At 43.8% G+C, this 57671-nt stretch carries 54 protein-coding genes and 1 riboswitch (2 of these 55 cut by a window edge); of the genes, 43 read left to right on the top strand and 11 right to left on the bottom strand.

The window, feature by feature from the left end; translation table 11 throughout:
* Window positions 1–259, top strand: the 3' end of a protein-coding gene (tgt, locus tag AC3WJJ_RS08210; protein WP_422660188.1) for a tRNA guanosine(34) transglycosylase Tgt. The gene continues 881 nt to the left of window position 1, outside the view; 259 of the gene's 1140 nt are visible here — the last part of the coding sequence; the start codon falls outside the window, past its left edge; it ends in the stop codon at window positions 257–259.
* Between the two features lie 42 nt (window positions 260–301).
* A complete protein-coding gene (gene yajC / locus AC3WJJ_RS08205) occupies window positions 302–595 on the top strand; it encodes a preprotein translocase subunit YajC (protein ID WP_492539507.1) in 294 nt (97 codons plus the stop codon).
* Between the two features lie 218 nt (window positions 596–813).
* On the opposite strand, the gene AC3WJJ_RS08200 is transcribed toward yajC, so the two are convergent.
* A complete protein-coding gene (locus tag AC3WJJ_RS08200) occupies window positions 814–1632 on the bottom strand; it encodes a phosphatase PAP2 family protein (RefSeq protein WP_492539506.1) in 819 nt (272 codons plus the stop codon).
* 92 nt (window positions 1633–1724) lie between these two features.
* A complete protein-coding gene (locus tag AC3WJJ_RS08195; protein WP_492539504.1) occupies window positions 1725–2114 on the bottom strand; it encodes a TIGR04086 family membrane protein in 390 nt (129 codons plus the stop codon).
* A gap of 204 nt (window positions 2115–2318) precedes the next feature.
* On the opposite strand from AC3WJJ_RS08195, the gene AC3WJJ_RS08190 reads away from it, so the two are divergent.
* On the top strand, window positions 2319–3056 hold the full coding sequence (locus AC3WJJ_RS08190; RefSeq protein WP_492539642.1) for a YetF domain-containing protein: 738 nt from the start codon (window positions 2319–2321) through the stop codon (window positions 3054–3056).
* A 15-nt stretch (window positions 3057–3071) separates the two neighbouring features.
* Here the strand turns inward: AC3WJJ_RS08190 and spoVB are convergent, their stop codons facing one another.
* Window positions 3072–4667: a stage V sporulation protein B gene (spoVB, locus tag AC3WJJ_RS08185; RefSeq protein ID WP_492539502.1), complete on the bottom strand. Its 1596-nt coding sequence runs from the start codon at window positions 4665–4667 to the stop codon at window positions 3072–3074.
* Between the two features lie 190 nt (window positions 4668–4857).
* On the opposite strand from spoVB, the gene AC3WJJ_RS08180 reads away from it, so the two are divergent.
* The 6 genes from AC3WJJ_RS08180 to AC3WJJ_RS08155 all read left to right on the top strand — a co-directional run bounded on the left by AC3WJJ_RS08180 (window position 4858) and on the right by AC3WJJ_RS08155 (window position 11494).
* A complete protein-coding gene (locus tag AC3WJJ_RS08180; protein WP_492539500.1) occupies window positions 4858–5115 on the top strand; it encodes a post-transcriptional regulator in 258 nt (85 codons plus the stop codon).
* A gap of 133 nt (window positions 5116–5248) precedes the next feature.
* Window positions 5249–6499, top strand: a complete 1251-nt coding sequence (secD, locus tag AC3WJJ_RS08175; RefSeq protein WP_492539498.1) for a protein translocase subunit SecD — start codon at window positions 5249–5251, stop codon at window positions 6497–6499.
* Window positions 6489–7397: a protein translocase subunit SecF gene (gene secF, locus AC3WJJ_RS08170; protein WP_492539496.1), complete on the top strand. Its 909-nt coding sequence runs from the start codon at window positions 6489–6491 to the stop codon at window positions 7395–7397. Before secD ends, secF begins: the two co-directional genes overlap by 11 nt.
* A 125-nt stretch (window positions 7398–7522) precedes the next feature.
* A complete protein-coding gene (locus tag AC3WJJ_RS08165) occupies window positions 7523–8488 on the top strand; it encodes a cation diffusion facilitator family transporter (protein ID WP_492539494.1) in 966 nt (321 codons plus the stop codon).
* Between the two features lie 55 nt (window positions 8489–8543).
* The gene (gene recJ / locus AC3WJJ_RS08160) at window positions 8544–10946 is read left to right on the top strand and encodes a single-stranded-DNA-specific exonuclease RecJ (protein WP_492539492.1); all 2403 of its coding nucleotides are present in this window, start codon (window positions 8544–8546) and stop codon (window positions 10944–10946) included.
* Window positions 10947–10978: 32 nt separating this feature from the next.
* A complete protein-coding gene (locus AC3WJJ_RS08155) occupies window positions 10979–11494 on the top strand; it encodes an adenine phosphoribosyltransferase (RefSeq protein WP_422660198.1) in 516 nt (171 codons plus the stop codon).
* Window positions 11495–11581: 87 nt separating this feature from the next.
* Here AC3WJJ_RS08155 and uraA read toward each other — a convergent pair whose 3' ends face one another.
* Window positions 11582–12898, bottom strand: coding sequence for a uracil permease (gene uraA, locus AC3WJJ_RS08150; protein ID WP_492539490.1), 1317 nt, complete (start codon window positions 12896–12898; stop codon window positions 11582–11584).
* Between the two features lie 329 nt (window positions 12899–13227).
* On the opposite strand from uraA, the gene AC3WJJ_RS08145 reads away from it, so the two are divergent.
* The 9 genes from AC3WJJ_RS08145 (at window position 13228) to AC3WJJ_RS08105 (ending at window position 24492) form a co-directional block, all read left to right on the top strand.
* Entirely contained in the window at window positions 13228–15402 is a 2175-nt protein-coding gene (locus AC3WJJ_RS08145; protein WP_492539488.1) for a RelA/SpoT family protein, read from the top strand.
* Between the two features lie 109 nt (window positions 15403–15511).
* Entirely contained in the window at window positions 15512–15958 is a 447-nt protein-coding gene (gene dtd / locus AC3WJJ_RS08140; protein WP_492539485.1) for a D-aminoacyl-tRNA deacylase, read from the top strand.
* Window positions 15959–16057: 99 nt separating this feature from the next.
* Window positions 16058–16222 (top strand): hypothetical protein, encoded by a 165-nt coding sequence (locus AC3WJJ_RS08135; RefSeq protein WP_492539484.1) that lies wholly within the window; start codon window positions 16058–16060, stop codon window positions 16220–16222.
* A gap of 155 nt (window positions 16223–16377) precedes the next feature.
* On the top strand, window positions 16378–16884 hold the full coding sequence (locus AC3WJJ_RS08130) for a type 1 glutamine amidotransferase domain-containing protein (protein ID WP_492539482.1): 507 nt from the start codon (window positions 16378–16380) through the stop codon (window positions 16882–16884).
* A 78-nt stretch (window positions 16885–16962) separates the two neighbouring features.
* On the top strand, window positions 16963–17400 hold the full coding sequence (locus tag AC3WJJ_RS08125) for a hypothetical protein (RefSeq protein ID WP_492539480.1): 438 nt from the start codon (window positions 16963–16965) through the stop codon (window positions 17398–17400).
* Between the two features lie 731 nt (window positions 17401–18131).
* Complete coding sequence (hisS, locus tag AC3WJJ_RS08120; protein ID WP_492539640.1) at window positions 18132–19376, top strand: histidine--tRNA ligase; 1245 nt, start codon at window positions 18132–18134, stop codon at window positions 19374–19376.
* 45 nt (window positions 19377–19421) lie between these two features.
* Window positions 19422–21203: an aspartate--tRNA ligase gene (aspS, locus tag AC3WJJ_RS08115; protein WP_422660205.1), complete on the top strand. Its 1782-nt coding sequence runs from the start codon at window positions 19422–19424 to the stop codon at window positions 21201–21203.
* A gap of 69 nt (window positions 21204–21272) precedes the next feature.
* Window positions 21273–22028 carry a tRNA threonylcarbamoyladenosine dehydratase gene (locus AC3WJJ_RS08110; protein WP_422660206.1) on the top strand — a complete coding sequence of 252 codons (756 nt, stop codon included), beginning with the start codon at window positions 21273–21275 and terminating at the stop codon, window positions 22026–22028.
* 283 nt (window positions 22029–22311) lie between these two features.
* Window positions 22312–24492 (top strand): HelD family protein, encoded by a 2181-nt coding sequence (locus AC3WJJ_RS08105; RefSeq protein ID WP_492539477.1) that lies wholly within the window; start codon window positions 22312–22314, stop codon window positions 24490–24492.
* 72 nt (window positions 24493–24564) lie between these two features.
* On the opposite strand, the gene AC3WJJ_RS08100 is transcribed toward AC3WJJ_RS08105, so the two are convergent.
* Window positions 24565–24708 (bottom strand): hypothetical protein, encoded by a 144-nt coding sequence (locus AC3WJJ_RS08100; protein ID WP_492539475.1) that lies wholly within the window; start codon window positions 24706–24708, stop codon window positions 24565–24567.
* A 219-nt stretch (window positions 24709–24927) separates the two neighbouring features.
* Between AC3WJJ_RS08100 and AC3WJJ_RS08095 the strand changes: the two genes are divergently transcribed.
* The 6 genes from AC3WJJ_RS08095 to nrdG all read left to right on the top strand — a co-directional run bounded on the left by AC3WJJ_RS08095 (window position 24928) and on the right by nrdG (window position 30733).
* The gene (locus AC3WJJ_RS08095) at window positions 24928–26235 is read left to right on the top strand and encodes a replication-associated recombination protein A (RefSeq protein ID WP_492539473.1); all 1308 of its coding nucleotides are present in this window, start codon (window positions 24928–24930) and stop codon (window positions 26233–26235) included.
* A 37-nt stretch (window positions 26236–26272) separates the two neighbouring features.
* Window positions 26273–26674, top strand: coding sequence for a fluoride efflux transporter CrcB (crcB, locus tag AC3WJJ_RS08090; protein WP_492539471.1), 402 nt, complete (start codon window positions 26273–26275; stop codon window positions 26672–26674).
* Window positions 26671–27024, top strand: coding sequence for a fluoride efflux transporter CrcB (crcB, locus tag AC3WJJ_RS08085; protein WP_492539469.1), 354 nt, complete (start codon window positions 26671–26673; stop codon window positions 27022–27024). The genes crcB (AC3WJJ_RS08090) and crcB (AC3WJJ_RS08085) overlap by 4 nt, the downstream gene beginning before the upstream one ends.
* A 51-nt stretch (window positions 27025–27075) precedes the next feature.
* Complete coding sequence (locus AC3WJJ_RS08080) at window positions 27076–27621, top strand: PCYCGC motif-containing (lipo)protein (RefSeq protein WP_492539467.1); 546 nt, start codon at window positions 27076–27078, stop codon at window positions 27619–27621.
* A gap of 59 nt (window positions 27622–27680) precedes the next feature.
* A riboswitch (cobalamin riboswitch) is annotated at window positions 27681–27854 on the top strand.
* A 159-nt stretch (window positions 27855–28013) separates the two neighbouring features.
* Window positions 28014–30236: an anaerobic ribonucleoside triphosphate reductase gene (locus AC3WJJ_RS08075; RefSeq protein ID WP_492539465.1), complete on the top strand. Its 2223-nt coding sequence runs from the start codon at window positions 28014–28016 to the stop codon at window positions 30234–30236.
* A complete protein-coding gene (nrdG, locus tag AC3WJJ_RS08070; RefSeq protein WP_492539463.1) occupies window positions 30233–30733 on the top strand; it encodes an anaerobic ribonucleoside-triphosphate reductase activating protein in 501 nt (166 codons plus the stop codon). The genes AC3WJJ_RS08075 and nrdG overlap by 4 nt, the downstream gene beginning before the upstream one ends.
* A gap of 93 nt (window positions 30734–30826) precedes the next feature.
* On the opposite strand, the gene mnmA is transcribed toward nrdG, so the two are convergent.
* Complete coding sequence (gene mnmA, locus AC3WJJ_RS08065; RefSeq protein ID WP_492539461.1) at window positions 30827–31936, bottom strand: tRNA 2-thiouridine(34) synthase MnmA; 1110 nt, start codon at window positions 31934–31936, stop codon at window positions 30827–30829.
* A 292-nt stretch (window positions 31937–32228) separates the two neighbouring features.
* On the opposite strand from mnmA, the gene cymR reads away from it, so the two are divergent.
* From cymR to AC3WJJ_RS07990, 15 genes are all read left to right on the top strand, one after another.
* The gene (cymR, locus tag AC3WJJ_RS08060; protein WP_492539459.1) at window positions 32229–32648 is read left to right on the top strand and encodes a cysteine metabolism transcriptional regulator CymR; all 420 of its coding nucleotides are present in this window, start codon (window positions 32229–32231) and stop codon (window positions 32646–32648) included.
* 10 nt (window positions 32649–32658) lie between these two features.
* Window positions 32659–33804, top strand: a complete 1146-nt coding sequence (locus AC3WJJ_RS08055) for a cysteine desulfurase family protein (RefSeq protein ID WP_492539457.1) — start codon at window positions 32659–32661, stop codon at window positions 33802–33804.
* Window positions 33805–33951: 147 nt separating this feature from the next.
* A complete protein-coding gene (locus AC3WJJ_RS08050) occupies window positions 33952–34470 on the top strand; it encodes a PRC-barrel domain-containing protein (protein WP_492539455.1) in 519 nt (172 codons plus the stop codon).
* 14 nt (window positions 34471–34484) lie between these two features.
* The gene (locus AC3WJJ_RS08045) at window positions 34485–34694 is read left to right on the top strand and encodes a YrzR-like zinc ribbon domain (RefSeq protein WP_422660218.1); all 210 of its coding nucleotides are present in this window, start codon (window positions 34485–34487) and stop codon (window positions 34692–34694) included.
* A 191-nt stretch (window positions 34695–34885) separates the two neighbouring features.
* Entirely contained in the window at window positions 34886–35944 is a 1059-nt protein-coding gene (locus AC3WJJ_RS08040; RefSeq protein ID WP_422661399.1) for an AI-2E family transporter, read from the top strand.
* A 401-nt stretch (window positions 35945–36345) separates the two neighbouring features.
* The gene (alaS, locus tag AC3WJJ_RS08035) at window positions 36346–38973 is read left to right on the top strand and encodes an alanine--tRNA ligase (protein ID WP_422660219.1); all 2628 of its coding nucleotides are present in this window, start codon (window positions 36346–36348) and stop codon (window positions 38971–38973) included.
* 147 nt (window positions 38974–39120) lie between these two features.
* Window positions 39121–39381 carry an IreB family regulatory phosphoprotein gene (locus AC3WJJ_RS08030; protein WP_422660220.1) on the top strand — a complete coding sequence of 87 codons (261 nt, stop codon included), beginning with the start codon at window positions 39121–39123 and terminating at the stop codon, window positions 39379–39381.
* Between the two features lie 10 nt (window positions 39382–39391).
* On the top strand, window positions 39392–39802 hold the full coding sequence (gene ruvX / locus AC3WJJ_RS08025) for a Holliday junction resolvase RuvX (RefSeq protein ID WP_422660221.1): 411 nt from the start codon (window positions 39392–39394) through the stop codon (window positions 39800–39802).
* 18 nt (window positions 39803–39820) lie between these two features.
* Window positions 39821–40129 (top strand): DUF1292 domain-containing protein, encoded by a 309-nt coding sequence (locus tag AC3WJJ_RS08020; RefSeq protein ID WP_422660222.1) that lies wholly within the window; start codon window positions 39821–39823, stop codon window positions 40127–40129.
* On the top strand, window positions 40122–40433 hold the full coding sequence (locus AC3WJJ_RS08015) for a DUF1292 domain-containing protein (protein WP_422660223.1): 312 nt from the start codon (window positions 40122–40124) through the stop codon (window positions 40431–40433). Before AC3WJJ_RS08020 ends, AC3WJJ_RS08015 begins: the two co-directional genes overlap by 8 nt.
* An 84-nt stretch (window positions 40434–40517) precedes the next feature.
* Window positions 40518–41555, top strand: a complete 1038-nt coding sequence (mltG, locus tag AC3WJJ_RS08010; RefSeq protein ID WP_492539451.1) for an endolytic transglycosylase MltG — start codon at window positions 40518–40520, stop codon at window positions 41553–41555.
* 18 nt (window positions 41556–41573) lie between these two features.
* A complete protein-coding gene (locus tag AC3WJJ_RS08005) occupies window positions 41574–42506 on the top strand; it encodes a peptidase U32 family protein (RefSeq protein ID WP_492539449.1) in 933 nt (310 codons plus the stop codon).
* 65 nt (window positions 42507–42571) lie between these two features.
* Window positions 42572–43906 (top strand): peptidase U32 family protein, encoded by a 1335-nt coding sequence (locus tag AC3WJJ_RS08000; RefSeq protein ID WP_492539447.1) that lies wholly within the window; start codon window positions 42572–42574, stop codon window positions 43904–43906.
* Between the two features lie 222 nt (window positions 43907–44128).
* Window positions 44129–46303 carry a methyl-accepting chemotaxis protein gene (locus AC3WJJ_RS07995; protein WP_422660227.1) on the top strand — a complete coding sequence of 725 codons (2175 nt, stop codon included), beginning with the start codon at window positions 44129–44131 and terminating at the stop codon, window positions 46301–46303.
* Window positions 46304–46430: 127 nt separating this feature from the next.
* Window positions 46431–48227: a peptidoglycan D,D-transpeptidase FtsI family protein gene (locus tag AC3WJJ_RS07990; RefSeq protein ID WP_492539444.1), complete on the top strand. Its 1797-nt coding sequence runs from the start codon at window positions 46431–46433 to the stop codon at window positions 48225–48227.
* Here AC3WJJ_RS07990 and AC3WJJ_RS07985 read toward each other — a convergent pair.
* Window positions 48182–49345, bottom strand: coding sequence for an AI-2E family transporter (locus tag AC3WJJ_RS07985; RefSeq protein ID WP_492539442.1), 1164 nt, complete (start codon window positions 49343–49345; stop codon window positions 48182–48184). The genes AC3WJJ_RS07990 and AC3WJJ_RS07985 overlap by 46 nt on opposite strands.
* A 140-nt stretch (window positions 49346–49485) precedes the next feature.
* Between AC3WJJ_RS07985 and AC3WJJ_RS07980 the strand changes: the two genes are divergently transcribed.
* Entirely contained in the window at window positions 49486–50874 is a 1389-nt protein-coding gene (locus AC3WJJ_RS07980) for a polysaccharide deacetylase family protein (protein WP_492539440.1), read from the top strand.
* A gap of 74 nt (window positions 50875–50948) precedes the next feature.
* Here the strand turns inward: AC3WJJ_RS07980 and ilvD are convergent, their stop codons facing one another.
* The 3 genes from ilvD to AC3WJJ_RS07965 form a co-directional block, all read right to left on the bottom strand.
* On the bottom strand, window positions 50949–52634 hold the full coding sequence (gene ilvD / locus AC3WJJ_RS07975; protein WP_492539438.1) for a dihydroxy-acid dehydratase: 1686 nt from the start codon (window positions 52632–52634) through the stop codon (window positions 50949–50951).
* Between the two features lie 232 nt (window positions 52635–52866).
* Window positions 52867–53115 carry a KGG domain-containing protein gene (locus tag AC3WJJ_RS07970; protein WP_492539436.1) on the bottom strand — a complete coding sequence of 83 codons (249 nt, stop codon included), beginning with the start codon at window positions 53113–53115 and terminating at the stop codon, window positions 52867–52869.
* 108 nt (window positions 53116–53223) lie between these two features.
* Window positions 53224–54264, bottom strand: a complete 1041-nt coding sequence (locus AC3WJJ_RS07965; RefSeq protein WP_492539434.1) for an acyltransferase family protein — start codon at window positions 54262–54264, stop codon at window positions 53224–53226.
* A 291-nt stretch (window positions 54265–54555) separates the two neighbouring features.
* Between AC3WJJ_RS07965 and AC3WJJ_RS07960 the strand changes: the two genes are divergently transcribed.
* From AC3WJJ_RS07960 to mgrA, 3 genes are all read left to right on the top strand, one after another.
* Entirely contained in the window at window positions 54556–55323 is a 768-nt protein-coding gene (locus AC3WJJ_RS07960) for an HAD family hydrolase (RefSeq protein ID WP_492539432.1), read from the top strand.
* Window positions 55324–55360: 37 nt separating this feature from the next.
* Entirely contained in the window at window positions 55361–56119 is a 759-nt protein-coding gene (locus AC3WJJ_RS07955) for an NAD-dependent protein deacylase (protein ID WP_492539430.1), read from the top strand.
* A gap of 126 nt (window positions 56120–56245) precedes the next feature.
* Window positions 56246–57250 (top strand): L-glyceraldehyde 3-phosphate reductase, encoded by a 1005-nt coding sequence (gene mgrA / locus AC3WJJ_RS07950; protein ID WP_492539428.1) that lies wholly within the window; start codon window positions 56246–56248, stop codon window positions 57248–57250.
* 88 nt (window positions 57251–57338) lie between these two features.
* Here mgrA and AC3WJJ_RS07945 read toward each other — a convergent pair whose 3' ends face one another.
* A protein-coding gene (locus AC3WJJ_RS07945; protein WP_492539426.1) for an AraC family transcriptional regulator crosses the window boundary here: on the bottom strand, window positions 57339–57671 show its final stretch. The gene runs 522 nt beyond the window's last position; only the last 333 of its 855 coding nucleotides appear in the window; its start codon lies off the right edge, out of view; its stop codon occupies window positions 57339–57341.

The raw sequence follows: 57671 nt of genomic DNA, 5'->3' as shown, positions 1-57671 counted from the left end.
TCAGTACGCCAGGGATTTTGGACCGCTGGATCCAGAGTGTGATTGCTACACTTGCCGTCACTACTCACGCGCTTACTTGCGTCATCTGATTAAGAGTGATGAAACGTTTGGTCTACGACTTACAACGAATCATAACTTGCATTTCCTTCTTAATCTCATGCGCAACGTGCGGAAGAGCATCATGGAAGATCGTCTGCTTGATTTCCGCGATGAGTTTTTTGAAAAATATGGCCTGCATGATAATGAAAAGGGTTTTTAATTGTAAAACCATCATGGGAAGTCCATGAAGGGGGGGAAAGATATGTTTGAAATTGCAGCAGCACAAACAGGCAGTGGTGGGATTTTAGGATTGATTCTACCCTTCGTATTGATGTTTGTCATCTTCTACTTTCTGCTTATCCGTCCACAGCAGAAGAAGCAGAAGACTCGTAATGCTATGCTTAGCGCTTTGAAAAAAGGTGATAAGGTAGTAACGATTGGCGGTCTTCACGGCACAATTGTAGAGATCACTGATGACGTGGTTGTATTGAAAGTGAATGATGTCACGAAACTGACATTCGATCGCAGTTCAATTAGCCATAGCACCACGAATTAAGGTGTCTAAATAACTCTTGCTGGTATGAGAGTTGTAGTAGAGAGTAATGAAAAAGGAGCTATCCTGCAAGTAGATTTTTTACTTGGGGACAGCTCTTTTTTATATAGTAAGGTGTTTTTTGTGTTGATGTATATTGATGTATATATAGGTGTGAGCGTATGGCAAAAAGAAAGGGGCATCCCATAAGATCTTAGATCTTGTGAGATGCCCTACTTGTCTTAATTAGTAAGCTTATTGTAAAGTGATGTGGTTCTTGCCTTTTGATGGGTGAGTCTTCCTAGATAAATGCCTAGCGTTGAGGCAAATATGCCAAGAAGGGAACCTGCAATCATATCAGACAACCAGTGAATGCCAAGGTAAAAGATGCTGAAAACAATTAGAGCAGCACTTACACCTGTAATGATTGCCCAACGTTTATTGCCGGATCGAAATGCAAGAATGGCCATCGTAACGGACAAGGAGGTATGAAGGCTCGGGAAACAGTTATTGAGTCCGGATAGAGGGCGATACACACTTTCAAAGTCAGGAAAAACCTCAAGCATATAGAAAGTTACTCCTGCTGGCTGATAGGACCATGCTTCATTTACTGGGAATAGTAAGAAGAAAGGAATAGCCATGGCGTAGTTGATAAGAATTGCATAACAAGTGGCATACACATGTGCTTTGTTATGCTGAATTAAATATACGCCTATTGATCCGATTATCAAAGCCTGAAACACGAGTAAGTAGAAATAAGCGAGAATCGGAGTAATCCAAGGGCTGTAGAACAGCTCCTGCAGATGTTTTACAAAAGAGCCTTCCCACCCGAATATCATGGGTGTGAAATCCTTATGATAATTAAAGTACTCTTGCTCAAATTGCAATTCGTACTTGTTAAGCATAAGAATGCCCGCCATCGCAGCAAATAGAATGAAGAAGCGCGGTGTGGTGACAAGCTCTTTGACAAGGGCGAATAGTGCCTTGAATGGGTTATGGAGTGTACCAACCCACAAGAGTACGATCACATTAAGTGTCGTAAATAGGGCAATGGTATTCATGGATTGATATAACAATGAAACAAAGGCCTCCTCTTCCTAATCATAAACAATGTTATCAGTGTAACACAGTTTAAGTGAAGAGAATTAACAATTTATTTACGTAAATTCACACCAAAAATTCCACCGATTGATCCAGCAACTAAAACGGCAGCAATTAGAGTAAGATCACTAAATGATAATGAGCTGTCTAAAGCAAGAAAACCGATGAGGATGAGCATGATGCCATATAAAAGACCTGTCATACACCCATAATACCATCCTTTGTTACCTGCCCGCTTACCGCTTACAATACCTCCAAATGCTGCAGAAACTCCATGCACAAGGAATGTGTACATCGATAAATCATCCTCGGATAGACTGCTTGCCCACAGAAGCAAAGACAGTCCGAGAGCTCCGAGAAACATCCACATAAAGGCATACAATAAACCTGAGAGAATAGGACTTGTGATTTTTAAGGAGAAAGCGCGCCTGATCTGTTCCAATATATCAAACCCCCTTTATTAAACTACAATTAATAACCATTGTATGGCCAAGCCCCCAAAATGATTACCATTAATTAATTATGAACTACCGAATGGAAAGACGAGTCAGGGGTCAGAATACCAGTACCTTGAATATGTCCAATCCACTAGGAGGGAAATTAATTGACGACGCATATAACACTCCTTATTCTCCGGACAATTTTAATGTACGGGATTACCTTTATAACTTTACGGATTATGGGGAAGAGAGAGATCGGAAAACTATCTATTTTTGACTTGGTGATCTCCATTATGATTGCAGAAATAGCTGTTTTTGTTCTCGAAGATACAAGTAAGCCTCTGCATGATGGGCTGATTCCGATAGCCGTGCTTGTTACGATTCAGGTAGGTCTTGCTTACTGGGGGTTGAAGAACCGCAAAGTGCGTCTACTCGCCGACGGCAGGCCCAGTATTCTCATCTCTAAGGGTAAGTTACATCGTAAAGAAATGAGTAAGCTGCGATATAACCTAGATGATCTGATGCAGCAGCTTAGGGGGAAAGATATTGCAAGCTTGGCAGATGTTGAATTTGCGATTCTTGAAACATCAGGTCAACTGACAGTCATTCCTAAAGATGCTTCAGATGCTACTAGTGATGAAAACCTTTCAAACAGTAGTTCACCTCCTTCGAAACAGTCATCAGACAAACGCTCGAATAATAAATCAGGACAGGACAGCAATCGGATTGAGATTCCGTACAGCAAAATTACCTATGAGGGTCTGCCAATTCCTTTAATTTTGGATGGAAAGGTGCAGGATGAGAACCTGGAGCTTATCAATAAAACAAGATTTTGGTTGAAAAATGAAATTCAAAGTAAAGGTGCAAAAGATTTTAAAGAAGTATTCTTATGCTCCATAGATCATAAGGGAAGGTTGTATGTTGATCGCAACGACTCCTTGTAAGGGGCGTTTACTTTCTTAACGATTAAACCATTTCCCGACTATAGGTACCCTTACCAAGTCCCGAAGAGTAACAAGCTTTGCCATAAATACAACAACGACATATATAATCACGCCCACACCAGCTGCTGATAGAAACTGAAGCCAAGGGATTGTGATGAACGGAAAATGTTGATATCCAAATAACACCCCTGCACCCATAATCATCATGACTGCTGCAGTCTTGATAAAGTCCATCATTTTGAAACGGAATCCGATTAATCGGGAGATACTGTATCCGTGAAGAAGCGTTACTGCAATGCTATTTACAATGATTGCAATGACCGCACCTTTAATACCGAAAGCAGGATTCGAGGATAAATATAAGATAAGGCTCATTTTTATTAAGGCACCGATTAATGTATTAATGAGGGCTCTTCCAGGCCGATCTAATGCTTGGAGTGCAGCTTGTAACGGTGCCTGTACATAAAGAAATAATGCAAAGGGAGCCATGATCTTAAGCATGCTGCCAATTTCGGTATTGTTATAAAGGAGAAGACATAGTGGTTCCGCTAAGATGTACATGATAACGGCAAAAGGTGCTCCAGTTACAAAAGCAAGACGTAGTGCTTGATTCATACGTTTATGGATCATAACGATATCTTTTCTGGCAGCGGCTTCGGAGAGGGATGGGACTAACGCTACAGCCAATGACATTGTAATCGCTCCTGGAAGGAGTAGTAGCGGGATAACCATGCCTTGAAGGGCTCCATATTGTGCTGTTGCAACCGAAGTAGCAATCCCGGCGATAGCCAGGCTTCGGGCTGTAATTATAGATTCCATTAAGTATGAAATCGAGCCGACCATTTTGCCTCCTGTAACAGGAACGGCAATACCCATCAGGCGCTTAAGAATACTTCTATGCATTGAAGGATTTGTTTCTTCGGGCCTAATCGTCAGCTGTTGGTTACTTGTGTCAGGTGTTTTCATTGTGCCTTTGCTTCGTTCGTTCCGTGAATACTGCCAGAGCAACACAAACATTCCGATTAATTCTCCTACTGCGGTTCCAAGCATCGCTCCAGCCGCTCCGTATGCAAGGCCCTTGGGCATCAGAAGATGTGCAAACCAGAGCATACACACAATGCGAACGATCGTTTCTATGATCGATGATGCTGCAGAAGGGACCATATTCTGTTTACCTTGAAAATAACCACGATAAACAGCAGACACAGCTATGATTATCATCATGGGTGTCATACTGACAAAGGTCTGATAGACCCTCTGATCGGGCAGAATTACGCTGGTAACCCATGGAGCAAGAAGGAGGCTTAGAAGCATAAATATACTGCCGAGGGTTACCGTTAGGGTTAGACTGGTGCGTAATATGCGTTTGGCATAATCGCTATTGCCGGCACCTTCTGCTTCTGCAACCATTTTGGCAATGGCTAGAGGGATGCCCCCTGTAATGATGGTGACAAGAACGATAAAGAATGGATAGCCAAGCTGATAAATACCGACACCCTCCGGCCCAATAATCCGTGGTAACGAAATCCGTGGTATGAATCCGAGTAACCGGTTGATGATACCGGCGGCTAATAGAATAATGGTCCCTTTAATAAATGACTGCTTGTTCAATACTCATCCCACTCCCTGGTCAAAAGAATCCGTAACATGTGCAGGTTGATTGTTGTCCTACTTTATGGATATGCCCTACATGTCCCATATGATGCTTTACTTTTTTCTAAGGCCATGGTACGAAAAGAAGGGAATGGTGCGTTTGTAGTCGAATGTATGCTTTTAAGGTAACAGGAGGAGGAGAGCGAACATGGAATTGGAATCGATGAGTGATGAAGATTTGATCGTCACGATTGAGATGATCTGCTCCAGTAAAGCTGAAGAATTTCGTATGGTTGGTTACGAATATGTGACAAGTGATGATGTATGGAAATGCGTAAGCAGTAAGTATGAGAAGCAGGGAATCCCTTCTCTTCATCAGTTAGTGAATGACGTATTATCGTTGAAAGCTACCAGTTTGATGAATTATATGACAATATCGGCATATAAGGGGTCTCCTTTCGATTGACGAAGGTTGATCCCTTTTCTTTAGGGAAATTGAGTTATTTTGATCAGATCGACAATTAATGATAAATTGACTGGATTTTGAGGCATGGCTATAATAGGAATATTGAGAAATAGAAGGGGGAACTAGGGACGGCATGAAGAGAATCATCAGTTTCATCGTTACCGTACTCGTGGTCACCGGAATCATGGTTGTGACGAGCCCGGGATTAGTAAAAGACGTTCGTTTAGGTTTGGATCTTAAGGGCGGCTTTGAAATCCTTTATGAGGCCGAACCATTGGTAGAAGGCCAGCAGGTGACAAAAGAAGCCTTGCAGGAGACCGCAAAAAGTTTACAAAAACGTGCAGACGCAATGGGAACGACCGAACCGGAGGTAACACCGGAGGGGACGAACCGTATTCGTCTGAAGGTCGCCGGTGTAACCGACGAGGCTGAGGTCCGCAAGACGATGAAAGAACCAGCGAACCTTACGTTCCGAAGCAATGACGGCTGTAAAGAGGGAGAAGAGTTTTGTAAGATTGAACTTCGGGGAGACGATTTCGTAGAGAATGGAGCCTCTGTTGCTTATGATAGCTTGAATCAGCCAGTGATTGATATCAAAGTAAGAGATAAAGCTCGTTTCGCTGAAATTACAGAGCGTCTTCTTGGACAAGAACTTGCGATCTTTATGGATGACGAACTATTATCTGCTCCGACGGTACGAGCTGTTCTGACGGATGGTAGCGCGCAAATTACTGGTAATTATTCGATTGACGAAGCGAAGCAAATTCGTGATACGATTAATCTAGGGGCACTACCGCTGAAGCTGACAGAGAAATACTCTCAAAGCGTAGGCGCAACCTTAGGGATGGCATCTTTGACTAAGACGCTCGAAGCAGGCTTAATCGCTTCTGTAGCTATTCTAATCTTTATGATCGGTATGTATCGTATTCCTGGCTTGCTTGCGAGCTTCGCACTTATCGTGCATACATGGTTGCTTATATTGATTTTTGTATTGGCCGATTTCACATTGACATTGCCAGGTATTGCGGCATTCATCTTGGGGATCGGGATGGCGGTTGACGCCAACATTATTACTTATGAACGTATCAGGGAAGAGATGCGAAGTGGAAAGAGTATTGCGTCTTCCGTTAAAGCGGGTGGTAAAAACTCATTCCGTACAATCATGGATTCTAACGTAACAACGATTATCGTTGCTGCTGTTATGTTTGCGTTCGGTACAGGTGCTGTTAAAGGATTTGCACTTGTTCTTATCTTGGAGATTATCGTGAGTATTGCCACGAACGTGTACTTCTCCCGTTTCTTGCTCAATTTGCTTGTTAAGATGGGTTGGGCTAGCAAACCGAAGCATTTCGGGGTAAAGGAGAGTGACATTCGTGCGCTTTAAAAACTTTGATTATGTAGGTGCCAGCCGGTACTTTTATACGTTCTCGATTATTCTGACCATCGTCGGCGCAATATGTCTTGCTGCTCTCGGATTGAACTACGGTGTTGATTTCCGTTCAGGTTCCAACGTGGATATTACAACATCGAAGCAACTTACAGTAGAACAGCTTGAGCCGATTCTGAAGGAAGCTGGTATTGCAGAAGAGGCTAGTATTACACCGGGTAATGATCGAGTGAATATTCGTTTTAGCCAGGTGCTAACGGAGCCTCAAGATCAAGCTTTAAAAGCAGGCATTCAGAAATTGGACAAGGACGCTTCCTTTGAAGTGAATACGGTCGATCCTGAAATGGCTAAAGAGCTTGGACAAAATGCGATTTATGCGGTATTGCTGTCATGTGTCGGAATTATTATTTATGTCAGCATTCGATTCGAGTGGCGTTTTGCGATAGCGGCTATTATCGCACTATTGCATGATGCATTTGTGGTCATTAGTATTTTCTCCATCTTCCGTTTGGAAGTGAACTTGACGTTTATTATCGCTATTTTGACGATTATCGGTTATTCCATTAACGATACCATCGTTATCTTTGACCGTATCCGTGAAAATCTGCGGTTTGCAAAAATCAAAAAGTATTCTGATCTAGTGGAACTAGTTAATAAGAGTTTGTCTCAAACCATTGCTCGTTCATTGTATACCGCATTATCGGTATTCATTGCAGCATTCTTTATGTTAATCATGGGTGGAGAATCAATACGAATGTTCTCACTAGCAATCGTAATTGGTTTGCTGTTCGGGGCTTACTCTTCAATCTTTATTGCCAGCCCACTGTGGCTATTGCTGAAAGGTAAAAATGTTGCAAAGCCTAAAGCACCGAAGCCGTCTAAAGCAGACATTTAGAATGAGCGTAAGGTTAGTTTTTTAATAACTACACTACTATTCATGTAGAAAGCCGCGTCGTAGGCGACGCGGCTTTCTAAGTTACCGGCGTATGTGTTATAGAGCATAGCTGAGGGGGGCCACATGTGAATAACGAACGATTGTCTCATACGGATACAGCCGTTTGGTCTGGTATCATAAGCGATTCTACTGTGGCTGTGGGCAAAGGAGTAGTTGGGTATTTTTTCGGAAGTATGGCTCTTATGAGCGATGCGCTACATTCCGCCTCGAATGCAGCTACATTGCTTGCAGACCGTCTTCCCTGGTTAGGGAGACCGAAGTTATCTGATCGTAAGCAAAAACTATCTGAAGAACATGCTGCGCCTTTTATGTCTATCTTATTTGCTGTAATTATATTGGTGTGCGGACTACAAATCGCTGTCTCAGCTGTAAAGCATCTCTCAACAAGAACACCAGAAGCTCCTGGTTTGGAGGCAATTATAGCTGTACTGATTTCACTAGGTGTGAACGAAATTGTCTTCCAATATCAATATCGTGAGTCTAAGAAGAAAAGTGATCAACGCTTAAAGGCACACTCTGAAAATCACCGTTTCGGACTGTACTCTTCATTGACTGTTCTGAGCGGTCTCTTCCTATCCAGAGTTGGTTCATATTATGAGATCCACACTCTGTTATATATGGATTCGATTGCAGCTCTCATAGTATCCTTGCTAGTGCTCCGAAAAGGTTATATTTTAGTCACAAGTTCCATAAACAATACATTCACTGAGAAGCCTCTTCATGAGCATCATGCTGATTACATGGATACCATTCAGAGAGTCCATGGTGTAATTACTGTTGAGGATATAAAGGTGCAAGAGTATGGCCAAATACGTCAGGGTCAGGTGAATATTGACGTGAAGGTCAGCGTTAATCCACGTATTACCGTATGGGAAGCCCATGAAATTGCGGATCGAATCCGAAAGTTGCTACTACACCGGTTTGTACACGTAATCAATGCAAATGTAAGTGTAGTTCCATACGAACCGGGCTATCCATATAAATCAAATTATGATTTGGTGGATAACGATCTTCCAACACTACCACAGTGATTTTTCATGAAGATCAGTAAGAACAGTATTGCAGTGTAAAGAAAGGTGAAATTTCGTGCTATATTCCAAGTATGAATGGCAAATGCTATCTCCAGATGCTGAGGTGTCCGGCAAGCTTGCAAGTGAGCTTTCGGTATCTCCTCTCATAGCATCATTAATGGCTGCTAGAGGAATTACTTCATCACAGGATGGAGAAGTGTTCTTGAATGGAGCGTTTGAACTGACGCATGATCCATTTTTGATGCTCGGTATGAACGAAGCGGTCCCTCGGATTCGGAAGGCATTAGAGGAGCATGAGCATATTCTAATATATGGCGATTATGATGCTGATGGTGTATCCAGTACATCACTGATGATCAACCTGATGCGCTACCTAGGTGCCTCTTATGATATATATATTCCTCATCGCTCCAATGAAGGCTACGGACTTCACAACCATGCGTTAGATTGGGCTCACCAACAAGGTGTTAGCCTTGTCATTACTGTAGATACCGGAATTAGTGCAGTAGAACAGATAGCGTACGCCAATGAGTTAGGGATGGATGTTATTGTAACGGATCATCATGAGCCTCCAGAACAGCTTCCTGACGCATATGCACTTATTAATCCGAAAATACCTGCTTGCCCATATCCTTTCAAGGGATTGGCAGGTGTAGGTGTAGCCTATAAGTTAGCACAGGCGCTTGTGGGGAATCCTCCGCTAGAGTGGCTTGAGATTGTAGCTATTGGGACGATTGCGGATCTAATGCCTCTGACTGGCGAGAATCGTGTTCTGGTGAAGAATGGTCTGCACTCCATGAGACGGACTAAGAATGCCGGAATAAGAGCTCTCTTAGAGGTTGGTGGAGTGAATGTAGAACAGGTTACAGCTCTCAACGTAGCGTTCGCTATGGCTCCACGAATTAATGCTAGCGGGCGTCTCGATCATGCAGGCAGAGCAGTGACACTTCTGACGACAGAAGTTCAAGATGAAGCAGAACGATTGGCTTGGGAACTTGATGCTCTGAACAAGAATCGACAGCAGGTCGTAGAGCAAATCGTTCAAGAATCGATGAACATGATTCAAAGTCGATGGGGGTATGACAGGCTTCCATCAGTCATTGTACTGGCTGGAGAGGGCTGGAATGTTGGTGTCGTCGGAATTGTAGCTTCCAAAATATTAGAGAGATTTTATAGACCAGTGGTTATACTCGGGATTAACGCCGAAACTGGAGAGTGTAAAGGATCTGCTCGCTCTATTCCTGGTTTCGATATTTATGAAGCGCTGCATTCTTGTAAGGATCTTATGCACCATTTTGGAGGTCACCCTGCAGCGGCAGGAATGAGTCTTCATATTAGTCAATTGGAACAATTCGAGAATAGTTTATGTTCATTTGCGGATGGCGTGTTGAACGAAGAACATTTTATACCGGTGTACCAAGCAGACCTGGAATGCTGTATTGCGGACGTTCCACTGCCAGTCATTGATGAATTAGAGGTGCTCGGACCTTTTGGCATGTCCAATCCGATTCCAAAGGTAGTCTTTCGTGGTCTGGAAGTGAAAGATGTTCGTAAAATGGGCAAAGAGAATAAACATCTAAAGCTACGCTTTCAACAGAGTGGACATCAACTGGAGGCTGTTGCCTTTGGTTTAGGTCATCTTGCCGATGTCCTACCTGAGGGAACGAAGGTGGATGTGCTTGGTGAATTATCGGTAAATGAATGGAATGGAAATCGAAAACCACAGCTTATGATACAAGACATGAGTGTGCCCTATCAGCAGGTTTTCGATTTCCGTGGCTCGAAAGATCCGATTCAAGAGTTAAAGCGCCTTAGAGAAGTGCTGGAGCCTCATATTCATTGCTCCGCTGTTCACTCAGCAGTTGTATTCGCACAAAATTCAAAAGATGCTATAAAAAGTCATTTGAATGATTTGTCCCTTTGGGTATATGATAGGAATGCTGGCATTTTGCCGATGAATTCAGTCGCAGAAGAGGGCGGCAGTGAGTCCATTTCAGTGTTGTTTGTGCTGGACGTACCGGAGAGCGCAGGACAGCTTGATACATTACTGTCAACGTTTCACTCCGTGCCAAATATATTTCTACTGCATCCGCTCCGTAATAAGCAGAACTCTCTGCAAATACCGACACGGGATCAGTTTAAAAAGCTCTATATTATGCTTGCCGGTTTAGGTTCAAAGCCAGTGTCCGAATCTGAAGTTATTGCGCAGATGAATAGACAATCTTCACTTTCACATCGAATGTTAATAAAAGTACTCGATGTATTCGAGGAATTGGTATTTATTGAGCGCTCTAATGGAATGATTACTTTTATAACGAAACCGGACAAAAAACCGTTGGATGCTTCCTGTCATTTCAGGGAGTTGAATGAGTTAGCAGAAATGGAGCAGCATTTGCTGCACGCAAACACCGCGCAACTAACCCATTGGATGATAACCCGATCAAAAGGTGCATCGTAATCGTCAGTCACCTGACCTAGGAGGAGATTTTATTGGATTTTAAAGATTATATTCGTGTGATCCCGGACTTTCCACAACCAGGGATTAGCTTCAAAGACATCACAACATTGCTTAAGAATGGTGAAGAGTATCGGAATGCAATTAATGAATTAAAAAAGATGGTTGAACATCTTAAAATCGATGTTATCGCTGGACCTGAGGCACGTGGTTTTGTCGTAGGAGCTCCGTTAGCTTACGCATTAGGCGTTGGCTTCACACCAATTCGTAAGAGCGGTAAGCTGCCTTATGAAACGATTGAAGTTGGTTATGATCTAGAGTACGGTAAAGACAAACTGGCAATGCATATCGACGCGATTGAAAAAGGTCAAAATGTTCTGATCGCAGATGATCTGCTCGCAACAGGTGGAACCATCGCTACTTCTGTTGATCTCGTACGACAATTAGGAGGAAATGTTGTTGGAGCGGCGTTTATGATTGAGCTGAATGAGCTTAATGGTCGTGAAAAATTAGAGGGAATTGATGTATTTACATTGATGCATTACGAGTAAGCAGCGTCATATATTATCGGATTTTCCCGGGAAATAATAACGAAAAGGCCCTGCACCTATGATTTAGGTGCGGGGCCTTTCCTGTTATTAGTCTGTAATTTTATCAACCGTAGGTTCTTCTGTCTTTTCATTAGAGAGACCTAAGATTTCGAAAAGTCTGAACAGTATAGCTAGGACCATACCAACGATCGTAGCCAGTGCCATTCCTTTCAGTTCAACATCACCAATCTTGAGTGTAATTCCGCTGACTCCGACAACCAAGACAAGCGAAGCTAAAAGCATATTGCTTGCTTTCGAGAAGTCCACACGTTGTTCAACAAAAATGCGAAGACCAGAAGCTGCAATTACACCGAACAGAAGCAGTGAAACCCCACCCATAACAGGATCGGGGATGTTAGCAATGACAGCAGAGAACGTGCCTGAGAAGGACAGTAGGATGGCGATTACAGCTGCTCCGCCAATGACGCGTACAGAATATACCTTCGTCAGTGCCATAACGCCGATATTTTCACCATAGGTTGTGTTGGGTGTTGAGCCTACAAAGCCAGACAGGATTGTTGAAATTCCGTTACCAAGGAGTGAGCGATGAAGGCCAGGGTCTTTCGACAGATCTTTACCCACGATGTTACTTGTTACGAGCAGATGACCGATATGCTCCACAATGACGACTAGTGCAACGGGAATAATAGTGAAGATAGCTGCCCAATCAAACACAGGTGTTGTTATATGAGGTGCGGATAGAAAACTTGCTTCTTTAATGTTATCAACATTTACTACACCAAGTACGAAGGATAAAGTATAACCAGTAACGATACCGATCAGAATATGAATGATTTTAGGAAACCCACGGAACAAGATAGAACCCAAAACGGTTACCCCAAGTGTTATCATCGATATCGAAATTGTAGTTGGATCAATGGACCAGTTAGCGGCTTCAGTGGGATCACTTGGAGGAATGAAGCCCGCCATCTTGGCTGCGACCGGTACAATCTCCAGACCGATCATTGCAATAACTGCCCCCATGACAGCCGGAGGAAATGCAAAATCAATCCAACGGGTACCTGCATATTTAATGATTAGGGCAACGATACAGAAGATGATTCCTGTTACGATAAAGGCTCCCAGTGCTTTCCCGTAGTTCTCACCTGGATTCTTATTAATTACGATAAGTACAGGCGAGATAAAAGCGAAGCTTGACCCAAGATAGGCTGGGATTTTCCCTTTACAGAGCAAAATATAAAGCAGTGTACCGATTCCGTTCATGAGCAGGATCATGCCAGGATCGACTCCAAATAAATTCGGCACGAGGACAGTGCTTCCGAACATGGCGAACAAATGCTGTAAGCTTAGCAAGAATCCGGGTCCAAATGGAAGCTTTTCATTTACTTGAATTTCGCGTTGCAAAACAATTCACTCCTCTAGGACTTTTATACATAGCTACCGTTCTTTTACGATCTTTAATAGATTAAATACAATTGATTGATTTTTCAACAACATTTTTTATGGGGATTCGGCAAAAAATACAGGCTTGTAAGAACTTGGAGAGTCTTGAACGGGAAATAAGGGTGGAATTATCGTTAAAGCTTGATGTTAAGCGTATTTACCAGGTCTACAGTGTTGACGTGAACGGTAGTAAGCGTCATAATAATAGGAAAACATTCGATGAGGGAACCTGCACGTTTTGACAAAGGGCGGGTTCTATTTTATATAGAAAGGGAAGAGAAGGACTAAGAATGGGCATAGAGCGATTACTCGAGAAGGCTAGCGCCTATATTAAAGAACCCGATCTTCTCCGTATTCAGGAAGCTTATGAATTTGCGGAGCAAGCCCACCATGGGCAGGTGCGGAAATCGGGAGAACCTTATATTCTTCATCCGCTCGCGGTAGCCGACATCGTTGTCAATATGCAGATGGACGCGCTGTCTATTATTGCTGCGCTATTGCATGATGTCGTTGAGGATACAACGGTTTCTCTTGAGCAAATCCGCGAGAAGTTCGGCGATACTTGCGCTATGTTGGTGGATGGATTAACCAAGCTGGAACGTATTAAGTTTGGTTCTAAGGAAGAACAACAGAACGAGAATTACCGCAAAATGTTCATCGCGATGGCTCGGGATATCCGCGTGATCGTTATAAAGCTGGCAGACCGTCTTCATAATATGCGTACGCTTAAGTACCAGTCTGAGGAAAGCCAGCGTCGTATTTCACATGAAACTCTGGAGATCTTCTGCCCTATTGCTCACCGTCTCGGTATTTCAGCAATTAAATGGGAGATGGAGGATATTGCGCTCAGGTATTTGAATCCTCAGCAATATTATCGTATTGCTAACCTGATGCATAAGAAACGTGCAGAGCGCGAGCAATTCATTGATAACGTTATCGAACGTATTCAAGAGAAGCTAGACGAAATGGGTATTCAAGCTGAATTGTCTGGTAGACCGAAGCATATTTATAGTGTATTTAACAAAATGTCCGTCAAAAACAAACAATTCAATGAGATCTATGACCTACTAGCGATTCGAATTATTGTAGATAATATCAAGGATTGTTACGCGACATTAGGTATCATTCACACCTTGTGGAAGCCTATGCCGGGAAGGTTTAAAGATTATATTGCGATGCCGAAAGCGAATATGTATCAGTCGCTTCATACAACGGTAGTTGGTCCGAACGGTGAGCCTACCGAGGTTCAAATTCGAACTGTTGATATGCATCGTACAGCGGAATTCGGTATTGCCGCTCACTGGGCATATAAAGAAGGCTCTGGAGCAGGAGACTTTGATAATAAAATGACCTTCTTCCGTGAAATTCTTGAGCTTCAACATGAAGCGAAGGATGCATCGGAATTTGTAGAATCACTCAAAATGGACTTTTTCTCGGATCTGGTGTTTGTGTTCACACCAAAAGGTGAGGTTATTGAGCTACCGGCTGGATCGGTTCCGCTTGATTTTGCTTACCGTATTCATACCGAGGTTGGTAATCGGACAATAGGGGCTAAGGTGAACGGACGGATCGTTCCGCTAGATCACCAGCTCAAAACAGGGGATATCATTGAAATTTTGACTTCTAAGCATTCCTATGGGCCGAGCCAAGACTGGTTGAAAATTGCACAATCGTCACATGCGAGAAGCAAGATCAAACAGTGGTTCAAAAAAGAAAAGCGGGAAGAGAACGTTGAAAAGGGCCGAGATATGCTCGAGCGTGAATTGAAGCGACTTGGCCTGGAACCATCGGACTGGATGAGTGACGATAAGTTGATTGAGGCTGCCAAGAAATTTGCCTTTAATGATATTGAGGATATGCTCTCCGCCATTGGATTCGCAGGAATTACGGCAGCTCAGATCTGTACCAAATTGACTGAGAAGCTTCGTAAGGAGCAGGAAGAAGCGAACCTGCTTGAGTTGACATCCGAGATGAAAGAGATCAAGGCTCCTCCAGAGAAACGGAGCCGTCCTACGAATGGCGTCTGCGTCAAGGGCATAGACAATTTACTTGTCCGTTTTGCAAGATGTTGTAACCCGGTTCCGGGAGATGACATTGTAGGTTATGTCACAAGGGGACGCGGCGTTTCGGTGCACCGTTCTGATTGCGCCAACTTACCTGCTACGGGTGATGGTGAAGAAGCAGCACGCGTTATCGAGGTTGATTGGGAATCTTCCGTCGAAGCGAACTATAGTGTGGACATCGAAGTGACTGGTCATGACCGTAATGGACTTCTGAACGAAGTGCTTCAAGCTGTATCTGAGAGCAAAACGAACATTTCAGCGGTTACAGGCAGATCGGATAAGAATAAGATGGCCATGATTCATATGACCATACTCATTCGCAATACAGATCATCTGCAATCGGTTGTAGAGCGGATTAAACGTGTAAAGGATGTTTACACCGTTCACCGAATTATGCAGTGATAGATGTACGGGCTAGGCGGCTCATTCGCTGTGCAATGATTACTAAGCGGTCTGGCTTCCTTATAAAGGAGGTTGGCCCGCTATTTTTATGATAAGGGGTCTGATTTCTATGAAGGTCGTCATTCAAAGATGTAAGAATGCACAAGTGACAGTTAACGAAGAGGTTGTAGGAACCATTGGGGAAGGGCTTATGGTCTTGGTAGGTGTAACCCATGAAGATGAGGAGAAAGACGCGAAATATTTAGCGGATAAAGTCGCGGGATTGCGGATTTTTGAAGATGATGAGGAAAAAATGAACTTTAGTGTGCTAGATGTGGGTGGAGCAATTCTATCCGTATCCCAGTTCACATTATATGGTGATTGTCGTAAGGGGAAACGTCCTAACTTTATGTCGGCAGCTAGACCAGAGCAAGCTGAGAAGCTGTATGAATGTTTTAATAGCGAGCTGGCTAGCAAAGGTTTGCAAGTGGAGACAGGAGTATTCGGGGCGATGATGGATGTTTCTTTAACCAATTCTGGCCCTGTGACAATCATTATCGATAGTCGTAATCCGTAGGGGATATAGATTAATGTTCGCATAGGTTAATGATAACTGGACATGCTGTGAAACAGAGGTGAATGTTTGAATCACAGTGTAAAGGAGATTTATTAACTTATGAGACAATCCCCTAAATCGGCTCTGCATCGTGCTGTATCTATTCTTGAATCGAGTGGGGTTAGAGAAACAGAGGGTCTGAACCGATCTGTAATTGTACCCGTTGATCCGTTATGGAAAACGGAAGTCAGAGCAAGTGATCGGATTCTTCTGCCGAGAAGGTAGAACTGGGTTTTATTTTTTTATTAGTGCTGCCTATACGGCAGCTTTTTTTATTGCTATTAGGTTGAATCAGATTTATTTATATGAATTTCTGTTATAAAAAAATCACAACAGGGTAATAAGATGGCAAGGACGATAGCGAAAGGAGACTTAACATCATGAGTAGAGTAGCTTTTTTACTAGCTGATCAATTTGAAGATTCCGAAATGCAGGTTCCTTATGAAGAAGTGAAGAAAGCCGGACATCAGGCAGATATCATCGGACTGAAACAAGGCCAAGAGGTAAAAGGTAAACAAGGTAAAGTAACTTACACAACGGATAAAGCCATTGCTGATGTAAGTATTCAAGATTATGATGCGGTGGTCATTCCAGGTGGATCCTCTCCGGAGAATTTACGACTGGATTCCCATATTTTGAAGTTTGTACGTGAGGCTGATAAGGCAAGCAAGCCGATTGCTTCGATCTGTCACGGTCCGCAAATTTTGGCGAGTGCCGATCTGTTGAAGGGGCGCACGATTACATCATATCCACCACTTCAAGATGATATGGTCAATGCGGGCGCAACATTTAAAGATGAGGAAGTCATCGTTGACCGTAACTTTATCACTTCACGTACACCGAAGGATGAGCCTGCGTTCGTACGTGAATTGCTGAAAGTACTGTGACGAATCACTGACCAGGCTTGTTCTTGTTCATGCAATACCCGATTTTCAACATGGTTTTGAAAAAAAGGAGGAATGGACATGTCTAAACAAATTCAAGCATACTTTAGGACAGAAAGTGAAGCGGAAGGAGCTAGAACAACGCTTCAGACGTATAATATCGATCAATTGGAAGTTGGACAACTTCAAGATGCAATTGGCAGGTCTGCGAATATTATTGTGCCGCTTGTACCCTGGAACGTTTCAGGAGTAGGTGGTACGGCTCCTGGCTCGGGTCCAGTGGGTGGTGCACCTGTATCTCCAGGCGCCATTGTCGGGACAAATGTGCTACCGGGTACAGAGCGCTCTGAGGATCTTCCTGCTCCAGAGCACGATGATTGGGTGGATAATGCAGAATTAACGGATTCGGATTATGACGATCTGAAGTATGTTTTGTCAGCTAAAGTAAATGATGCTGATTATGACGAAGTGGTTCAGGTGCTTCGGAAAAATCAGGCGTTTATTGAGCGATTTGAATAATTGCTTATAACATAGACACTTAAAAGCCTCTGGTTGACTCTATTTAGGGTCTTGCCAGGGGCTTTTGCTTTCGTTATAGATACCGCTTTCAGACTTGTAATACAACTGTAATATTAGTATCATGTTCTCTTAATATTGGCTGTTTATAATAACAGCATGACCCCCTTTTTTATATAATGTTTTGGACCTACAACATCGGTTTGTAGGTCTTTCTTTTTTTTATAGAAAGAAATTGTTGAAGTTTCTTGACTTTAGTACGGCGGTTCATTACAATCTAAAAATATAATGTTTTGGGTAAAATATAAATATCGATACTGATTTGATGACGGGACTAAGTACTCCATCCCCACAAGATCCAGAGAGGAACCCCTTTGGCTGTAAGGATTCCCTTGATGAGTGGACGAATGACCTCCCCGAGAACAGACGGCGAAACATACCCGTATTACGGGTAGATAAATGTAGTAGCCGATTCTGCGCTTACCGAGCGTTATCCGGTTTGAAGCGGCCTAATCCTTAGAATTTATGATCATTGTTGATCAAATATGGATGAATCCGGAATGTGGGTGGCACCACGGGAGATTTCTGTTGATAACAATCTCTCGTCCCTGTTGTTGTTGAATGTACAACACAGGGACGAGAGATTTTTTAGTATTTCTAGATAGAAATATATAAGTCAGTTTTTAGTTGAAGCTCATTGGTAGGAATAATGGAGGGAAGAACGAATGGCGAATATCAAGTTTGAGAAACCGACAGGCACACAGGATTTTTTGCCGGGTACAGTCGAGAAGTGGCAGTTTGTTGAAGAAAAGGCACGTGATTTATGTCGTCGCTACAACTACCGTGAAATCCGCACACCGATGTTCGAGCAGACTTCATTGTTTGAGCGCGGTGTGGGTGAAACGACGGATATCGTTGAAAAGGAAATGTACACCTTTACGGACAAGGGCGACCGCAGCATGACGCTACGCCCTGAAGGAACAGCAGGAGTCGTTCGCGCCTATGTTCAAAATAAACTGTATGGTGAGCCTGATGTTACCAAGCTGTATTACATCGCTCCGATGTTCCGATACGAGCGCCCGCAGGCAGGTCGATATCGTCAATTTCACCAGTTTGGGGTGGAAGTGTTCGGAGCTGCTGATCCAGCAATTGATGCGGAAGTAATCGCACTTGGATATTCCTTTACGAAAGAACTGGGTCTTCAGGGCGTAAAGGTAGAAATCAATTCGGTGGGTACTCCTGAAGTAAGAGCAGCTTACCGAGACCGACTCTTATCTTTCCTGACACCGATGAGAGAGAATCTGTGCTCAGATTGTCAGTCCCGTATGGAGCGTAATCCACTTCGAGTACTGGATTGCAAGAAGGATCAGGACAAGTTCGATGGAGCACCATCGATTCTCGATAGTCTGGATGAAGAGTGCAGCACTCATTTTGAAAAGGTGAAGGGATACCTTGACGCCATGGGAGTGGACTATGAAATCAACCCGCGTCTTGTTCGTGGACTTGACTATTACACCCACACCGCTTTTGAATTTAAAGCTCAAGGGATTGGAGCGATTGACACCGTAGGTGGTGGCGGCCGCTTTAACGGCTTGGTTGGACAATTCGGTGGACCAGATCAACCGGGCATTGGTTTTGGTATTGGACTCGAGCGGATCATGTTGATTCTGGAACACCAGAATATTGAGCTGAACGCTATCAAACCACTCGATGTGTATCTTGTGGCTCTCGGTGAAGCCGCGGAAGAAGAAGTCACGAAGCTGACGTACAGCTTACGTAATGCTGGTCTCTCAGCAGAGCGTGACTATCTCGGACGTAAGATGAAAGCCCAGATGAAATCTGCTGACCGTCTTCAAGCTCGTTATACAGCAATTCTTGGCGATGATGAGCTTGCTCGTGGAGAAATTGCGCTAAAATCGATGGAAACTGGAGAGCAGCGCACGGTTAAGTTGGAAGAATTGCATAAGGAAATTGGTTAGCCTGCCGTATCGGCTTAATTATAAATAAAGGGGTATGATGGAATCATGAAAAGGACGCATCATTGCGGTCAATTAACGACCGCCAACATTGGAGAAACCGTAACGTTAAACGGCTGGGTACAGACTCGTCGTGACTTGGGAGGCGTACTCTTCATCGATCTTCGTGACCGTAGTGGAATTATGCAAGTCGTATTCAACCCGGATTTTTCTGGCGACGCATTGAATACAGCTGATAAAGTACGTACGGAGTATGTAATTGCTGTATCTGGTAAAGTGGTCAAGCGTGCGGCTGAAACGGTAAACCCTAACCTTCCTACAGGCGAAATTGAAGTTCAAGTGACTGAAATCGAAGTATTGAATGCGGCTAAAACACCTCCATTCTTCATTGAAGATGGGGTAGAAGTGGACGAGCAGCTTCGTTTGAAGTACCGTTACCTCGACTTGCGCCGTCCAGAAATGCAGAAGACACTAATGCTTCGTTCTAAAGCATCTAAAGTGTTCCGTGACTTCCTTGATGGAGAAGGTTTTGTGGATGTTGAAACACCAATTCTGACGAAGAGCTCTCCAGAAGGTGCGCGTGATTATCTGGTACCAAGCCGGGTTCATGCAGGTGAATTCTTCGCACTGCCACAATCCCCACAGCTGTATAAACAGCTATTGATGGTAAGCGGTATTGAACGTTATTACCAAATTGCTCGTTGTTTCCGTGACGAAGACCTTCGTGCTGACCGTCAGCCGGAATTCACACAGGTCGACATTGAGACATCATTCATGGATCGCGATGATCTTCTGGACATGATGGAGAAGCTGATGGTTCGACTGTTCAAAGAAACCATTGGTGTTGAATTGGCAACACCATTCCAGCGTATTAGCTATGCTGACGCTATGGGTAAATACGGTTCCGATAAGCCAGACCTTCGTTTTGGTCTTGAATTGATCGAAATGAATGATATCGTTGCTACAAGTGGTGTAAAAGTATTTGCTTCCGTTATCGAAAAAGGTGGCGAAGTGAAGTGTCTTAACGCTAAAGGCTGCGGTACTTGGACACGTAAAGAGATTGACGATCTTGGACCATATGCTGCTCGTTATGGAGCGAAAGGTCTTGCTTGGATTCAAGTAAAAGAAGGAGAATTCAAAGGACCTATCGTGAAATTCTTTACGGAGCAGGAGATTGAAGCGATTAAAGAGCGTACAGGAGCAGAAGAGGGAGACTTGCTGTTATTCTCTGCAGATAACAAAAAAGTTGTTGCTGATGTGCTTGGTGCACTCCGTCTTAAAATCGGTCGTCAGCTCGGTCTGATTGATGATAATGAATTCAAATTCGCTTGGGTACTAGACTTCCCACTCTTAAGTTATGATGAAGAGCAGAAGCGCTATGTGGCAGAGCACCATCCGTTCACTCGTCCAAATGACGAAGATCTGGAATTGCTCGATACAGATCCACTTGCGGTTCGTGCACAAGCTTATGATATCGTATTGAATGGTTATGAAGTGGGCGGCGGCTCCATGCGTATTTATAAGCGTGACATTCAAGAAAAAATGTTCGCAGCACTCGGCCTATCCCCTGAGACAGCTAACGAGAAATTCGGTTACTTGTTGGACGCATTTGAATACGGTACACCACCACATGGTGGTATTGCATTCGGACTTGACCGTCTCATTATGCTTCTTGCAGGACGCACTAACTTACGTGAGACGATTGCATTCCCGAAAACGGCAAGTGCTACAGACCTTCTGATGGATTCTCCTTCTATGGTAGACGGAGGACAGCTTGAGCAGCTTCATATCAAGGTAGCGAAAAAGCCAGTTGAAGAAAAGAAGTCATAAATATCAGATCAATACTTGGGGGGAACGGCTGTAATTCAGCCGTTTCTTGCCTGTTAGGAGGTATTTAAAATGCTGCATCAATTTTCTCGTACGGAACTAGCGATCGGGCCTGAGGGGCTCGAGGTTATGAAGAATAGCACGGTAGCCGTACTAGGCATAGGCGGAGTTGGATCGATGGCGGTTGAGGCTCTTGCTCGTACTGGGGTTGGCCGTATTATCCTAATCGACAAAGATGTTGTAGATATTACGAACATTAATCGCCAGATTCATGCATTGACAACAACAGTGGGTCAGAAAAAGGCAGATTTGATGGTTGAGCGTGTGAAGCTGATCAATCCGGAGTGTGAGGCAATCGCCCTTAACATGTTCTATACGGATGAGACGTATGAAGAATTGTTCAAATACGATCTGGATTACGTACTTGATGCTTCAGACACCATCATCTATAAGGTGCATCTCATTAAGGAATGTCTGAAACGTGGCATTCCGATGATCTCAAGCATGGGTGCTGCGAATAAGATGGACCCTACCAAGTTCCAGGTAGCAGATATATCGAAGACCTCGATGGATCCTATTGCACGAGTTGTTCGTACGAAACTTCGTAAGGAAGGCATCAAGAAAGGGGTTAAGGTTGTATTCTCAACAGAAGAACCGATGAAACCCCGTCAGGATGTTACCGACAAGATCGTTCCTGAGAATGCACCTGAAATTCGAAAGGCTAAGCAACCGCCAGCAAGTAATGCGTTTGTGCCGCCGGTAGCAGGCCTGATTATGGTTAGTGTTACAGTGAAAGAATTACTCGAAAGAGCGGGGCTTTCATCTTAGCAGATGGTCTATAATTTAAAAGATTTAAGAAACTAGAGCAGAAGATGTACAGTGTCATTGCTCTGAGTTCTGAGGTTTACATGTGAAGACGCAGCGTTCGTGGTAGACGGACCTGCGTCTTTCTGTCCCCCAAGGGGGATACACTAGAAACAGATGACGCTGGTTCAGGAATGATCCCGCTGAGGAGTGTCAGTAGTATATTGCGGCAAGGTGTGTTACAATTGGTATCCTTTTTGTGTCAATCCACAAAATAGAAAAAATAATTCTTAGGAGGTAACTGAATTTGACGGACTCTTTTCAAAGTGCCTATCAAGAAGAGAAACAGAGATTAGAAGAAGCGATTACAGAGATTAATAAGCAGCTTAAGCGACTGCAGGATATCCCAGTTTATACCGGGCATGACTTTACAGAGCAAGTACTCGAAGCAGGTCGAGAGGAAAGACGACAAGCATTGAGAAAGGGCCAGCCAGAGCCTTATTTCGGACGACTGGATTTTCAAGAGAGTGGAAAATCAGAGGCAACACCTCTGTATATCGGGAAAGTAGGTTTTGATCGGGAAGAAGCAGGTGAACTTCCTATGGTAATTGATTGGAGGGCACCTGTTGCCAGCCTGTTTTACTCTTTTACGGGAGGAAATGATGCTGCCTCTTACGACTCTCCAGATGGAATAATTGAAGGATTAGTGTATTTAAAACGAAATGTGGTCATCCGTAAGCAGATCCTAGAGCGCGTATCCGACACATATAACCGTGAAGGTGGAGGCCTTGCTGTATCGGATGAGTTTCTGGTATACCGACTTGGGGAGAACAAGGATAATAGGCTTCGGGATATCGTATCAACGATTCAAGCAGAGCAGGATAAGATAATCCGTGCGGCCAAGAATACAGCCTTGATCATCCAGGGGGTTGCGGGAAGCGGAAAGACAACTGTCGCATTGCATCGACTCGCTTATCTATTGTATCAATACAAAGAGCAGGTATCTGCGGAAAAAATGATCATTTTCGCGCCGAACCATATGTTCCTGGATTACATATCGGATGTGCTTCCTGAGCTTGGTGTTGGGGATATTCAGCAGCGCACATTTGGAGATTGGGCATCTGAACTGCTGGAAATTACTATGACGAACAGTGATACGTCTGAAACCTTGTCTTACTGGTTCGAGACACCCACTGGCAAGGGAACTCCGGATATCAATGATGATGTACGTGGACGTTACAAGGGATCATTAAGATTGATGACATTGATTCAGCGCTGTGTTCAATCGATTGAATCAAATGCTTTACCCGAAGGAGATTTCTCCCCATGGGATGGCGCTGTTCTCAAGCGTGAAACGATTGAAGAATGGTTCAACGAAGAATATAAACCATATCCGCTAGCCAAACGGAAAGAGCGTGTGCTCGCCAGACTGCATCGGTGGGTGGAGATGGAACTTAAGAAAACACCTTCACATCTGCTTAAAGAGCGAAAGAAAAAAGCTTCTCAGCGTGAGAAATCTTATGCAGGAAAATGGCCGAAATTTGAGCCATTGGTGTTATATAAGCAGCTGTTTGGTGCTTCGAAAACAACTGGACTATGGCCTCAGGAGCTTGAATCCGAGATTCCTACAGAAGTGTTGAAGCTGACACGTAAAGACCTGAAGAATAACATTGTCAGGGAAGAGGATCTTACACCCCTGCTGTATTTTCACTGCTTAATGAATGAAATTACAGGTGAGCAGCGGTTTGACCATATCGTTATTGATGAGGCGCAGGATTTCTCTCCATTCCAGGTGGCGCTCCTTGATAAGTTCGTAAGAGGACATTCTTTTACGATTTTAGGAGACTTATCTCAAGGGATTCATGCATACCGAGGGGTTCATGCTTGGGAAGAGATGAGCTCACTGTTTGATGAAGAGCACAGAGCATATTTCGCACTGACACGAAGTTACCGTTCAACAATGGAAATTATCGAGTTTGCAAATGGAATACTTGAAAGAGGAGTTGGCAGTGACCTCCTCGCTGTACCTGTATTTCGTAGTGGAGACGCAGTCCGTCTAATCCCTTATACAGGAGTGGATAGTCGGGTGCAGGATCTTAGGCTGTCATTGCGTCATCTGATTTCGAAGGGTAATTATCGGACGGTTTCAATCTTGACTCGTACGCTTCGTGAAGCGGAGGAGCTGCATCGTATATTGTCTGAGGAGTGGCCAGACCTTCATCTGATTGATGGAAGCAAGCAGACATATCAGGGCGGCCTGTCTGTGCTACCCGTATATCTCTCCAAAGGACTTGAGTTTGATGCTGTAATTGTAGCGGATGCAGACCGTGAGCACTATGCAGAAAAGGCTTGGGATGCCAAGATTATGTATGTTGGATGTACGCGTGCACTTCATGAACTGTGGTTACTGCATGGAGAACAGCTTCCATCTTATATTGTCCCTGAACAGCCAGAAATTGCAGCACAGGGATGGCCAGAAGGCGTTTAAGTTGAAAAAATCAATTGAGTGAGCAGCTAACAAAAGAACTTGATTTAGCTGCTTTACGAGGGGGCCGGTGGTTTAGACAACCACCGGTTCTTTGTATTGAGTTAGACCCAATTGTTGATAAGACTGGCCTAAATTATCTATAAATCGGTAAAGTGTAACGGCAATGAGTATGATTAGTGCAATGAGGACGATGATCCTCAGTGATCGTCTTTTCATTTCTCTATTCCCTCTTTTGTCATATATTTGGGTACATTATAGGCTAGATTGTGTGCAGGTAAGTTTGTCCCTAAACGAGTGATCATCCAGAAAAGTTTGGGATTTATTAGAATTTAGGCTTTGCTTACAGTGGCGATGTGATTACCAGATTGTGATATGATAAGTAACAGAATCAAGATCATAGTTTTCAATGATGATTATAGGCAAGGATGTGTAATGATGGATTTATTCTCTCTCGGTCGTGAAGAGGATCGCGATTCCCGGCTGCTGGCTGATCGGATGCGTCCCTCAAACCTCGATGAATATATTGGACAAGAACATATAGTAGGACCAGGTAAACTGCTTCGGCGCGCAATAGAAGCGGATCAGGTATCATCCATTTTACTTTATGGTCCGCCGGGCTGTGGTAAGACAACGCTAGCTCACATCATTTCGAAGCATACGCAAGGCGAGTTTGTTCGACTTAATGCGGTAGAGGCAACAGTGAAAGAGGTACGTGAGGTCATTGAACAAGCTCAGAGCAACAAGTCCTTGTACGGTACCAAAACCATTCTGTTTCTAGATGAGGTACATCGGTTCAACAGTTCCCGACAAGATGCGTTGCTACCTGCAGTTGAGAAAGGGACTATCATTTTTATCGGTGCCACAACCGAGAATCCGTTTCATTATGTGAACGGGGCTCTCATGAGCCGCTCGACTTTGTTCCAGCTGGAGCCGCTAACAAGAGAACACTCCCTTATTGCTATGAGGCGTGCGCTTCAGGACAAGGCTAGAGGACTTGGGTTTATGCAGCTGCAGGTTGACGAGAATGCACTTGAGCACATTGCTTCGATGGCGAACGGTGATATTCGAAGGGCATTAAATGCACTCGAATTGGCAGCAATGACAACACCTCCAACTAAGGAAGGAACGGTCCATATTACGCTCGAAGTGGCCGAGGAATCCATTCGGCGTCCAACGGTTCGAGCCGATGAGTCAACGCAGTACGACGTATTATCTGCTTTCCATAAAAGTATACGTGGTTCTAGTGATGCAGCACTTTTCTGGTTTTTGTATGCAGTAGAGAAGCTGGGCATGGACCCGATGGTGTTCATTCGACGGTTGATTGCCGCCAGTAGTGAGGATATCGGTCTAGCCAATCCACAGGCGATGGTACAAGCTGTCAGTGCATTAGATGCTTACCGTCATAACGGCTGGCCTGAAGCGAAGTTGAACATTGCGCAGGCGATTCTTTTTGCAGTAGAGAGCCCGAAATCAAATGCGGTATATACGGCTATTTCGCGCGCCACTTCTGCAATTGAAGATCTTAAATCAGCAGAGGTACCTCTTCACTTGCGGGATACCCATTATCAAGGAGCCGCGAAGCTCGGACATGCAGGATACAAGTACCCTCATGATTTCCCTGGGCATTATGTGAAGCAGGATTATTTGCCTAAAGAGCTGGCACGTCGTGTATTTTACCAAGCGACCGAGCAGGGCAACGAGGCTAAGATTTCGCACAATCAGCGTTTGCGTAAGGATGATTAACAGGGGATTCATGTAATCGTATTGGAAGGGATTTCGTATGAACAAAAACTTGCTTTTCGTAGGTGCGGGAGGATTTGCCGGGACATTATGTCGTTATGGTCTGGGTGAAATAGTTCCACTGCCAGCCAGCGGATTCCCGGCTGCTATCCTACTTATTAATCTGATGGGGTGTTTGTTTCTGGGTTGGTTCTTAACCTATGGCTTACGTTCCACCCGGATTTCTGCTGAGATTCGGTTGCTAATAGGCACGGGCTTTACAGGAGCTTTCACAACATTTTCTACATTTACGGTGGATACTGTAAGGTTGTCTAGTCAGGGCCATATGCTCGTAGCTGCGCTCTATGTGATGCTTAGTGTCATCGGCGGACTACTCATGTCTCTGATCGGTGTTTGGTTGGGACGAACGATGGGATCAGCACGAGAAGGTGAGACGACATGATCTTATGGATTGGGTTAGGCGGTGTCCTTGGGGCAATTGCTCGTTATAGCGTTGGCATCTGGATTGGAAAAAGAGCAGGAGGTTCTTTTCCATGGGCCACCATGCTTGTAAACGTGGTAGGTTCTTTCATTCTTGGGATACTCGCCGGCTCTGCTGAGCGGATTCCTGAAGTGATGTATAGCATTTTAGGAATAGGGTTCTGCGGTGCCTTTACTACCTTTTCAACATTTGGTTATGAGGCAATCTCCTTGGCAGGAAACAAACGTTACACAGAAACCTTATTATATGTTTTTATATCGTTAATCCTTGGACTTGCAGGAGCATGGGCGGGACTAGCGATAACAACATAAAGCATGAGAGTACTCTACTAAATTATTTGTTTTATATTTCATTTGGGGAGGATGAAGAGTTTGCGTAAACAAAAATTTGTGATTCTGATGCTATCTGCTGGTCTACTTCTGAGTGGATGTGGTGCTGGTAAAACTGAAGGTAAAGGCGAGGCAAATTCCAAAACAGGGACAGAAGCTACTCATGAGCATGCGGGACAGACGACTCTTGCCAACGGGGATATTCAGGAGATGACAGCATCTGCTAAAGATCTGCCAACTTTTTTGAATGGAAAAAGTGACGAACTCCGGACAATTTATGCGCTCGCTGCTCAGGTGAAAGATGTACTCCCATGGATTCCATGTTATTGCGGATGTGGAGAAAGCGCTGGGCATGATAGCAACTTGAATTGCTTTATTGATGAGGTTAAAGAAGATGGCAGCATTGTGTGGGATGATCATGGTACACGTTGCGGCGTTTGTCTTGAGATCGCTGTTGAATCTGCCAAAATGAAGAGTGAAGGAAAAAGCCTAACTGAAATCCGTAATGCTATTGATGAGAAGTACAAGACGGGCTATGCAAAGCCTACGCCAACGCCTATGCCGACAGAAGTTAACTAGGCACTGTGATTATTGTTACAGTTAATCACCTATATATTGTTATATCTTTTGATATGACAACTACATATAGTGATTAATGGTGATCGGATACGTTCCGATCTTAAAAGGGAATCCGGTGAGAATCCGGAGCGGTCCCGCCACTGTAACAGGTACTCGCGAAAGAATAGTACGAGCCTGAACATCTCTTTCCAAATGTACTGAAGCCAGATACCTGCCATTATGACAACACTGTATTGCCTACGGTTGATAGGAGGGTGTTTCAGGTAGGAATAGGTATCTTGGTCTGTCTTGATTTATATACCGGATTCTTGGATGAAGCATGTCTACCGTAAACCTAAGCGGCAGCATGCTTCTTTTTATTTGTGCTTTAGTAGTAGGAGGAGAGAATAACCATGAAAGTTATTAAAAGAGATGGAACACAGGTTGATTTTGATGTTAAACGAATTATGAGAGCGGTAGACAAAGCATTTGAGGCCGTAGAAGGAATAACTAAAGAGGATGCCTCATCTCGGATTGCTAAGATGGTTGAAGACGAGACAAGCAGCGTGAATCAAATATCGGTTGAAGCCATACAGGATCTCGTTATTCAGTATTTAAAGAAGATCGGACACGAGAATACGGCTAAAGCGTATAAGGAATACCGTGAGGCACGCGATCTGGAACGTATGAAGCGTGGAGAGCTGTACAAGATCAGCAATGATGTTATCGGTGTAAAGGACATGGATTTGCTCCGGGAAAATGCGAATCTGAACGGGGAATCTTTCAGCGGGAAAATGAGCCGGATCGGTTCGGAATATGCTAAGTGGATGGCAAGTTCGTTCATGTTACCACCCGATCTAAAAGAAGCGTTAAAAAACGGATATGTGTACGTCCATGACCTGGATCAATATGCTTTAGGAACAACGAACTGTATCTTTATTCCGTTTGATCGATTGCTCGCGAATGGATTTAATACCGGAAATGGTTCAGTGCGTTCACCACAGAGTATTATGACCGCTATGGCTCTTGTTGCAATCATATTCCAATCCCAGCAGAACAGCCAATTTGGCGGAGTATCGGGCAATAAGATCGATTGGGATTTAGCACCGTATGTAGGGAAGTCCTTCCGTAAGCATTTTCGGAAAGGGCTGAACTATCTAGGTGAAGGAGAGTTGAATTCAGGGTCGGATCTCTTGGATGAAGAACTCATAATGGATAATATTTTACTGCAAAAACAATTCCCGCGTACTTATTCATTCGCCTACGAGGAGACGGTGAACGAAACGAAGCAAGCGGCGGAATCTCTCATTCATAATCTGAATACGATGAGCAGCCGGGCCGGTGGCCAGATTCCTTTCACTTCATTAAATTATGGAATGTGCACTTCTACGGAAGGACGGCTGGTGTCGCATGCGCTGCTTGAAGCGACGATGAAGGGACTTGGTCGAGGGGAAACTCCGATTTTTCCACAACATATTTTCCAGTGCAAGCAAGGAATTAACCAGTCAGAAGGGGACCCCAATTACGATCTGTTCTTAAAAGCAATAGAATGCTCCAGTCGTCGTTTATACCCGAACTTTGTCAATGTGGATGCGACTTTCAATCTGCCCTATTACCGTCCGGAGGACCCGGATACCATCATTGCAACGATGGGTTGCCGGACACGTACCATCTCTGATCGGTTTGGTAGGAATCGTCTTAGTGGAAAAGGGAATCTATCCTTCAATACGATTAACTTGGTACGTCTAGGAATTGATCATGGCATAGCTTTGGGTAAACGTGAGGAAGCGGATTTGGATGGATTTTTTCAAAGCCTGGAGCACTATATGAGAATCGCTGTTGAAGGATTAATTCATCGCTATAAGATTCAAGCCAAGCAGCCGGCAAAGGCCTCTGATTTTATGATGCGTGAAGGTGTGTGGGAAGGTGGAGAGAAATTAGCTCCTGAAGACAAGGTAGCTGATCTCTTGAAGCACGGTTCGCTCGCACTTGGCTTTATTGGACTTGCGGAAAGTTTGAAAGCTTTGACAGGATATCATCACGGCGAGGATGAGAAGGTAAGAGAGCTCGGGCTTGATGTGATCAAGTGTATGCGTGTCTATTGTGATGAAATGAGTGAGAAATACAATCTGAACATCACGCTGTTCGCCACACCAGCAGAGGGCTTATCCGGAAAATTTACAAAGATGGACCGAAGCACTTATGGCCAGATTCCTGGTGTAACCGACCGGGAGTATTATACAAATTCATTCCATATCCCGGTATATTATCCTGTAGCGGCTTTTCAGAAGATCGAGTGGGAAGCACCATTTCACAAGCTATGTAATGCAGGTGCTATATCCTATGTGGAACTGGATGGAAATGCCCGGCAAAATACAGCGGCTTTCAAAAGCATTGTACAGTTCGCACTTAAGCAAGACATCGGTTACTTCTCGGTCAATCACCCACTGGACCGTTGTCCTGTCTGTGATTATGAGGGGATTATCGGATCCACATGTCCGGAATGTGGTGTGGGTGAGGACAAGGTGCTGTTCCACCGTCTACGCAGGGTAACGGGATACTTAACGGGTAACTATACGGAACGTTTCAATTCAGCTAAACAGGCTGAAGTTGAAGATCGGGTTAAGCACCAATGAACATCTGTGGCTATATTCCGGAAAGTATAAATGAGGGCAAAGGTGTACGTGCTGTTCTGTTCATCAGCGGCTGCCGCCATGCTTGTCCTGGGTGCTTCAATCAGGAATCCTGGGATTTTGAAGCGGGTGAGCCTTTTACTGAAGAGTTGAAGTCACGGATTTTGAAGGAGATTGCCACTAATCCCCTACTTGACGGAATTACACTCTGTGGAGGTGATCCGTTCTTCTCGGCGGAAGAATGTGCTGACTTTTTGTCAGACTTCAAGAGAAAATGTCCAGATAAAGACGTATGGGCTTACACTGGCTTTACATTCGAAGCTGTAATGAAGCAACCGATGCTTAAAAACTTAGCTTTAATGTGTGATGTCATCGTTGACGGCAAGTTTTATGAACGAGAGAAAGATACTTCCCTACCTTTCCGAGGAAGTCGGAATCAGCGATTAGTCGATGTCTCGCGAAGTGTAGATAAAGGGCAAGTAGTCGAAATGAATTTATAATAGATCGATAACCCAAAAAGGCATGTCCCTCAGGTTCACATGAATCTGCCAGGGACATGCCTTTTTGGTTCTTGGGTAAACCGTAATTTTTACTTAGTACGGTACTTTCTCAGCGTATTCTATGGTCCCGCCGCCTAGACACTCTTCGCCTTGGTAGAACACAACGGCTTGTCCAGGTGTAATGGCTTTTTGAGGCTTGTCAAACGCTATGTGAACAGTACCGTCTTCTCTTGGCGTTACCGTCACTTGTTGATCCGGCTGACGATAGCGGAATTTTGCGGAGCAGGTAAAGGAATCTTTGGGCATAGCTTCCTCACCTGCAATCCAATTGATGCCGGAGGCGATCAAGCCAGTGGAATACAAGCTAGGATGATCTCCTTGGACTACATAGAGCACATTCTTTTCCAAATCTTTGTCAGCGACAAACCAAGGCTCACCAGATCCTGATCCACCGATGCCGAGTCCTTGGCGTTGTCCCAGGGTATAATACATTAAACCATCGTGACGACCTTTAACTTCGCCTGTAACAATATCAATCATCTCTCCTCCTTGAGCGGGGAGATAATGGCCGAGGAATTCTTTAAAGTTTCGTTCACCGATGAAGCATACACCAGTGCTGTCTTTTTTCTTGGCTGTATAAAGACCTGCTTCTTCAGCTAGACGGCGAACTTCTGGCTTAGGAAGATGTCCGATGGGGAACATAGCCTTAGATAACTGATCTTGATTCAGAGCGTTCAGGAAATAGGTCTGATCCTTATTGTTGTCCACGCCACGAAGAAGGTGCAGTTTCCCTTCTTCTTCGACAACGCGAGCATAGTGTCCTGTTGCAACATAATCTGCTCCAAGATCCAGCGCTTTGTTTAAGAATTCACCGAATTTAATTTCCCGGTTGCACATAACATCTGGATTTGGTGTTCTTCCGGCCTTATATTCATCAAGAAAATAGGAAAATACTTTATCAAAGTATTCCTTTTCAAAATTGACGGTATAGTAGGGAATATCGAGCTGCTCACATACACGACGGACATCTTCAGCGTCCGCTTCGGCCGTGCAGTAGCCAAGTTCATCGGTGTCGTCCCAGTTCTTCATAAAGATCCCGATCACTTCATATCCTTGCTGCTTCAGCAGCAGTGCTGTTACGGAGGAATCGACTCCTCCCGACATGCCGACAACGATACGGGTGTTTTGTTTATCTTTTGACATCGTCATCACCATTTTCGTATTGATTTATGCCCATGGACGTATTTTATCACAACCTGGCCTACTTCACACGCTCTTCGTGTGTCCACTCCAGGTGAACATTTTTCAAAAATAGGTGTGTATTATTACCCATAGGGGCTGTGGTTATGTTACCATATACAGAGGGGAATGATCGGAATAGGGAGATTATGCTACTTTTCCCTGATGCACCGGAGATTTAACCCTTATTTCCGCCTCAAACCAACAAAACAGATGAGAAATATTATATATAAAATTTCGAGAGAGGTGTCACCCTTTGAAGATATCAACTAAAGGAAGATATGGATTAACAATTATGATGGAGCTTGCCTCCCGTTTTGGTGAAGGGCCAACTTCACTGAAGAGTATTGCTGAGAAGAATCAGTTGTCTGAGCACTACCTGGAGCAATTGATTGCTCCTCTTCGAAATGCAGGTCTTGTGAAGAGTATTCGTGGCGCATATGGTGGTTACATTCTATCCCGAGAGCCAGTGAGTATTACGGCAGGCGATGTGATTCGAGTGCTGGAAGGCCCGATCTCTCCTGTTGACTTCACAGAAGAGGACGATCCTGCTAAGCGCGATTTATGGCTCCGTATCCGTGATAGTATCGCTGAGGTGCTGGATTCGACTACGCTTGACAATCTGATTAATTTCCATGAACAGTCCGTAGTGGACAATTATATGTTCTATATATAGGTGATTGATGATGAGATCAGTATATTTGGACCACGCCGCTTCAACACCGGTTCATCCGGAAGTAGCGGAAGAGATGATGCGAGTGATGACAAGTCAGTATGGCAATGCTTCAAGTGTGCATGCTTACGGAAGAGAAGCTAAGAGATTGGTTAGTGGGTCGCGGGATAAGATGGCGACCCTTTTGGGTTGTATGCCGGATGAGCTTGTGTTCACGGCTGGTGGAACAGAAAGTGATAATCTAGCTATCTTCGGAACGATGGAAGCTGTTGGGCTCCAGGGTAAGCATGTTATTACTTCTGCAATCGAGCATCATGCGGTGCTTCATACTTGTGAGGAGCTTGAGAAGCGAGGATGTGAAGTTACCTTTGTCCCCGTTGACCATGAAGGACGTGTCTCTGTTGATGAGATTGCCGATGCGATTAAAGATAATACGGTTCTAATCACGATTATGTTTGGTAATAACGAAATAGGTACCGTTCAGGATATTCGGGGAATCGGTGAACTGGCGCACAGCAGAAATATTGTCTTTCATACGGATGCGGTACAGGCATTAGGCACTGAGCACATCGTCTGCAAGGACTTCCCTGTTGATCTCTGGAGTTTCTCAGCACATAAGATCAATGGACCTCAAGGCATTGGTGCACTCGTTGTGAAACGAGGACATGTATTGTCTCCTAGATTGTTCGGAGGGTTACAAGAGAAGAAACGACGTGCTGGAACTGAAAATATAGCAGGTATCGTAGGCTTCGCCAAAGCAGTAGAGTTGGCCGTTCAAGGTCTGAATCATCGAAGAGCACATTATATGATGCTTAGAGAATCATTTATAGGAAGTCTGACTCATGAAATTGGAGACGAGGCTTTTGTCGTGAATGGACACCCCGAGTTTTACATGCCCCATATTATTAATATTAGCTTTCCGGGTGTAAGTACGGAGACCATGTTAATGAACCTCGATATGGAAGGAATTGCTGCAGCAAGCGGCTCTGCTTGTACCTCAGGATCACTCGAAATTTCCCATGTACTTCAGGCAATGAACCTTTCCGAAAAACTTTTACGGTCTGCGATTCGTTTTAGTTTTGGTTTGGGTAATACTAGACAGGAAATGGAGTATACTGCCCGAAAAATTGGAACCATCCTAAATCGCTTGCGTAAATAAAAGTTAAGGGATTTCTCTTGATATGGATTAGGGGGTATGATTTCTTCCATTTCATCCTTGTGAAGACGATAAACGGACACTAAGCAAGTAGTGCTTGTACCGAGTCGGGCTTCCAAATCATTAAGGATGGGGAGGTGTCCATGCAACATGAAACTTCAAGAAATGATTGGACTGGCTGTATTCGACGTGGAGAATGGCAAAGAAGTTGGCAAGATCCACGATTTTATACTAGATAATTGGTCAATTACCGGACTTGAAATCGAAGGGAAGGCTCTTTTTTCCTCTCATGTGAAAACCGTCGCATGGGAGGATATAGCCGCCTATGGTGAAGATGCGGTAATGATCCGAAGTTTAGAGGTTGTTCAGAAGACGGACCCTGATGATATACCATTTACGTACCTTTTGGGCCGACGGAAATTGAAAGAAATGCAAGTACTTACGGAAGACGGTATTTTGCTCGGACGCATTTCCGATGTTTATTTTGAACAAGAACAGGGCAATACAATACTAGGATTAGAAATTTCCGACGGTTTTGTTTCTGATTTAATAGAAGGTCGCAAATGGCTACCTTGTACAACGGAAATGGTGATCGGAGAAAATGCTGTTATGGTACCTCCGATGAGCGAACAGCGTCTAGAAAAAGCCATTAATTCTGTGAACGGATAGGGTGAAAATAGAATATGAAATGTCCAAATTGTAGTTCCAAAGATATTGGAAAGATCGGTTCCCATCAGTTTTACTGCTGGGGATGCTTTATTGAACTAACGGTCAATGGTGAGAAGATGTCTGTATACCAGGTTGAGGAAGACGGTACACTTAGCTCGCTTGATGATTTGTTCTTCGGTGAAGAATTTCAGCAAGACTTTCCACATTTACACGCATCAACTTAATTTTTGCATACATAGATATGCATTATGAAAAGACCCTCGCTTGAGTCTAATTAGACTCAAGCGAGGGTCTTTTTACACGGATGGATTATGTAAAAATGACGTTATGTTGAAATGTAAGATTAAATTAGTGGGCTCGTACATATACTTATAGGGTAAGCCAGTCCGAAAGGAGAGATTACCCTGTGGAACAGATGACTGCGAATAAGTGGTTCCGCTTCCTGATCTGGCTGCTGCTCGGACTTATTGCCCTCTATTTTGTGTGGCTTTTGCGGCCTTTATTTCTTGATGTTTATCGCTTCTTAAAGGCGGTTTTGGCCCCATTCCTAGTAGCCATGATCATATCTTATGTACTCAACCCCATCGTATGCATGCTCTCAGACCGCAAGGTTCCAAGGAGCATTGCAGTACTGCTTATATACGCCGTCTTCTTAACTTGTCTTGCGGTAATACTGATTAATATGATTCCAATGCTGATTCGGCAGCTTGAGGAACTTAATGAACATCTTCCTGAATTTACGATGCATGCTCAAAGTCTAATGACGAACCTAGATAGTAAATTACTGCCGCCTGGTGTGCGGACGGGGATGAATAGCTGGCTCTTTCACCTGGAAACCAGACTGGCTAATGGAATATCTGGGTTCATGGACAATATCGGAACGACAATCAACATGCTATTCAATGTGTTTATTGTTCCTTTTCTGATCTTCTACATATTAAAAGATTTTGAGGTGTTTCAGCGGACAGCAGTGTCATATCTGCCTCGTAGTCGGCGAAAATCAATCGTCACTTTGCTTAAGGAGATTGATACTGCGCTTGGCAATTATGTTCGGGGACAATTTCTCGTGTGCCTCATCATCGGCGTGTTCGCTTATATCGGATATATACTCATTGGCATGCCTTATGCGCTTCTGTTTGCGAGTGTTGTTGCTGTGTTTAATATTGTGCCTTATCTCGGTCCGTTTCTAGGAGCTGCGCCTGCGCTTCTGATGGCTTCAACAATCTCTTGGAAAATGGTGCTCTTTGTAGGTCTGGTTAATTTAATCTGCCAGCTGCTGGAGAGCAACGTCATTTCTCCTCAAGTGGTGGGAAGGAAGCTGCACCTGCATCCATTACTGATCATATTTGCCTTGCTAGTGGGAGGACAGCTGGCGGGTACAGTTGGCCTGATCTTGGCGGTTCCTGTTTTTGCCGTAATCAAAGTTCTCTTGCAGCATTTTTTTGCTTATTATGTGAGAAGAAAAAGCGGTTGATTTGTAGGATGCTGACATGCATTGACAGATAGTTTAGGCATCGATATACTTGAAAATATTAAAGTCCATAAGAATTGAAATCGATGAGGAAATAAAGTAGGCTAGTGCACCTTTCTCAGAGAACAGGTTCCTTCCGGTAAAGTCTCCTGGATGGCTGTGAGAACCTGAAAGCGTCACGTGCTGAAAATGCTGATTTCCGAGTGTGAGCTAAACTCACCGGGTGGTACCCGTTATATAACCGTTACAAGGCGATCGCCAGATGAGTCAATGTTTCTGACCACATTATGGGCGATAACCAGGGTGGTACCGCGAGAGATTCGTCCCTGATATATTCAGGGGCTTTTTTGTGTTCGGACTTCATTTTAATAAGACCGAACGATACTGAATTGGAGGTTATAATCATGAAAGCTAGTGAAATCCGCTCTAAATGGTTGGAGTTTTTTGCAGAGAAAGGTCACAAGATTGAACCTAGTGCTTCGCTTGTCCCTCATAATGATCCGTCACTCTTATGGATCAATGCAGGTATGGCACCACTGAAAGCTTATTTTGATGGTCGTGTAATGCCTGACAATCCGCGTATCGCGAATTCTCAGAAGTGCATTCGTACGAATGATATTGAAAATGTCGGAAAGACACGTCGTCACCATACATTTTTCGAGATGCTTGGTAATTTCTCAATTGGAGATTACTTCAAAGAAGAGGTTATTACATGGGCGTGGGAGTTCCTGACAGACAAGAAATGGATCGGATTTGATCCAGAACGTCTCTCCGTAACGGTATATCCTGAAGATGAAGAAGCATTTAAGCTTTGGAATGAGAAAATCGGGTTGCCAGAAAGCCGCATTATTAAGCTCGAAGATAACTTTTGGGATATTGGTGAAGGCCCTTGCGGACCTTGTACGGAAATCTTCTATGACCGTGGTGAAGCATATGGTAACGATCCATCTGACCCAGAACTGTATCCAGGTGGCGAGAATGAGCGTTATCTCGAAGTGTGGAATCTTGTATTCTCGCAATTTAACCACAATAAAGATGGCAGTTATACACCGCTTCCTAATAAGAACATTGATACAGGAGCAGGGCTTGAGCGTTTCGCATCGATTTTGCAGAACGTGGATTCCAACTTTGACACAGACTTGTTCCAGCCTCTTATTCAGGAAACAGCTGCCCTTGCTAATGTGAAATACAATGAGAAGCCTGAGTATGATGTAGCATTGAAAGTCATCGCTGACCATATTCGTACCGTTGCTTTTGCTGTTGGAGATGGAGTACTTCCTTCCAATGAAGGCCGTGGTTATGTCATTCGTCGTCTGCTTCGCCGTGCTGTTCGTTATGGTAAAGTGCTTGGGCTTGATAAGCCGTTTATGTATACTCTAACCAAAACCGTTGGCGATATCATGGGCGTGTACTATCCGGAAGTATTAGAGAAGCGCGAATTTATTGAGAAAGTCATCGCTACTGAGGAAGAGCAGTTCCATAAGACGCTCTCTGATGGTCTGAATATTCTTGCAGATATTAGCGCTCAGGCTAAAGAACAAGGTAACACCGAAATTAGCGGCAGTGACGCATTTAAATTGTATGATACTTACGGGTTCCCATTCGATTTAACCGAGGATTATGCTTCAGAACATGGTCTTTCGGTTGACCGTGAAGGTTTTGATGCAGCGATGAAAGAACAGCGTGAACGTGCTCGTGCAGCTCGCCAAGATACTGAAAGTATGAAGGTTCAGGGCGGTGTACTCTCCGATTACACGGTTAAAAGTGAATTTGTTGGATATAATGACATCGTTCAACAATCCAAAATTCTCTCGATTGTTGTGGATGGAGAATTCGTTGACCATGCTGGCGAGGGGCAAACTTGTCAGGTTATATTGGATACCACACCTTTCTATGCAGAGAGTGGTGGACAGGTAAGTGATCAGGGTGTTCTTGAGAGTGACGCTCTGCGTGCTAGGGTTGAAGGATTGTTCAAAGCACCACATGGACAACATGTTCATCTTGTAACGGTGGAGTCTGGCGAACTGAAAGTGAATGATATTGTAAGGGCAGAAGTTGACCGTGAGAAGCGTCTAGATATTATTAAGAACCATACGGCTACACACCTTCTTCATAAAGCACTGAAAGAGGTGCTTGGTGATCATGTTAACCAGGCGGGATCCCTTGTTGAACCACAACGTTTACGGTTTGACTTTTCTCATTTCGGAAGTATCTCACCAGAGGAACTATCTCAGATTGAGCAGCGTGTAAACGAGCAGATTTGGAAAGGGACATCTGTTGTGATCGAGAACAAATCGATCGATGAAGCGAAAGCGATGGGTGCAATGGCTTTGTTTGGTGAAAAATACGGAGACGTTGTGCGCGTTGTACAAGTTGGCGATTACAGCCTAGAGCTCTGTGGTGGCTGCCATGTGGATAATACCTCACAGATCGGTATTTTCAAACTACTTGGCGAGAGTGGAATTGGTTCCGGTGTTCGTCGTATTGAAGCGGTAACGGGTCGTTTCGCCTATGAATTTATGGAAGGACAGCTTGATCTGTTAAGACAATCTGCAGGGCTGCTTAAGAGCAATCTGAATGATGTTCCTAAGCGCATTGAGGCGCTGGCTCAACAGGTGAAGGATCTGGGCCGTGTTAATGAATCTCTACAAGGCAAGCTGAGTGCGATTGAAGCTGGGCAGCTAACAGATCAGGTCGTTATGGCTGGTAATACGAAGCTCTTGGCTGCAGAAGTGCAGGCTGGAAGTATGGATGCTCTCCGTACGGTTGCAGATGAGTTGAAAGGAAAGCTTCCTGAGGCTGTCATCGTACTTGGTGCCGTGTCTGGAGACAAAGTAAACTTTGTTGTTGCTGTGCCACAAGAACTTGTGAAACAAGGCGTTCATGCAGGTAAATTGGTTAAAGAAGTTGCGGCTGTATGTGGTGGTGGCGGTGGTGGCCGTCCAGATATGGCTCAGGCTGGTGGTAAGGATGCTTCCAAAATCAAGGAGGCTCTAAAACGTGCTGAGGAGCTCGTTTCACAAAACGTATAAGTTTAGGGTATTTACTTATAAATATTTCACATCAAATTTCCTTACAGGTTAAGGATTATGTTATGATAGAGATAGATCAAGCTGGTAAATATTTATTCGACGAAGCATGCTATTAAACATGTTCTTCGAAGAAGCGAGGTGTCACACATGGACTCCATGGATAAGACTGTAAAGTTCAATGTAAAAGGTGATGAGAAGGAGGCTTCCGCCCGGGACATAATGCTATCGGTATACGACTCATTGGTTGAGAAAGAGTATAATCCAATCAATCAAATTGTCGGTTATCTGTTGTCCGGGGATCCGGCTTATATACCTCGGCACGACAATGCCAGAAGTTTGATCAGGAAGAAAGAACGAGATGAATTGATTGAAGAACTGGTCCGGTTCTACCTAGCCAGTCACCGTTAGGAGTGCAAGGATGAAGATCATGGGATTAGATTACGGGGATCGTAGAATTGGTGTCGCTCTTAGCGATGTATTCGGATGGACAGCTCAAGGGCTGGAAGTCATTGAACGTCGCCGGGAGGGCATTGAATTCGAGCGGATCGCTGCTCTAGTGAAAGAGCATGAGGTCAGTGAAATAGTGGTCGGTCTGCCCAAAAACATGAACGGCACGATCGGTCCCCGGGGGGAAATCTGCATGGAATTCGCAGGAATACTGCGAGAGTCCCTGTGCTTACCCGTTCACCTTTGGGATGAACGGCTTTCAACCGTATCCGCTGAACGGACGCTGGTGGAGGCCGATGTCAGCCGAAAGAAGCGCAAGCAGGTCGTAGATAAAATGGCTGCAAGCTTGATTTTGCAAAACTACTTGGATTCTAAAAGGTAAAGGTGAGGGTGATAACAGATGGCAAATGAACATATTGGTATGGAAGAAGAACCGGAAATTATTTATATTCCCGACGATGAAGGCAACGAAGAGGAATTTGAAGTCATCATGAAATTCGAGGTTGACGGCTCTGATGCTAAATACATGATGGTCGTGCCTGCGGATTCTGCAGATGAAGAAACAGATGAGGTCTACGCATTCCGTTTTGAAGAAGATGGAGATGACCTGAAGCTATACATGATTGAGGATGACGAAGAATGGAGTATTGTTGAAGAAACTTTCAACACACTCGTAGAGGAGCTTGACGGGAGTAATGGCAATGACTGATTTTTCTGCTGAGCAAGTGGTATGGACCCAGGTGCTGAAAGAAGCTTTCGGCGAGAGTGTTGAACTTCAGGATGAGAAGGGAACCACAATGGTGTACGATATCGCTGCAGAATTCGAAGTGAATGGTCAAGGCTATGCGATCTTAGTACAGCCCGATCGTCAGAATGAGGAGTATGAAGTACTTCGTATTGTGACAGCAGATGACGGCAGTCTGGAGCTAGCGACCATTGACGACGATGAGGAATGGGAGAATGTATCCGAGTTATACGACGAGCTTACATTTCCTGAGGAAGACGAATATTAAGTTCTTTTGTAAGAGATTGAAATTTCAAATGAATGCTGAAAGGGCGGAGCAGTCCGTCCTTTTTGGTTGTGAGGAGATGAATGCGTGAAGAAACTGGCCATAGCGGTGTTGGTATTGATCCTCATTGCTGGCGGAGTAATGTTTTACGCTTGGAATGGCATGAAGCCAGTCGCAAGCTCCGATACGCCTGTCGAGTTTACGATTGAATCTGGCATGAGAACTGTCGAAATTGCCGATCTTCTTGAAGAGAAGGGGCTTATCAAGAATGCCTTGTTGTTTAAAGGATATTTGAAGGTCAAGGGCGAGGGCAGTCGATTTATGGCTGGTATCTACGAGGCAAAACCAGGTGCTACCTACGATCAATTAATTGCGATGCTAAACAATGGGGATGTCAAACCAGAGGAAATGATGCGTTTTACCATTCCGGAAGGATACACGGTCCTGCAGATATCAGAGGTTATTGCCAAGGAAAGTGGTCTAGATGCGAAAGAATTTGTGAAGCTAGCTGATCAAACGACAGGCTGGAATGTCTCCATTGTCAATGAGATTCCGAAGGATATACCACTGAGACATCAACTGGAGGGTTATTTATTCCCTGCAACGTACGAACTGCCTAAAGACAGTACAGAAGAGGATATTATTCAGTTGATGCTAGGTCAAATGGAGAAGAGGCTGAGTGAAATACCAGACTGGGAAAACCTCCTTAAAGAGCGTGGACTGACACTCCATGAGTTGCTTACTGTGGCTTCATTGGTAGAGCGTGAGGTTGTTGCTGAGAAAGAACGAGCACTGGTGGCGGGAGTTATATATAACCGTCTTGGGCAGGACATGAAGCTTGAAATTGATGCAACGGTGCAGTATCTCTTAGATAAGCCAAAGGAACGTCTGCTGTATAAGGATTTAGAAGTAGATAGTCCTTATAATACTTATCGTAATAAGGGACTGCCTCCAGGACCGATCTCGAGTCCAAGTCTAGCTTCGATAGAAGCGGCACTAAGGCCAGAAGAATCGGACTACTTGTTCTATGTGACCAAGAAGGATGGTTCTCAGGAGCACCTGTTTGCTAAAACATATAAAGAGCACTTACAGAACATCGAGAAAAGTAAGAAGATGGCGAAATAGTATTAGGGGGAAATTGTAATGTGTAATAAACCTGAGCTTCTGGTAGCCGCGGGAACTCTGGATGATGTACAAGCTTATCTGGATGCTGGTGCAGATGCGGTATTGGTTGGCGATGACCGATTTGGGATGAGATTGCCTGGTAGCATGACGCTGGAGGATATCCGTAAATCGACTGACTTAGTACATGCTGCTGGTGGAAAAATCTATGTAAGCTTGAACAATCTAATGACCAACGATCTTCTAGAACAATTAACCGAATATGTTAAGATGCTTGGAGAAATCGGAGTGGATGCCGTTGAATTTAATGATCCATCGGTATTATCTGCTGTAAAGTCATTCGCGCCAGGGGTTAAACTTCATTGGAATGCTGAAATGACGTCAACGAACTACTCGACTTCGAATTACTGGGGACGTAAGGGTGCAACTCGTGTCATCTTGGCCCGTGAATTAAATATGGATGAGATTACGGAAATGAAGCCAAACCTAGAGATCGAAGCGCAGGTCCAGGTTCATGGCATGACGAATATTTATCACTCCAAACGCCAGCTGGTTCATAGCTACATGAAGCATCAAGGGCGTCCTGTAACTGAAGGCAGCTTAGGTAAGGAACGAGGTTTATTTCTGATCGAGGCAGAGCGTGCGGATGAAAAATATCCTATATATGAAGATGTGAATGGTACACATATTATGAGTTCAGATGATATTTGTATCCTGGAAGATCTTCATCTATTAATGCAAGCGGGTATCGACAGTTTTAAAGTGGAGACGTTACTTAAGCCACGTCACTACAATGTCGCTGTCATTCGTGCGTATCGTAAAGCGATTGATCTATACGCAGCAGATCCTGAATCTTATGCGTTTAGTGAAGATTGGTTGGATGATATTCGTAAGCTTCAGGATCCGGAAAGAGAGCTTTCATTCGGATTCTTCTATAAAGAACAGGTTTATTAATGGATTAAAGTTTAATAAGAATGAACTTCTTTAGTTCAGTCGGTAAAAACAAGGAGTGAACAAAGATGGCAGCTATGGTTCAGCCAACTTATAAAGGCAAGCGTTATCGCTTGGACAAGCCGGAGCTACTCGCACCGGCAGGTAATTTGGAGAAATTGAAATTCGCTGTGCACTATGGTGCAGATGCCGTTTATATCGGTGGACAAAAATATGGTTTACGTTCGAATGCCGACAACTTCAGCTTTGAAGAAATGAAGGAAGGCGTTGAATTCGCCAATAAGTATGGTGCTAAGGTATTTGTGGCTACGAATATCTATGTCCATAATGAGGATATTGAGGGTATTGAAAATTATCTGCGTAGCCTGCATGAGGCGGGCATCGCTGCTATAATTGCAGCTGATCCTGCAATTATAGAGGTGGCTCAGCGTACAGTACCTGAACTAGAGGTTCATTTGAGCACACAACAATCTACACTGAACTGGCAGGCTGTGAAGTTCTGGAAAGAAGAAGGTCTGCCGCGTGTTGTTCTTGGTCGGGAGACCAGCTTAGAGGAGATAGCTCAGATTAAGAATAACGTGGATATAGAGATTGAGGCTTTTATCCACGGTGCGATGTGCTCTTCCTTTTCCGGACGCTGCGTTCTCTCCAATCACTTTACAGATCGTGACTCCAACCGAGGTGGTTGCTGTCAATCCTGTCGTTGGAAATATGATCTGTTCGAAGATGCAAGGGAAGAAAATTGGGTATCTGAAGAGCAGGTGAAACTTGATTCATCATCGGCAGTACCTAGTCCATTCAAGCCTGGAGTGACACAGATTCCATTGTTCCAGCCTCAGGATAATGCATTTACAATGGGGTCCAAGGATCTATGCATGCTTGAGCATATTCCAGACTTAATTGAAGTGGGTATCGATAGTTTTAAGATCGAAGGACGAATGAAATCTATTCATTATGTTGCAACTGTGGTGAATGTTTATCGTCAAGCGATCGATTCATATATGGCAGATCCCGATAACTATGTCTTGAAACCAGAATGGATCGAGGAGCTTAACAAGGCGGCAAATCGCCCATTGAACACAGGTTTCTTCTATGACACTCCGGATCACGAGGATCATATCTATGAGCCTGAAGATAAAGCAGTTCCTTATGATTTTGCAGGACTGGTCATGGACTACGACGCTACCAAGGGTATGGCTCTAATTCAACAGCGTAATCACTTCGTACCAGACACGGAGATTGAATTCTTCGGACCGGATGGAACTTTCTTTAAGCAGAAGGTTGGTACAATTACAGATGAAGAAGGTCATGTTCTGGATGCTGCTCGTCATCCTTTGCAGTTAGTCTGGATAAAGGTAGATCAGCCCGTTAAGCATTTTGATATGATGCGTAAACGTAAATAATAATTCCCCACTTGTGGATTAGGTCGAAAAGCCTAATATTATATGTTTCAACCTTTCATCAAAAGGAATCTAAACCCTGTTCGGGATTGGATTCCTTTTTTTGTGACAATGAAACTAGGTCGTTTGAATTATTTTTTTAAAAAAACCCAAAGGAAATCATACCCATATGTCGAAATAAGAAGTAATGGATTTAAAAAATGATTTGTGGTGGGTGAACAGCAAATGAGTGAGGTTGAAGAGAAAGAGAAAAAGTCTAAGAAAGATAAGAAAGCGAAAGTAGATAGTAATAGATCAAAAGGGTTTACATTCGGTTCGAAAGGGGCGCCTAACGGGTCATCCAAATGGGCTGAAAGGGTTCAAGCAGCGAAGTCAATGAAGATTAATCCTGCTAACTCGGTCGGTATACGATTGTTTTTAATCTTCTTTGTAGCCATTGTTACATTTGTTGTTGTCTTAGGATTGATGTCATACAGCAAAGCCAAGGATACAATTAAAAAGAATGCTGCTAACGCTAATCAGCAGACTATCATCCAGACGTCCGAGAAGATCAATATTATTCTAGATAAGTATGAGAATCTAGGAAGACAAATTTTCTATGAAAAAGAGCTTCAGAGGCTTCTAACGAATTATACAAGTAATAAGTTGAGCGATTATGATCGATTTGCAACAGACAAGGAAATCCGAGACAAATTAGCAGGTCATATTACGACGGATGCAAATATTAAGGCTATTTACATCATTCCGCCTAAGAAAGATACGATGATTGTAACAGGAAATACATCTAAAGATTTAGAGGAAGTACTCTCTAAACCGTGGATGGTTAACGTTAAAAAGGGTGCAAAATCTTACTGGGTTCCAACTGAAGTGGACCAATCGGCTACTTATTTCTCGATTGCTCGTTCACTTAGTTCGATGAACAACTTGAATGATACGTATACATTTATTATTGAACTTAATGCTTCGGTAATTAATACCCATCTGCGAGGCATTAATCTTGGATCGGAAGGTCAACTTCAGCTAATTTCGAAGGAAGGCTCGATAATAGCTGCTAATGACTCCAAATTGGACGGCACAGAGTCCAGTATGACATTCATGAAGAACGAGCCGGCAGAGAACAAAACGGGAAGTTTGACTCCTAAGGATGCCAGCGGAAAAGATATACTTGCTGTATACAACACTCTCTCACTGAATGATTGGAGATTGGTCGGTACAATTCAGACAGAGGAACTAACGAAGGATGCAGATGGTATCCTAACTATTACACTGTGGGCAGCGATTGCTGACGCTGTGATTGCTGTCTTGATTGGTATATGGATGGTTCGTATGATTGCTCGTCCAATCGGCAAGCTGAATTTGCTTATGAAAGAAGGGGCAAAGGGGAACCTCAATGTACGTACATCACATCATTCCAAGGATGAAATTGGCCAGTTATCGGCCAGCTTCAATGAAATGATGGAACAAATTACAGGGCTTGTTCAACAGACAAACAATACTGCTCAGGAAGTATTAAACACCGCTTCAGAGCTGAGTGATGCTTCTAAGAAAACAGCATTATCAGCGAAGGAAATTGCTGTTGCTACAGAGGAAATAGCGAATGGAGCTAGCAGCTTGGCTGTTGAAGCCGAGCGTGGTAGCGATCTTACTGGGAATATATCAAAGCAGATGCAAATTGTTGTGACAGCTAATGATGAGATGGGTGTATCCGCTCGTCATGTTGAAAGTTCAAGCGAACGAGGTACGAAACATTTGAACAATCTATTGGACAAGACACATCAGACTGAGGATATGACTCGTGCAATGATGCGTAAGGTTGATGGATTGAAGGAAACGACTTCTTCTGTAGTAAAGGTACTGGATGTATTGCAGAATATTACGAAACAGACGAATATTCTATCACTGAATGCTACAATTGAAGCTGCTAGAGCAGGTGCTGCAGGACGCGGATTCATGGTCGTTGCTGATGAGATACGTCAATTGGCTGACCAATCTCGTCAATCCATTGATATGGTAAGCCAGATAACAGATCGCATTATGAACGAAATGAATGAAACTGTACAGGTGCTGGTCGATGCGAATCCATTGTTTAAAGCTCAAATGGATTCCGTTAAGGAAACAAATGATATTTTTGATTCTGTTCAGCAGCAGATGGGCGAGTTTATAGAGAAGCTTGATTTCGTAACACAGTCCATTGAAGGGTTGAATCAATCGCAGAATGTACTTTCTGAGGCAATGGGGAACGTTAGCGCTGTTGCAGAAGAATCGTCAGCCACATCTGAAGAGGTTGCATCGTTAAGTAATGAACAGCAGAGTGTGAGCAATCAGCTCGTTAATCTGTCCAGCAAGCTTGAGAATGTTTCGAATGAATTGAAAGCAACACTTTCTCGATTCACTTTATAGTCCTAATCTAAGAACTTGTTTCTCCCGAGGGAGAAGCAAGTTTTTTTATGATGTCTCAGAAGCACACGATTGTGATCATGTTCGAGGGGGAATGATAATAGTTAAAGATTGAAGAGGAGGCATTAACATGCAGGTTAACCAGCAGAGAAAATGGCATAAACGAATATTTATTGGATGGATAATCCTCACTATGTTAATTGCCATATTAGTCTTCAGGTTAGCATGGGTTCAACTGGTGATGAAGAATCAAAAACCTCCTGGAAGCAAACATACCTTACTTGAAACTTCTCTCTTGCAACGTGAACGGGGTCTCGTTTTAGATACAGGAAGAGGGCATTTTTTGGACCGTAATGGGATACCTTTGACGGGTAAATTAATCTGGTCTGCAGTTTTATTTCCCTTTGGAAAAGGAAATGAGGTAACACGGAATGATTCTATGTTGAGAGTGGCACATATACTAAAAACAGATCAAGCAGATTTAAAGAAAATTTGGACGGGTTTGAAAGAACCAATGCTATGGCATGACCGAAGAGCATCCATTCCACTTGCACTGGATTCAGAACAGATTAAGGAAATATCTGCATTGAACTTTGCAAGTATTCAAGTGTTACCATACGAACAAAGATACGGTGACCAAGATTCGGGTATGCAGTGGCTTGGCTATATATCGGGACAACGACAAGAGAATATGTTCTATCGCGAGTATGAGGGGGTAAAAGGAACAAGCGGACTCGAGAGGACGCTGGATACTCTTCTTCAAGGAATGGGTCCAACCGTTGTTTATTTTCCTGTAGATGGACGAAATCAAATAAACCAAGAGATGAAGCCAATGGTGAAAGCAGAGAGCAATCCATACTATCCTTTGAAGATTACAACAACGGTGGATTATGAGCTTCAGAAAAGAATTGAGAAACTCACAGAACAAGCTGGCATGAAAGAAGGGGCTGTTGTAGTGCTAGATGCTCATAACAGTGATGTCTTGGCTATGGTGTCTCGCCCCTTTTATAACCCAGAGAAGATACATCCACAGGTCGGGGAATGGGAGAATAAAGCGCTGAAGGGGGCAAGCCCTGGATCGATTTTCAAGATTGTAACGGCAGCAGCTGCTTTAGATAATAACTTATTGTCAAGTAAGGAGACCTTTCACTGTAGCGGTGAGTACGGTAAGTATGGGTTGTCCTGTTGGAAGAAAGGCGGGCATGGCACCATTACTGTACATCAGGGGTTTGCTGATTCTTGTAACATTGTATTCGCCAGTTTAGCTGAACGACTCACTTCAGGACAGATCACTGATACAGCAATAAAACTCGGGCTAGGAAGAACGATTGGATGGCAGGCACAGAATATATTAGGCCTTCCGGTGTTGAAGCCATTTGATCATGAAGAGAGTGGAGCTATTTTCTCCAATAATATGGATCCAGCCGACTCAGGTGCCAGAGTGCAGACGGCCATAGGCCAAAGAGATACGGCGGTTACACCGCTACAGGCAGCGAATTTGATTGTAACACTCCTTCATCATGGTGAGATCATTCGGCCACGAATTATACGTCAAATATCTTATGCGAACGGACAAAATGCACAGACTTTAGATCCTATGCGTGGGACAACACATGAAGGAGTTATTTCCCGGGAAACCGCTCGGACCCTTCTAACTTGGATGGAGGAAGTCGTTCTTAACGGTACAGGACGTGGACTTCAACATACAATATGGAAAGTAGCAGGGAAATCAGGTACTGCTGAGACATTAAAAAAAGGCCGCCCCCGAAACAATCAATGGTTCGTGGGATACGGCCCCGTACAAAAACCTCGTTATGCAGTATCAGTACTTGTTGAAAACGTGACTCCAAACAGTAAGCATGACGCCACGAAATTGTTTGGTCAGGTCATGGATTTGTTAGCTTCACTTGAATCTGATGAAGGCTGATCTGTCTTCGGGCCCATCTCAAAAGGAGACACGTCGAACTCTTCCTTTGGAAGCGTTATCCACCGCTGAAGGTAACCTTGTTGTAGTAGTTCTTTCAGCAGGATCATAAGAATCGGTGATAGGATTAGACCTGCCACTCCAAATATGGATAGCGAAATGATCATGAAGGATAACATTAAATAGGCTGAGGAAACACCGATCGATTCTCCTGTTATCTTCGGCTCTAGTAATTGACGGGTTACCATCACGACCGCAAGTAGGAGGATGAGTCCGACCGCAAGGCTCGCATTTCCAATAACAAAGAGATAAATGATCCACGGGATAAAAATAACTGGAACGCCGAGAAGCGGCAGAATATCAAAGGCTGCACTAATAAGTGCTAGTGATAACGCATTTCCTGTTCCAAGAATAAGCAGTCCTATGTACACCAGTACAAATGTAATGCTAACCAGCTTTAATTGTGCTTTCAAATATGAGCCGATTGCAGTAAACACATGATTTTTCAAAAAGAGAAATGCTTCTTTTAAGGTACGTGGCGTCTTTTCTTTGGCGAACTTACGCCAGCTTCCAATTTCAGAACTAAGGAAAAAGGCAAGAATAATCGCTACACCAAAGTTGGTTATAAAGGTTGTGAAAGAACCCATGAACCCAATAATGTAGTGGAGAAAACTTCCGAGCACTGTCTGCGCAAAATTCGTAATATCTTGGAAATACCCATTCAACCTTGCAGTCATGTCAGGAGGCAGGGCATCCAATTTAATCTGTAAATAACTAGTTAAAGATGCGAACTGTTCTTGAAGGGTCTCTGTGTAATAGGGGAGATTATCCTGCAATTGCATGAATTGTGACACAATAAGCGCTCCTGCACCGAATAAAACACCTAAAATGATTAACAAAAATAGTAAGACTGCGATAGCTGCAGCGAATGTCTTAGGTAGACCACGACGGTGGAAAAAAAGGGCGATTGGTTCAATAAGAAAGAATACAAGGAAGGATAAAAATACGGGAGCTGCTATCTGATATAACTTGCTGAAGGCATACATAACTAGGTATACCGTCAGCACAATCATTGCGATATCGAAGAATGTTCTCCAATATTTTTTGTACAGGGGAAGCATAGGATTTGATCGGCTCCTTCTATAATTTTATAATTGTTACCATTGTACATGATTTCAGAAAAAAACGCCTATTTCTTTATTTGCTATGATAAAATAATAAATAGTGTATTGCCAAAGAAAAAGAAAAGCGGGGAGTTGGCATGCAGACATTACTGCTTTGGTTATTTTATATTTCATCTTTCTATGCCTTTATTCCTGGGCTTATTACCCGGATTTTTGGTTTTCGAGTGTTTCGCAGAGGAACGGGGAATCATGAATTCGCCCTGACATTTGATGACGGGCCTGATCCAGTTTATACTCCTATGCTGCTTGACCTATTAAAACAATATGAAATGAAGGCAACTTTTTTCTTGGTTGGATCCCATGCAGAGAAATATCCGGATGTCGTGCGAAGAATTTATGCAGAAGGTCATTTGATTGGAATTCATAACTATATTCATAAATCAAATTGGCTAATGCGTCCCAAAACAGTTCGTATGCAATTGAAACGGACGGATGACATTATCTATGAGATGACGGGTGAGCATCCGACTTATTATCGACCACCGTGGGGGATCGTGAATCTTTTTGATTTTGCTAAGAACAGTGGATACCGTATTGTATTATGGTCTTCCATGTTTGGAGATTGGCGCACTAAGACAGGGTCTGACAAGCTCGCGATGCGGATGCTTCGAAAGCTCAAAGCTGGGGAAGTTATGCTCTTACATGATTGTGGAAATACAATGGGGGCAAATCCGGAAGCACCAGCGCAAATGTTAATCGCTTTGGAGCAGGTTTTGGAGGAAGCGAAGCGAAAGAATCTTAGAAGTATCCGGATCGATGACATGATCAAGCAAGAGAGAAAATCCAAGGATGCACAAGTGTCTATTGTGAAACGGTTTGTTGTATCACTATGGCTCTTATGGGAGAAGGCTTTTCATTTGATGTTCCGGCTTGAGACGGTATCTCCGAAAGATCCCATGCTCCATTTCCGTGCTAGGGCTTATCAAGGTAAAGCTGTGATTTTGGAAGATGGCTCACGTCTTGAAAAAGGAGATCAAGTACTAGAACTTCATTTTGATAATAAGAAGCTATTCCATATCGGAAGCCGATCCCGATCAGAAATGCAACTTGCCATTCAGATGATACGGGCTGTGCAAAAGGATCTTCCTACACTCGCCAATATGGTTCTGGAACGACCTGAATATGTGGATGTTAAAGGTTTATATGGAGTTACGATGATTTCTCGTGGTCCTGAGCAATTTGGATTTCAAGTTCAAGATCTGCCATCCGGGTGGTTTGCAAGCTCTACGCGTATTTATCTTAAGGTATTATTAAGTGTTATTCATCCTAAAGGTCAATCCCGATTGAAGCAGGGGAGTCAGTTACTTGAACCTAAGATGTTAATTATGCCAGTTGATGTATTAATTGAACGATACGCAGAGAAGGATAATCGGCATTACCGGGTAACGGAGAATGATAACGTAGTAGAGGAACATGAGTTAACGGATCTGCCTATATCGAGTGCATCACAAGGATTGTCTTCTTAAACCAAAAAAGAGGAGCCCGGAATGGTCAAACGACCTAGGGCATCCTCTTTTTTTATTTTGATGAAAAAATTATATTAGATCTTCAATACGCCGCCGGAGCTTGCGTTGGTAACAAGCTTGGAGTAACGGGCTAAATAACCTGTTTTCACTTTAGGTTCGAATTCTTTCCATCCCGTACGTCTCTTCGCCATTTCCTCTTCACTTACTTCGAGTTGAATGACACGGTTGTTTAGATCCAGTTCGATAATATCTCCATCTTCAACGAATGCGATAGGACCGCCTTCAGCTGCTTCTGGAGAAATATGACCAATACTGATTCCGCGGGATGCACCTGAGAAGCGACCATCCGTGATTAGGCCTACTTTTGCTCCAAGACCCATTCCAGCGATCTGGGAGGTAGGAGCAAGCATTTCAGGCATTCCTGGTCCACCTTTAGGACCTTCATAACGGATGACAACGACATGCCCTTCTTTAACCTTGCCATTAGCAATGCCTTCCAGCGCTTCTTCTTGGGAGTTAAAGCAGATTGCAGGACCCTTGTGATAGCCGCCAACGGAAGCATCAACTGCTCCGACTTTAATGATGGAGCCTTCAGGTGCCAAGTTGCCATACAGAACGGCCAGACCTCCACGTTCGGAGTAAGGATTATCAAGCGTATGAATAACATTGGTATCTTGAATTTCACATCCCGCAACATTCTCGGCAAGTGTTTTGCCTGAAACGGTAATGCAGTCTCCAAACAGAGCACCTGGTTTCTTTAGAAGCTCATGAAGTACTGCACTTACGCCACCAGCGTTATGCACATCTTCGATAAAGTAATCGGAGGCAGGAGCGAGTTTGGACAGATAAGGTACACGCTCTGCAACTTCATTAATACGCTCGAGTGGGTAATCAATACCTGCCTCATGAGCAAGAGCCAGCGTATGAAGAACAGTGTTGGTTGAACCGCCCATTGCCATATCAAGTGCAAATGCATTATCAATAGCTTCACGGGTTACGATATCACGTGGCTTAAGATCCATTTCGATGAGTTTCATAAGTTGAGCTGCTGACTGTCTCACGAAATCTCTGCGCTCATCTGCAACAGCAAGAATTGTGCCGTTACCAGGTAAAGCCAGACCTAATGCCTCAGAGAGACAGTTCATAGAGTTAGCTGTAAACATGCCTGAACATGAACCGCAAGTTGGGCAACCGTATTGCTCCAGCTCAAGCAGCTCAGCATCGTTTATTTTACCGACCTGGTGAGCACCTACACCCTCAAACACAGAAGTCAGAGACAATTTACGTCCTTTGCTATCGACGCCAGCTTTCATTGGTCCACCGCTAACAACGATGGTTGGGATGTTGACACGTAGAGCACCCATTAGCATACCTGGTGTGATTTTGTCACAGTTCGGAATACATACCATGCCGTCAAACCAGTGAGCTGAAACGACAGTTTCCAGGGAATCTGCGATGATTTCACGACTTGGCAATGAATAGCGCATACCAATATGTCCCATGGCAATACCATCATCTACACCGATGGTGTTAAATTCGAAAGGGACGCCGCCAGCTTCGCGGATCGCTTCCTTGACGATTTTACCGAATTCTTGAAGATGGACGTGGCCTGGAACGATGTCGATATAAGAGTTACATACCGCTATGAATGGCTTGCCGAAGTCTTCTTCCTTTACGCCGGCGGCACGCAGCAAGCTGCGATGCGGTGCCCGATCAAAACCTTTTTTAATCATGTCTGAACGCATTTTTTTTGCTGTCATGATGTCGGTTCCCCCCAGATCTCTTAAAATTAGATTTACTAGCGCTTTATCGCGGTTCACCGGCAAAGTAGCCGGGTATCCGTAATGAACGTTTAGGTTGTATATGAGTCTATCATAAAAAGGTATGTTTTTCTATACGATTTCATGAGTGTAATGAGGAAAAAGGCCTAGCGTAATAACATAAAGAGGTCTGATCCTTATAGTAGGAGCAGACCTCTTTATGTGTGATAAGTTATTTTTTTCCGCCTTTACGTCCAATTTCTTGATAGAAATCACGGTCATGATTACGGGAAGTAGCTTCTCCGCCTTTTTGGCCGATTTCTTGATAAAATTCACGGTTATGATTTTTTGATGTGGCTCTCCCACCTTTTTTACCAATTTCCTGGTAAAATTCGCGATTGTGTTTTTTTGCAGTAGCCTCACCACCAAGACGACCGGCCTCTTCTCTAGACATTTTTCCATTCTTACTGTTAGGTGCCATCACAAATCACTCCTTCTCAGTCGCTTTTTGCTGTGCGCATGACTTACTTACCACAGGAAACTTGTAATGAAACAAGGAAAACGACTAAAGATTGGTAATTTTGTGAGGTTATCTGACAAAGAATCGGCGCATTGGAATTTTTTCAAGTCTTAGAATTCCTTCTACAGATGGTTCAATAATGGGGTGGAAGAGTTTCTTAAAGCTAGGTTGTGCAAGTAAGATTGTGCATAGAATAGCCGCTACAATAAGAAGTGCTGCTCCACTCGTGTTTGTGATGGACTCATGCAATCCGCTGTAATCAGCTACACGAATAATGAATCCATGAAGCAAGAATACGTATAATGTACGGCGACCCAGATCCGTAATACGACTCACAGTCATGGGAATCCAGGCGAGAAATGCTATTGATGCAATGAGCTGTAGCGCATATGTGGCAACTCGGAACACACCAGCATACCAGGCGTCATGTCCCAGCTGCATATATGTTAAACTACCGTAAAACCAGCCTACATTCAGTTTGTTACCCGAGAGGCTAAATACAAGCAACAGTAGCAGCGAGAGAAAAGCCGAAATGAGTTTTATAGATGGCTTGAAGCGCTGGCTGAATGTTTCGAAAGAAAAATGATAACCGGCTATAAAAAATGGGAAGAAGACAAATGTTCGGCTGATGCTTAACCAAACACCATCAACAGGCAAATAACCAACGAACACGCCAAGTAAGCCGGCAATGAGAAGTTGCTGCGCTGCGGTTAATTTATTCATTGCCATAAGCAGCATGCGCCAGCATGCGTGGCTGAATAGAAACCATAGTAGAAGATATGGAGCGAAGAAAGAGCGATGAATATCTTCTACATGAAAAACAGTAGCATCCAATATGGAATACAAGCTTTGGAAGATAACATACTGCAAACCGATCTGAAGCAGTACATCACGAGCTTGCTTACCAGTCATCGATTTTTTGGCAAAATACCCGGTTACGAGAACGAACAGAGGCATTTGGAATGAAAAAATCCACAGGTATAGCGTGTGAAGACTCTCCATTCGGGTAATTAAAGGTTCTATCGCATTTCCTATAAATACGGTAACGATTAGAATGAAACGTAGGTTGAGAAAGAAGGTTTCTCCCTTCTGTTCTATGGTGCGATTCATGGTTTCCCCCCGTGGCCCTGATTATTGGAACTGGGCCTTTATATAGTTGAGTTCTCTGTTGAGATCGTTAATTTCATCTACAATTTAAAATTACTCTTATTAAAGTTTTAAATAGGTGATTTAAATCACAAAGTCAGGTGTTGTCAACGTTTTCAAATGTGTCGAAGTATCGACTATCCAAGTATTTGTTGAAAAGATAGACCTATGCTTTAAGACCTCACATATGAAGGAAGAAAAAGGAGACATTTCTATTTAGAAAGAGTATCATCGAATAAAAGGGAGGGATTTTGCTTGCCAATTATTCAGGTGAATGGACGCTCATCCTCGTGCCGGGGGGTATTATTCGATAAGGATGGTACACTGCTTCATTTTATGGCGCTCTGGGGCGGCTTTGCTGACTATGTTCTGAAGTTCATGGAAGAGCGTCTCGCCCTTATGGGAGCGGGATTTGTAGTACCCCGAGACAAAGTGCTTGGGACAATCCATGGCACAGACGGGAAGATGCTTGATTATGATGTTCAAGGACCGCTTTCTATGGGGAGTGTAGAGGAAACCACAGGGATTTTGGCATGGCATCTTTATGCAGCTGGTATGCCTTGGAATGAAGCAATCGTACAAGTCAATCAAATCACGAAAAATGCGATGTATCATATAAGGCAGGATAAACCGGCCCTTCCGATGCCGGGCTTGGAACCGTTTTTACAACATTGCAAGAAAGCTTCTATCGAAATGGCTGTTGTCACTTCAGACCATACCGAAGCTGCATTGGAACATTTAGAATGGATGGGAATAGGGCAGTACTTCTCGGTGGTTATAGGCCGTGATCAGGTAGAGAACAGCAAACCGCATCCTGAAATGGTGGAGCTGGCTTGCAGAAAGCTTGGACTAGGGCACCATGAAACTGTCGTGATCGGAGATAGTAACGGTGACATGCAGATGGCTAAGCAAGCTGGCACAGCAATGGCGATTGGAATCTACCCTGGAGAGGAAGGTGGCGAGCATCTAATAGATGCCGATGTTGTGATCTCTGATTATAATGATATTAGTGTAATCCTATAGATTTGTTATTTTATGGTGCTGTACGGAGGTGCGTAGAGTGGAGAATAAGGAAAGAATCGAAAGATTAGCTACTTGGATTGAAGCAAGTGATTATATCGTTTTTTTTGGCGGAGCAGGTACATCGACTGAGAGCGGTATACCAGACTTCAGGTCTGCTGCAGGGCTCTATCAGACGGAGCAGCATTCTCCGTATCCTCCGGAGGAACTGCTTAGCCATACGTTTTTTATGGAACATCCCGAAGTGTTTTATGATTTTTACCGCAGTAAAATGCTGCATCCTCATGCCAAGCCGAATGGTTGTCATAGCCTGTTAGCAAGACTTGAGCAGGAAGGAAAGCTTAAGGCTGTCATCACACAAAATATAGATGGCCTGCATCAGACAGCAGGGAGTACAAATGTTCTTGAGCTGCATGGCTCTATCCATCGTAATTATTGCATGGATTGTTCAAGGTTTTATTCTCTACAAGAGATTATGCAAATCAAGCAGACGGTTCCTCGTTGTCCAGATTGTAGTGGCATCATTAAACCGGATGTCGTCTTATATGAAGAAGAGCTGGACCAGCAAATTCTAATGCGTTCAGTGCAGGAAATATCAACAGCCGACCTATTAATTATTGGAGGGACGTCACTGACGGTGCATCCAGCGGCAGAGCTCGTGAACTATTTTCATGGCAGTAAAATAGCACTCTTAAATGCAGATCCTACACCCTATGATCATCGCGCAGGACTGCTTATCGCAGATCGTATTGGAAAGGTCATGTCTGAGGCTGCGGCGCTGCTTCACCGAGATATTTAATTCATGGGAACAACAGCCGTACAGATCAACGATGTAATCGTTTTCTTGTCAACAGCCATTTAAACAAGCTAAGATATAATAAGGCATCATATAATTCATGCAATTTCAGAGAGGCAGGGATCGCAAGTGACATATGTAGCAAGCGAAAGCCGCTATGAGGGAATGAAATATAATCGCTGTGGGCGATCAGGCTTGAAGCTACCGGCTATATCCCTTGGATTATGGCATAATTTTGGTGGTGTAGATGCTTATGAGAACGGACGCAGCATGATTACGCGTGCATTCGATCTCGGGATCACTCATTTTGACTTAGCTAATAATTACGGACCACCAGCAGGATCGGCTGAAGAGACATTTGGGAGAATATTATCGAGAGATATGAAGCCATATCGGGATGAGCTCGTTATTTCTTCCAAAGCAGGGTACTATATGTGGCCTGGACCTTACGGAGAGTGGGGTTCGCGCAAGTATATGATTTCCAGTCTGGATCAGAGCTTGAAACGCATGGGACTTGATTATGTCGATATTTTTTATTCACACCGTATGGATCCGGATACTCCTTTGGAAGAGACGATGATGGCACTCGATCATATTGTTCGTTCAGGTAAGGCGCTCTACGTGGGGATATCCAACTACTCACCAGAGAAGACACAAGAAGCCGTTACGATTCTAAAGAGCTTAGGAACACCGTTATTAATTCATCAACCAAGTTATTCCATGCTGAATCGCTCCGTGGAGAATGGTCTGCTTGATATCCTTGAAGAGAACGGTGTAGGTAGTATTGCGTTTACTCCCCTAGCTCAAGGAATGTTAACGAATAAATATTTGAACGGTGTTCCGAACGATTCCCGGGCCGCTAGTTCTTCTGTGTTCTTGAATGAGAATAATATTACCCCAGAGGTGCTTCGCAAAATCCGCGCATTAAACCAGATGGCTGCTGCGCGTGGCCAAAGTCTGGCGCAGTTTGCTCTGGCATGGGCGCTCCGCGGTGGACGGATTACCTCAGCACTTATCGGAGCAAGTAAAGTTAGCCAGATTGAGGATAACGTTGCTGCATTGAATAATCTCGAATTCTCGAAGGAAGAGCTTGACCGAATTGAGACTATTCTAAAAACAGAAAATGAGGGATAACAGCAAAGCCACACCATGATACAAATACTAAAATACACAGCCCGCTTTCCTACATGAGAAAAGCGGGCTATCTTTTTGCTAACAAGGTTTATAAGCCAGTGATGTCTTTGCGGTAACTTGATGGCGATTGTCCACAGAAACGCTTGAACTGCCTTGAGAAATAGAGGGGATCGGTTAATCCGACCGACGCGGAAACTTGCTCAACAGAGAGCTCAGGGCGTTCGCGAAGAAGTCGCTTTGCCTGATCAATTCTTAGCTTAAGCAGGTATGTTACAGGAGAAATACCCGTTTCTTTTTTGAATATGCGGGACAAATATGCTCGATTATAACCAAGGCTTGTACACATCTGCTCGATTGAGACAGGATGCGCATACTGAGAAGTCATATAGTTGATCATTTGCTTCACTGTCCGCTGGACCTG

It is taken from the genome of Paenibacillus sp. FW507-14B1B (assembly GCF_058781425.1).
The sequence above is the reverse complement of the archived record's forward strand: the minus strand, read 5'-3'. Positions and strand labels throughout refer to the sequence as shown.

Coding starts and splice junctions, on each gene's coding strand:
- AC3WJJ_RS08200 (WP_492539506.1), bottom strand. CDS start 1,632: ATGAATACCATTGCCCTATTTACGACACTTAATGTGATCGTACTCTTG.
- AC3WJJ_RS08020 (WP_422660222.1), top strand. CDS start 39,821: ATGGCAAATGAACATATTGGTATGGAAGAAGAACCGGAAATTATTTAT.
- mnmA (WP_492539461.1), bottom strand. CDS start 31,936: ATGTCAAAAGATAAACAAAACACCCGTATCGTTGTCGGCATGTCGGGA.
- AC3WJJ_RS07965 (WP_492539434.1), bottom strand. CDS start 54,264: ATGAATCGCACCATAGAACAGAAGGGAGAAACCTTCTTTCTCAACCTA.
- AC3WJJ_RS07980 (WP_492539440.1), top strand. CDS start 49,486: ATGCAGACATTACTGCTTTGGTTATTTTATATTTCATCTTTCTATGCC.
- AC3WJJ_RS08095 (WP_492539473.1), top strand. CDS start 24,928: ATGGATTTATTCTCTCTCGGTCGTGAAGAGGATCGCGATTCCCGGCTG.
- alaS (WP_422660219.1), top strand. CDS start 36,346: ATGAAAGCTAGTGAAATCCGCTCTAAATGGTTGGAGTTTTTTGCAGAG.
- AC3WJJ_RS08000 (WP_492539447.1), top strand. CDS start 42,572: ATGGCAGCTATGGTTCAGCCAACTTATAAAGGCAAGCGTTATCGCTTG.
- AC3WJJ_RS08075 (WP_492539465.1), top strand. CDS start 28,014: ATGAAAGTTATTAAAAGAGATGGAACACAGGTTGATTTTGATGTTAAA.
- AC3WJJ_RS08125 (WP_492539480.1), top strand. CDS start 16,963: ATGTCTAAACAAATTCAAGCATACTTTAGGACAGAAAGTGAAGCGGAA.
- AC3WJJ_RS08145 (WP_492539488.1), top strand. CDS start 13,228: ATGGGCATAGAGCGATTACTCGAGAAGGCTAGCGCCTATATTAAAGAA.
- secD (WP_492539498.1), top strand. CDS start 5,249: ATGAAGAGAATCATCAGTTTCATCGTTACCGTACTCGTGGTCACCGGA.
- AC3WJJ_RS07995 (WP_422660227.1), top strand. CDS start 44,129: ATGAGTGAGGTTGAAGAGAAAGAGAAAAAGTCTAAGAAAGATAAGAAA.
- AC3WJJ_RS07990 (WP_492539444.1), top strand. CDS start 46,431: ATGCAGGTTAACCAGCAGAGAAAATGGCATAAACGAATATTTATTGGA.
- AC3WJJ_RS07970 (WP_492539436.1), bottom strand. CDS start 53,115: ATGGCACCTAACAGTAAGAATGGAAAAATGTCTAGAGAAGAGGCCGGT.
- yajC (WP_492539507.1), top strand. CDS start 302: ATGTTTGAAATTGCAGCAGCACAAACAGGCAGTGGTGGGATTTTAGGA.
- crcB (WP_492539471.1), top strand. CDS start 26,273: ATGAACAAAAACTTGCTTTTCGTAGGTGCGGGAGGATTTGCCGGGACA.
- crcB (WP_492539469.1), top strand. CDS start 26,671: ATGATCTTATGGATTGGGTTAGGCGGTGTCCTTGGGGCAATTGCTCGT.
- aspS (WP_422660205.1), top strand. CDS start 19,422: ATGAAAAGGACGCATCATTGCGGTCAATTAACGACCGCCAACATTGGA.
- AC3WJJ_RS08015 (WP_422660223.1), top strand. CDS start 40,122: ATGACTGATTTTTCTGCTGAGCAAGTGGTATGGACCCAGGTGCTGAAA.
- AC3WJJ_RS08045 (WP_422660218.1), top strand. CDS start 34,485: ATGAAATGTCCAAATTGTAGTTCCAAAGATATTGGAAAGATCGGTTCC.
- AC3WJJ_RS08055 (WP_492539457.1), top strand. CDS start 32,659: ATGAGATCAGTATATTTGGACCACGCCGCTTCAACACCGGTTCATCCG.
- AC3WJJ_RS08030 (WP_422660220.1), top strand. CDS start 39,121: ATGGACTCCATGGATAAGACTGTAAAGTTCAATGTAAAAGGTGATGAG.
- AC3WJJ_RS08190 (WP_492539642.1), top strand. CDS start 2,319: ATGTACGGGATTACCTTTATAACTTTACGGATTATGGGGAAGAGAGAG.
- AC3WJJ_RS08180 (WP_492539500.1), top strand. CDS start 4,858: ATGGAATTGGAATCGATGAGTGATGAAGATTTGATCGTCACGATTGAG.
- AC3WJJ_RS08080 (WP_492539467.1), top strand. CDS start 27,076: ATGAAGAGTTTGCGTAAACAAAAATTTGTGATTCTGATGCTATCTGCT.
- ilvD (WP_492539438.1), bottom strand. CDS start 52,634: ATGACAGCAAAAAAAATGCGTTCAGACATGATTAAAAAAGGTTTTGAT.
- AC3WJJ_RS08005 (WP_492539449.1), top strand. CDS start 41,574: ATGTGTAATAAACCTGAGCTTCTGGTAGCCGCGGGAACTCTGGATGAT.
- AC3WJJ_RS08130 (WP_492539482.1), top strand. CDS start 16,378: ATGAGTAGAGTAGCTTTTTTACTAGCTGATCAATTTGAAGATTCCGAA.
- AC3WJJ_RS08135 (WP_492539484.1), top strand. CDS start 16,058: ATGAGACAATCCCCTAAATCGGCTCTGCATCGTGCTGTATCTATTCTT.
- ruvX (WP_422660221.1), top strand. CDS start 39,392: ATGAAGATCATGGGATTAGATTACGGGGATCGTAGAATTGGTGTCGCT.
- AC3WJJ_RS08050 (WP_492539455.1), top strand. CDS start 33,952: ATGAAACTTCAAGAAATGATTGGACTGGCTGTATTCGACGTGGAGAAT.
- AC3WJJ_RS07985 (WP_492539442.1), bottom strand. CDS start 49,345: ATGCTTCCCCTGTACAAAAAATATTGGAGAACATTCTTCGATATCGCA.
- nrdG (WP_492539463.1), top strand. CDS start 30,233: ATGAACATCTGTGGCTATATTCCGGAAAGTATAAATGAGGGCAAAGGT.
- AC3WJJ_RS08100 (WP_492539475.1), bottom strand. CDS start 24,708: ATGAAAAGACGATCACTGAGGATCATCGTCCTCATTGCACTAATCATA.
- AC3WJJ_RS08040 (WP_422661399.1), top strand. CDS start 34,886: ATGACTGCGAATAAGTGGTTCCGCTTCCTGATCTGGCTGCTGCTCGGA.
- AC3WJJ_RS08110 (WP_422660206.1), top strand. CDS start 21,273: ATGCTGCATCAATTTTCTCGTACGGAACTAGCGATCGGGCCTGAGGGG.
- dtd (WP_492539485.1), top strand. CDS start 15,512: ATGAAGGTCGTCATTCAAAGATGTAAGAATGCACAAGTGACAGTTAAC.